Origin of the sequence: Myxococcus sp. NMCA1 (assembly GCF_026810205.1) — a bacterium.
In the GTDB taxonomy this organism is placed as follows: Bacteria; Myxococcota; Myxococcia; order Myxococcales; family Myxococcaceae; genus Myxococcus; species Myxococcus xanthus_A.
The window spans coordinates 6,202,147-6,259,817 of the sequence record NZ_CP113950.1; the positions used below are offsets into that span (position 1 = coordinate 6,202,147).

Here is a 57,671-nt window from a genome sequence, read left to right on the forward strand (position 1 = left end):
TCCTGGTCCGCCTGGAGCACCTGTCCGAAGACGTGGGGAGTCTCGAGGACGTGCCGCGCGTGATGGCGGCATGGGATGAGGCAGTCGTCCGCGAACGCGAAGCCCGTCGGAGCGGCGCCGCGTCAGTGGGCGCGGCCAGCCACGTCATCCTGCGTGGCCGCGAGGGTGTCACGACTGGACGGCCCCACGACTCGACCGAACTCACGCACGTCGCGAACGGACGCCGCCCCAGGGAGGCGCTCGCATGGGCCGCGAGGGTGCTCCGGGAACCCAGCCAGGGACACGACTGACATGGAAAAGAACGTCCACCTCTTCGTGCGCACCTATCCCGGGCTGGGCGTGGCGGCTCACGTCCTCACCCACCCGCACCTGGCGGCCTTCGCGCCGACGCTGCACGCCGCGAGGCTCGACATCGCGGCGGTGGTGGGGCGGCTCCTCAAGCGAGGAGAGCTCTGGGACGAGGAGACCCACTGGAGCGATTTGCGCCAGCGGAAGACGACGCTGACGGTGCGCGCGCTCGAACACGGGAAGATGCTGTCCGTCCCCCTGCGCCTCACCGTGCTCACGCACGGGGTGAAGACCCGCACCGCACGCAAGGGAGCACCGGCGCGCCAGGCCCTACGCGTGTGGGTGCCCCGCGTGGACGTCAAGGGCACGCTGCACGATGCGACGGACCTGGAGCCCTTCGTCGAGGAGATGGTCCGCCACGAGCTCTATCTCGCGTCGCTCGACCGGCTGCACTCGCTGGCCTACGTGGGCGAGGAACAGGTAGAGACGCTGTCGGTGCCGGTCCGCTTCCGGGACACGCCGCGTGCCCGCGCGCTCGATGCCGCGAAGCCGCAGCGGCGCCAGGCGCCACCACCGGGGCTCGCGGAAGCCAGCCGGTGTCTCAATGAGGAAGCACGCGCGGGTTTGCTGGAACGCGCCTGGGAACGGGACCTGGAGGTGTCCCGGCTCGCGGAGGCCGTCACCTCGCGCACCCGAGCCAGCGTGCTCCTGGTGGGCCCGTCGTCCGTCGGCAAGACGGCCCTGGTCCATGAACTCGTGCAACGCGCGGAGGCGGCCACCACGGGTTCGCCGCTTCACGGGTTGGAGGTCTTCAGCTCCTCCGGAGGCCGCATCATGGCGGGCATGCGCTACCTGGGACAGTGGCAGGAGCGCGTGAAGCACATGGTGGAGGCCTTGCGTGTTCGCCGGGCCGTGCTGCACCTCGACAGCCTGTCGGAGCTGCTGTCCCTGGGTGCCGGCGACACGGGGCTGGATGTGGCGCGCCAACTGCTGCCCGCGTTGGAAAGTGGCGAGGTCTCACTCGTCCTGGAGGCAACCCCCGAGGACGTGGCCCGCGCGGAGCGGACCCACGCCGCGTTCCTGCAATCGCTCCGGCATATCGCCGTGGCGCCCCTTTCGGCCCAGGCCGCACGCACCGCGCTTCAGCAGGCCTCGCATCGGGTGGGCCGCGCTCGCAAGGTGCGCTTCACGCCCGACGCGCTGGACCGCGCTGGCGAACTCACGGAGCGCTTCGGCTCGGGCCCTTCGCCCGGAGGCGCAGTGTCCCTGCTGCGCGCCGCCAGCACGGAGCCCGGCGCGGCCGGAGCAGTGAACGCGGCTTCGGTGACGCGCGCCTTCTGCACCCGGACCGGGTATCCGCTCGAGCTGGTGGACTCCGCCATCCGGTTGGACCCGGACGCCCTGCTCCGCCGCTTCCGCGAGCGCGTAGTGGGCCAGGACGAGGCCACCCTCCTCCTGCGCAACCTGGTCGTCACGCTGAAGACGGGCCTGGCGGACCCCTCGCGTCCGCTGGGCGCCTTCCTGCTGCTGGGCCCCACCGGCGTGGGCAAGACGGAGTCGGCGCTCGCGCTAGCGGAGTACCTGTTTGGCGACGTGGCCCGGCTGGCGCGCTTCGACATGGCGGAGTACGCCGCGCCCGGCAGCGCGACCCGGCTGGTGGGAGAAGCGGGAGGCCAACAAGGCAGCCTGGCGCGGCGCGTCCGCGAGCAGCCCTTCGGCGTGGTGCTGCTGGACGAAATCGAAAAAGCGGACGCGGGCGTCCATGACCTGCTGTTGCAGGTGCTGGGCGAAGGGCGCCTCACCGACGCCACGGGCCGCACCGTCAGCTTCCGCAACACCGTGGTGCTGCTCACCAGCAACCTGGGCGCGGACAGCGCGGGGCGCTCGCTGGGCTTTGGGGAGCGCGGCGTCCAGGAGCGCGCTGCGCACTACCTGGGGGCCGCGGCGGCCTTCTTCCGGCCCGAGCTGCTGAACCGGCTGGACCGGGTGGTGCCCTACCGCGCGCTCACGGAGGACGTCATCGAATCACTCGCCCGGCGCGCGCTGGAGGCGGCCCTCTGTCGCGAGGGGCTCAGCCGCCGGGGCGTGAAGGTGACCTTCGGCGAGGACGTGGTGAAGCACCTGGCACGCACCGGCTTCGACGCACGCTATGGGGCCAGGCCTCTCAAGCGCGCCGTGGAGCAGCAGGTGGTCGCGCCCCTGGCGCGGTGGCTGGCGGCTCAGGCCACCAGCGCTCCGCCCCTGGTGGCGCTCCGCGTGGGAGCTGAGGGGCGGATTGCGTTGAGCGGCCTCGAATGACCTCCGAAGCCGCCCAGGCCAGCAATGGACGCCGTGCGTGGGCGTACGGTGCGACCTAGCCCTTGAAGTTCTGGGCCACGAAGTCCCAGTTCACCAGGTGCGTCAGGAACGTCTCGATGAACTTCGGACGCGCGTTCCGGTAGTCGATGTAATACGCGTGCTCCCACACGTCGATGGTCAGCAGGGCCTTCTGGCCGTGCTTCATCGGCAGGTCCGCGTTGCCCGTCTTGGTGACCTTGAGCTTGCCGCCCTCCAGCACCAGCCAGGCCCAGCCCGAGCCGAACTGCGTGGCCGCGGCGGTGGAGAACTCCTCCTTGAACTTGTCGAAGGAGCCGAAGTCACGGTCGATGGCCGCCGCGAGCTCACCCGTCGGCTTGCCGCCGCCAGCGGGCTTCATGCACTGCCAGAAGAAGGTGTGGTTCCACACCTGCGCGGCGTTGTTGAACACGCCACCGTCGCTGCTGAGGATGACCTCCTCCAACGACTTGTTCGCCTCCGGCTTGCCGTCCAGGAGCTTGTTCAGGTTGTTGACGTAGGCGGCGTGGTGCTTGTCGTGGTGGAACTCGAGCGTCTCCGCGCTCATGTGCGGTACGAGGGCGTCCTTCTTGTAAGGCAGATCAGGCAACGTGAACGGCATGGTCGTTTCCTTTCGGTGTGAGAGGTCAGGCGCCATCGCTATCAGACGGCGGCAGAGAGGTCACGGTTCGATAGCCCCGCTCCCAATAAAGAAGGGGCTCCTGCGGACGTCCCTCATGAAGACGTGTGACGCGGCCGACAATCAGCGTGTGGTCACCGTGACGGTGCAGGCCATGGACCTGGCATGACAGCCCTACCAGGCTGTCCCGCACGAAGGCGTCGGCGTCGAAGAGCCGCGCATCCAGCTCACCCTTCGCGCACCGCACGGAGATGGAACGTTGTGCGGCGGACAGGATGCTGAGCGTGAAGACGCCGGAGGCCTCTACCCGCTTCAACGTGCGGGACGCCTCCGTCAGCGCCACCACCACCAGCGGCGGCTCCAGCGACAGGGAGCTGAAGGAACTCACCGTCGTCGCCCGCAGGCCTTCGGCGTCCCGTATCGCCACCACGGCCACGCCGCTGGCCCACCGGGCCATCGCATCCCGGAAGCCGCGCGCGTCCACACCTTCTGGCGTGCTCTGCGTCATGCCCCCTGGATACAGGCGCTCCGCCCACCTGTCATCACACCTGCCAATGGATTGGCGGGATGTTGTTCCAATGGCAGGGACCTGGATTACCAATAAATACATAGTTTACATGAGTTCAACAGGACTCTGTGGCATACGGGCGACCCACACCTGAAGTGAAGGCACGCGGCCCCCCCGCGCCTCCGCCTTCTCAATGAGGTCGAAACGATGCGTCGGAGCCTGAAGGGAGCACTGCTGTGGATGATGCCGCTGGGCGTGCTGAGTGCCTGCGGTGGAGCACCTGACGCCGCCGGCGCCGAGGACGCGCTGAGCGAGCGCGCGCAGTCCCTCATCTCCGCGCCACCGGTGCCGGCCAGCGGCAACATCGCGGACAGCATGTTGTACGTCGGCACCGTGGCGGTGGGCGGCGCGCAGCAGGACGGCGCGTCAGCCCAGCCGGGTTACTACGGATACCGGGTGCAGGTGCAGGCGGGCTCGCAGCTCAAGCTCGAGGTCTCACACCTGGGCAGCTCCATGTACCTGGACACCGGCCTGTTCCTGTACGGCCCCAAGGATGCGAACGGTAGCTACGGCGACACCGTGCTGGCCCAAGACGACGACTCTGGTTACGGGCAACTCAGCAAGGTGGGCCTGGTGACGCTGCCGCAGGACGGCGAGTACCTGGCCGTGGTCGGCTTCATCAACGGCGGTGGCAAGCAGTTCCGGCTCCAGGTGGACTGCGTGGGCGGGGCGTGCCTGCCCAACCCGCAGCCCGCGCCGACGGGCCATACGCTCACGCTGGTCCAGAGTCCCATCACCGCCGGCCTCCAGTCCGCGCTGGACGCGGGCAACATCGTGCGCGAGGACAACATCTCGCACCTGACTGCGTTCGACTTCGCGTGGACCTACTCTGGCGAGACGACGCTGGACACGGCGGCCGCGGCCATCCTGGCCAGGGGGCAGTACCGGGGCTATCGCAATGACCCGGCGCCGCTCGTGCTGACGTACGCGCAACTGGAGACGTCCATGTACTGGCAGTTCCGCCCGCTGCACCCGGCCATCCTCGCCACCTACGGCAACGGTACGGAGAACGTGCAGGTGAAGCGGTACTACCGCGAGTTCTCCACCGGCCCCAACGGAGACAACTGGCGGACGCTGAACGTCATCCTCTTCCCCCAGTCGTACAAGGTCGTCGTCTACGAGCAGACCGCGCACGAAATCTGAGGCCGCCGTCTCCGTGCCCGGAACGCCACCGCCGGGCACGGGACGAAGCGGGGGCGCAGTGCGCCCCCGTGGCACTCAAACGGCGAGCGTGCGGGACACCGGCAGCTCGCGGATGCGCGTTCCCGTGAGCGCGAAGATGGCGTTGATGATGGCGGGCGCCACCGGAGGCACGCCGGGCTCGCCAATGCCCCCGGACGGCAGCTCACTGGGGACGATGTCGACATGAATCTTCCGCGGCGCCTCGCCGATGCGCACCAGCTTGAGGTCGCGGAAGTTCGACTGCTCCGTCACGCCGCCCTTCATGGTGACTGCGCCATGCAACGCGATGCTCATGCCGAAGATGATCGAGCCCTCCATCTGTGAGCGCACGCGTTCCGGATTGAGAATCGTCCCGGCATCCACCGACACCCACGCCTCGTCGACGCGGATGCGCCCCTGGTCATCCTTGACCACCGAGGCCACCACGGCCACGTAGCTGAGGAAGCTGCGGTGCGCGGCGAGCCCCAGCGCCCGGTCATTCGCCTTGCGCGCATCCCAGCCGGACATCGCCGTCACGCGCTCGATGACACCGCGCAAGCGCCCCGCATCCACGGGGTGGTCCTCCACGGATGCGCCGTAGTTCCGGAGCGCGATGATGCCCAGCTCCTGGAGCGACGCCTTGCGCGGCGGCCCCAGCACCTCCAGGAGCATTTCGCGCGAGTCCGCGCCACGGATGTGCGCCAGCTCGTCCACGAACGCGTTCACGGAGAAGGCGTGGAAGATGTTGTAGACGGACCGGAGCCAGCCGATGCGCACGTGCGGAGGCGCCTCGCAGGTCTCCGCCCGGACGTTGGGCACGGAGAGCGCCAGGTCGAGCACGCCCTGCTGGAGGTCCGCCGGGCTGGGCCGCGTCGCCTGCCCGAAGGTGGACGCAATGGGAGGGAACGCCGTGCGGTGCCGCCACGCGATGACCTTGCCGGACGCATCCAACCCGGCGGTGAGCTGCTGCGCGCTGACGGAGTGGTAGTAGTCGTGCCGGACGTCGTCCTCGCGCGTCCATTGCACTCGCACCGGAACGCCCGCTTCCTTCGCAAGCCACACCACCTCGGCGATGAAGTCCGCCTTGGACTTGCGGCCGAAGCCTCCGCCCAGGAACGTGACGTGGACCTGGACCTTCTCCTCCGGGAGTTCCGCCGTCGCCGCCGCCACGCTGCGCGCCGCCTGCGGATGCTGCGTGGGCGCCCAGACCTCACACGTCCCGTTCTCCACCCGCGCCAGGGCCACGGGAGGCTCCATGGGCACGTGGGACTGGTGGGGGACGTGGTACTCGGCCTGGACGACGCGAGCGGCGGAAGCGAGCGCCGCGTCGATGTCACCGACGTTGCGCGCCACCGTTCCCGGCTCGCGAATCGACGCCGTCAGCTGCTCCCGGTACGTCGTCGAGTCATAGGACGCGTTCGGCCCATCCTCCCAGGTGATGTCCAGGGCCTCGCGCCCGCGCATCGCCGCCCAGGTGTTCTCCGCGAGCACCGCGACCCCGCCCCAGAACTGGAACGTGTAGGGAGGCTTCGGCGCGGGCAACTCGAGGACCTTCTTCACACCGGGCACCGCGAGCGCGCGGGTGGCGTCAAAGCGAACGACCTTGCCGCCCACGACAGGCGGACGCGCCACCACCGCGATGAGCATGCCCGGCAGGCGGATGTCGGCGCCGAACACCGCGGTTCCCGTCACATAGGCCGGGCCGTCCAGCAGCGGCATGGGCTTGCCCGCCATCCGCAGCTCACTCTTCGGCCGCAGCTTGACGTCCTTCTCTTTTGGAATGGGCAGCTTCGACGCGTCGGCCACCAGTTCGCCGAAGCCCAGCGAGCGCTTGCCGTCACGGAGGAACACCGCGTGGTCCCGGGCTTCACACGCCTCCGGCTTCACCTTCCAGCGGCGGGCGGCGGCGGCCACCAACATCACCCGAGCGGTGGCGCCCATGCGGCGGATGTCGTCGTACACGCCCCGCACGCTGCTGGAGCCGTCCGTGTTCTGGTCGCCGTAGACCTTGTCACCGTCGGCCTGGGCCACCGTCACCCGCGCCATGTCCGCGCCCATCTCATCGGCGACGAGCACTGGCAGCGAGCTGCGCACGCCCTGCCCCATCTCCGAGCGGGCACAGACGATGGTGACCGCTCCGTCCGGCGCCACGTGGACGAATACGTTCGGGTTCAACCCCGGAGCGCTCTTCGCCGTGGAGGAATCACTGGCCGCCACGGCCAGGCCACCGGAGAAGACACCCAGGGCGAGTCCTCCCACGGACAGATTCAGGCCTTCCAGGAACGAGCGCCGGCCAATCAACGTGAGCAGCTTCGTCATGGCGGCCTCGTCACTCCTCGGACATTCCCGCGGCCTTCTTCACGGCCGAGCGGATTCGCGTGTACGTCCCACACCGGCAGAGGTTGCCGGCGAGCGACTGGTCGATCTCCTTGTCGGATGGCCGCGGCTTCTTCGCCAGCAGCGCCGCCGCGCACATGATCTGCCCCGTCTGGCAGAAGCCACACTGCGGCACGCCCAGCTCCACCCAGGCCTTTTGCAGCGGGTGGTTGCCGTCGGGCGACAGCCCTTCGATGGTCGTCACCGAGTGCCCCTCCGCGCGGCGGATGGGTGTCACGCACGCGCGAACAGGCTGCCCGTCGAGGTGGACGGTGCACGAGCCACACAGCGCCTGACCGCAGCCGTACTTCGTGCCAGTCAGCCCGAGCACGTCCCGCACCGCCCAGAGCAGCGGCATCTCCGGGTCGACGTCCAGCTCCTTCTCCTCACCGTTGATGCGAACGCGAACCGTCACGGCCGTGCCTCCTCGCTCGGGCACTCCGAGCCCGTCTCCACCCAGGCCGCGACAATGGCGCCGAACTGCGCCTGCGTCCCCGGAGCGGGCTCACGCCCCGAGCCCGGGTTCCATCCCCAGGCCACCAATTCGTCGTGGGCGTTGTGTTCAATCATCTGCTCGGGCGTCTTGCCGCCGTTGCGCTTCGTGTCCTTGAGCTGCTCGCACACCTCGCGCGGGCTCTTGCCCACCCACGCCATCTCGATGGGAGCGACATGCCACTTCGGCGCGCCGGGCACGCGGGCCAGGTCCTGGTTCTTGTCCTGGTGGCAGCTGGTGCACTCCATGCCCACCGCGCCCTGGTCGTCGGGGCCGCGCACCACGGGCGGGTCATGAAGCTGGCCTTCGTCACCTTGCAGCGGGCTGTCACCCGCCGGGTGACAGTTCGCGCACCGCGGGTGGAAGAAGACGCGGCTGGCCTCCAGGAAGAGCGCGCGGGAGCGCTCCTTCCGGTCCAGGATGGTCGCGAAGGCTTCCACGGGTCGCAGCACGTTGGGGGCAACCTCGGGCAGCGCGGGAACCTGCGCCGCCGCGGCATCGGGCTCCCGCTTGCACCCTCCCGCCAGCAGGAGGGCGGAGAGCGAGGCCATGACCGGAAGAGATGGCTGCATCACGCCAAGGCTCCGGCATGTCCGTACCAACTACAAGGCGAATGTTCGGGGGCCAGGATGACCCCACACGTGACGGTTCAGTGAACGGCACTCGCTTCAGCCGGCTCGCCTTCCGCCTCAGCGGCCTCCACTTCGTCAAACCGGAATTTTCCATCCTTGAAGTCCGCTCTCACGCGGCTGTTCTCATGGATGTCGCCCGAGATGAGCTTCTCCGCGAGCGGTGCCTCGATGGCGCGCTGGATTTCACGCCGGAGCGGACGCGCACCGAAGGTTGGGTCCCATCCCTTGTCCACCAGCGCTTCCAGCGCCGCGGGCGTCACCTCCAGCGCGATGCCCTGGCCGTGCAGCAGGCGGCGCGTCTTCTCCAGCATCAAGTCCACGATGGCGCGCAACTGCGCGCGGTTGAGCGGCTCGAAGACCACCGTCTCGTCGATGCGGTTGAGGAACTCGGGCGGGAAGTGCCCCTTGAGCACGCCCATGACGCGCTCCCGCATGCGCTCCTGCGGTTCCTTCCGCGCGGTGGATTCCTGGATGAGGTGCGAGCCCAGATTGCTGGTGCCGATGATGACGGTGTTCTTGAAGTTCACCACCGTGCCCTGCGCGTCCGTGAGCCGCCCGTCATCCAGCACCTGGAGCAGCATGTGGAACACGTCGGGGTGGGCCTTCTCCACCTCGTCGAACAGGAGCACGCTGTAGGGCCGCCGCCGCACGGCCTCCGTGAGCTGCCCGCCCTCCTCGTAGCCGACGTAACCTGGCGGCGCGCCCACCAGCCGGCTCACGGTGTGCTTCTCCATGTACTCACTCATGTCGAAGCGGATGAGCGCCTTCTCGTCACCGAAGAGCAGCTCCGCCAGCGTCTTCGCCAGCTCCGTCTTGCCCACGCCCGTGGGGCCCAGGAAGAGGAAAGAGCCGATGGGACGCGCCTCGTCCTTGAGCCCCGCCCTCGCCCGCCGGATGGCCTGTGACAGCACGCGGATGGCCTCGTCCTGTCCGATGACGCGCTCGTGCAGCCGCGACTCCAGCTCCAGCAGCTTCTTGCGCTCGTCCTCCGTCATCTGCGTCACGGGGATGCCCGTCATACGCGACAGCACCTCCGCCACGTCCTCGGCGCGGACCTCCGGCGTCTCCCCGGACTTCTGCGTACGGCGCTCCTTCTGCGCGCTCTGGACCTCGCGCTCGGCGGCGTTCAGCTTCGACTCCAGCTCCTGGATGCGCGGCCCCGCCTTCCGGCCTCGCGCTTCGTCGAGCGAGCGCTTCACCTTCACCACCTCATGCTCGGCGTTCACCAGCCGCTCCGGCGGCAGCGTGAGCCGCAAGCGCACCCGGGCCGCAGCCTGGTCCACCAGGTCGATGGCCTTGTCCGGCAGGAAGCGCCCGGTGACGTAGCGGTCCGACAGCTCCACCGCCGCCACCAGCGCCTCATCCGCGATGCGCACGCGGTGGTGGGACTCGTAGCGGTCCTTGAGGCCTCGCAGAATCTCGATGGCCTGCTCGGCCGTCGGCTCCGGGACGACCACGGGCTGGAAGCGGCGTTCGAGCGCGGCGTCCTTCTCGATGCGCTTGCGGTACTCGTCCAGCGTCGTCGCGCCAATGACGTGCAGCTCGCCGCGCGCCAGGGAGGGCTTGAGCATGTTGCCCGCATCCATGGCGCCCTCCGCCGCGCCCGCCCCGACGATGGTGTGAATCTCGTCGATGAAGAGGACGATTTCCTCGCTGTGCTCCTTCACCTCGTCCATGACCTTCTTCAGCCGCTCCTCGAACTCGCCGCGGTACTTGCTGCCCGCGAGCAGGCCGGACAGGTCCAGTTGCAGCACGCGCTTGTCGCGCAACGTGTCCGGGACCGCGGCGGAGATGATGCGCTGGGCAATGCCCTCCACGATGGCCGTCTTGCCCACGCCCGGCTCCCCGATGAGCACGGGGTTGTTCTTGGTGCGACGCGAGAGGATTTCGAGCGTGGTCTCGATTTCGTTGGCCCGCCCCACCACCGGGTCCAGCTTCCCTTCCGAGGCCAGGCTCGTGAGGTCGCGGCAGTACTCGTCCAGCGTTGGCGTGGGCGACCGACGTGCCTCGGATGAAGGTGCCAGCGCTTCCGCGACGGCCGCGCGTGCCTTGCCGTGCTGGGCCCCTTGCTCGCGCAGAATCTCCGACGCCAGGCCTTCGCCTTCGTGGAGCAACCCCAGCAGCACGTGCTCGGGCCCCACATAGGAATGCCCCAGCTCGTAGGCCTCCTGGTACGCGAGTTCCAGTGCGCGCTTCGCATGCGGCGACAGCTCAGGACGCTCCATGGGGCGCTTCCCACGGCGCATCTCGGACTCGGCGCGCTCGGCGACGCGGGCCGGGTCCAGCTTCATGCGGCTGAGCGCGGTCCGGCCCAGCGGATCCTTCGCGAGCGCCACCAGCAGGTGCTCCGTGTCGATGGAAGCCGCACCCGCGCTTCGCGCCGCCTCGAAGGCCGCTTCCAGTACGCGCCGCGTCTCATCGGAGAAGGCCTCGGTGATGTCGTAGCGCTCCACCGGCTGCTGGAGTGAACGCGACAGCCCCCCGAAGTCCTCTTCTCCGAAGTCACTGAAGAACTGGTCGAAGAGCGACGTGCCCAAGCCCATGCGGCCGAAGCGCGAGCGCTGGCTGCTACAGACGTCACACAAGGACTCGGTGGTCCGCCGGTTCCCCATGACGCGAGTGACTCGGGTGGTCGCCGGGCGCTGGTGGCAGAGGTCGCAGACATTGGCCATGGTTTGGAGTCCCCCGAACGACGGTTCAGCTCCAACGCTAGGGATGGCCGGTGTGCCGCACCTCGGCCCCAGGGCAGGGCCGGGCGCCCAAGGTGGCCCCTCGTTGCAGGGGACGCTAACCTGCCGGGAGAGTCGTTCTTTCTACGCCCTCCGGGAGTCCCCGACATGTCCGAGCAGAAGCCCCGCCTGAAGCGCCCCGTGGAGAACGTCCGCGCCGAGCTGCTCGCGGACCCAGACACCCAGCGCATCGCGAAGTCCCTGGATATGGAGCTGGAGGCCTACGTCGAACTGGTCCTCGACTACGCCCAGAACCCGGACAAGGAGCCGACGCTCATCGTCGCCCCGGACGAGGAGCTGCGCGCCGCCGGCTACAACCCGCCGTCCACCCAGGACGTCGCCAACTTCTTCATCGCCGCCGCCAATGGTGAGCTGGGCATTGGCCCGCCCAAGTCCTATTACAGTGGTTTTGAAGGAAAGCAGGACGACGCCAGCAAGCCGTCCCTGCGTGGGGATGAAGGCCAGGAGCCCGTGAAGGTGGACGAGGAGACCAGCCAGAAGCTCCGCCAGCACGTGCCCAAGGGCGGGCCTGATCGCGTTTAGGCGGATTTGAAGCAACTTTCTCCCACGCTCCCCGACAATCCTTACATTCACCCCCTTTCATAAAGGTTTCCCCCCATGTCCGTTGGCGGCGCAGGTGGTTCGAACGGTAGCCGTGGCTCGAATGGCGCGAGCAATGCTGGCCGGAGCGCCGCTGCGGGTGCGGCCAACGCGGCGAGCAAGGCGGCGGGCGGTCTCGCGGGCGCGCTGGGCGGTATCGGCAAGGCGCTGGGCGGCATCGGCAAGGCGGTAGGCGGCCTGGCGAACAGCATCGGCGGCATCGCCGGCAAGATTGGCAGCGCGCTGAGCCAGGTGTCCGGCCTCGTCGACAAGGCGATGAGCGCCATCACCGGCCCTCTCAAGAGCATGATTGGCGGACTGCTGGACAAGATGCCCTTCGGCATCGGCCAGCTCGCCAAGCCGTTCGTCGACAAGTTCATCGACAACGGTCTGTCCATGGTCGCCGGCGGCCCGCTGGGTGGCGTGGCCTCCATGTTCGGCAAGGCCGGCACCGTGGGCAAGCTGGCGGACATGGTGGACACGGTCCGCACGGGCGCCAAGGCAGTGGGCGACATCGCGGAGGGCCGCTTCAACGCCCAGCAGATGGCGGCCTTCGCCCAGGCCCAGCTGATGCGCGGCCTGTAATTCCGAATCGACAGGTGAAGCCCCCCGGGCCAGCTCCCACGCATGTGGGGGTTGGCCCTTCGTTCGTTCAGAGTCCGTGTGCGCCCGCACGCTGAGTGGCCACCTGGGGCGCAAGGCCGCTTGGTGCTGGCGACACCCGCCCGCAGCCGTTAAGGAGGGCCTCTCCCGCGCCGGCGCCTTCATGCGAACCACTCATCGTCCCCTCACCACCTTGGCTCTGGCCTTGAGCCTCTTCATGGCCGCCCTGGAAGCCACTGTCGTTTCCACGGCCATGCCCACGGTGGTGGGCGAGCTGGGCGGCATCCAGCACTACGCGTGGGTCTTCACCGCGTACATGCTGTCCTCCACCATCACCGTGCCCATCTACGGGAAGCTGGCGGACCTCTACGGCCGCAAGCCCGTGCTCCTGTTCGGCATCGTGCTGTTCCTCGTGGGCTCCATCGCCAGTGGCCTGTCCACGTCCATGGCCATGTTGATCGGCTTCCGGACGCTCCAGGGCCTGGGCGCGGGCGCAATGCAGCCGGTGGCGCTCACCATCATCGGGGACCTCTACACACTGGAGGAGCGCGCGAAGGTCCAGGGCGCGTTCAGCGCGGTGTGGGGCATCGCCGGCCTGATTGGGCCCATCACCGGTGGCTTCATCGTGAAGTACCTCACGTGGCACTGGGTCTTCTTCATCAACGTCCCGGTGGGCGTGGGCTGCCTCGTCCTGCTGATGAGCTACTTCCATGAGCGCGTGGAGCAGAAGCCCCAGAAGCTGGACTACGCGGGCGCCGCGCTGCTCACCGGCTGGGTGGTGGCGCTGCTCGTCGGCGTGCAGGGTGTGGGCATGAATCTGTGGGGTCTGCCCGTGGCGGCGGTGCTGCTCGCGGCCTTCGTCGCCGTGGAGCGCAGGGCGGCCGAGCCCATCATCCCCATGTCCATCTTCAAGGTGCCGGCCATCGTCATCTCCTCCATCGCGGGAGCGCTCTTCTCCGCGGCGATGTTCGGGGCCACCACCTATGTTCCGCTCTTCGTCCAGGGCGTCCTGGGTGGCACGCCCACCGAGGCCGGCGGGATGATTACGCCGATGATTGTCGGCTGGCCGCTGGCGGCCCTCGTGGCCGGGAAGCTGCTGCTCAAGACGGGCTTCCGCCCGCTCATCGTGGGCGGGCTGGGCTTGACGGTGGTGGGCACGTCGCTGATGGCGTTGCTCCTGGGGCCTCAGGCCCCCAAGCTGGTGCCGGAGGTGGCCATGGGCCTGTTCGGCATCGGCATGGGCTTCGCGTCCACCGCGCTGCTCATCGCCGTGCAGACCAGCGTGGGCTGGGAGCTGCGCGGCGTGGCCACCGCCAGCAACATGTTCTTCCGCACCATTGGCGGCGCCATCGGCGTGGGGCTGATGGGCGGCGTCATGGTGTCGCAGCTCCTCAAGGACCCGACGGTGCCGATTTCGGCCGCCAATGCCCTGATGAGCCCCGACCATGGTCAGGACCTGCCTGCGGACCTGCTGGCGACGCTGAGCGGCGCGCTGGGCACCGGGCTGAGCATCAACTTCTGGCTGATTTGCGCCTTCACCGTGGCGGCCTTCACCGCGGGGCTGTTCTTCCCCAAGGTGTCGCGCACCACGACGGTGTCCACAACCGAGGTGGCGGCGCCGCACTGACGTCCGTGCGGCGCCCCGTGCGTCGCTCAGAGGCCGTCAATCATCCGCAGGGCCACGTCCGGCATGAACGTGCCGGCGGGCGTGTTGGGCGCGACGCCGCACTGGCCGTCGGAGTCCCCGGGGACCTTGATCCACAGGACCATCTCCGCGCCGCCCACGCCCACCTGGTTCGGCGTGCCAATCCTCCGGCCGGCGGGGTTGCACCACTCTCCGTTGGAGCCATTCCCGTTGCGGCTGGTGTCCACCACGAAGGGCTTGGTGTAGCCGTATCGGCTGTTGAGCGCGCTGTTGACGGAGCCCGCGTACGAGGCCGACTGCGCGGTGGTGTAGAAGTTCGACACGTTGAGCGCGAAGCCCCGCACGTTGCGCACGCCCATGTTCTCCAGCCGCTGGGCCATGGTGTCCGCGTTGATCCACAGGGCGTTGCCCGCGTCCAGGTAGGCCCACGTGTTCGGCGCGCGATCCCTGAACTGCTCGGTGGCGTAGCGAATCAGGCTGATGCGCGTCTGCCGCTCGGCATCGTTCGCCAGGCAGTCGAGCTGGGCGACGGCGTCCGGCTCGATGATGACGACGGCGGGACGGTTGCCGATGGCGGCGGCGAAGGACGAAATCCACGTCCGGTACGCCTCCGGCGACCCCGCGCCTCCGCCCGAGTGGCTCCCGCAGTCCCGGCCAGGGATGTTGTAGGCCACCAGCACCGGCAGCTTGTCCGCCGAGTCCGCTGCCGCGACGAAGCTGGACACCGCCGTGGTGATGTCTCCGCTCCACGCGGCGAACCAGCGCGCGGCCAGGTTGTTCGCGATAGAGGACTGGATGCGCGCCGCGCGCGAGTCCCCGCTGTTGGCCCGGACCCAGTTGGCGGGGTTGGAGTTCGGGTCGATGTAGAAGCCGCTCGTCATCGCAAGCGGCCCGCCGCCACCGCCGCCGTCCTCCGTGGTGAGCGAGATGTCATCGATGAACGCGCTGAACCCCGTCGCGCGGCCTCCCATCTGGAAGGTGACCTGTCCCGCCTGCGTGGCCAGCGTCGACGTGAAGGGGAACGTGAAGCGCCGTGACGTCCCATCCAACGTCATCTGCCGGTCCAGCGGCGCGGTGTACGGCGCGCTCTCCAGTTGCACCGTCACACGGACCGTCGTCGTCACCGAAGCAGAGGCCGTGAAGGACAGCGTGTACGCCCGGCCATTCACGAGCGGAATGTCATCCTGGCCAATCAGCGCGTCCCAGGGGTTGGCCGTCCCGCCCCCCACGTCCACGCGCAGGCGGGCGTTCTCCACGCGGGACTGCGTGTTGGGGCCACTCCACCAGGGCGATACGGTGCCACCGTTGAAGGTGCCATTGGAGACGAGCTCGGTCAGCGCATCGGCGCGGGTGCCGTACGCCTCGGCCCCCGCCGGGGCGGGCGGCTCCGAGGGACCACAGGCAGTCGCGAGGGCCGCCGCCAGCATCAGCGCGGCCGGAGCGGTGAAGCGACGAAACGGCGAACCGGCGGAGTCACGTAGTTGCACGAAGCCATTCCTCCCGCCCGCGCGAGGACGCCAGGGAGCGGCGCCCGGAGTGACGCGGGCTGTGTCGAGTGCGTGGCCCGTGGGTGGCCCCGCGAGCACGCGGAGCCGCACTTGCACGTTTTTCCTGTTTTTCAGCCCTTCAATCCGCAGCGGCTCACCGAAGTGCGCGCAGATGAACAGGCGGTATGCGGTACTCGGAGGCCTGCTCCACCACTCGGCCCAGACGCAGCAGCAGGTGCTCCTCGTAGGGGCGGCCTGTGAGCTGGACACCCACCGGGAGCCCCTCTTCATCGAAGCCGGCTGGCACCGACAGCGAGGGGAAGCCCGTCAAGTTGGCCAGGCGCACGAAGCGCATGAGGGCATCGACGACAGGCAGGTTCGACTCGCCGTCTGGCAGCGCCGCCTCCGGGATGAGGGGCGCCGTGGTGGCCGTCGTCGGCGTGACGAGGACGTCCACGCCCGCCATCTGCGCCAGCAGCTCACGCGTCAGGCGATGCCGGTGCCGCAGGGCATGCACCAGGTCCGTGGCCCGGAAGTGCCGGCCAATGGCCAGGTTGGTGCGCGTGTCGAGCCCGAACTCCGACGGATGCGCCTTCACGTGAGGGAGCATCACCTCCGACATCTCGCTCAGGATGATGCAGCTGTGCGTCCACAGCACGGTGTTGAGGTCGGGAGGCGGAATCTCCACCACGCGCGCGCCCGCGGCCGACAGCGCGGCCACGGCTTCCTTGCAGCGGGCGACGACGTCCGCATCGGCGTCCTCGAAGTAGTCCCAGCAGATGCCCAGCCGCACGCCGCTCAGGCCGTCATCCTCGTAGCCAGACAGGTGATGCGGCGACTGCCCCTGTGAGACGAGGTCATGCCCATCCGGCCCCGCGAGCACCGCGTACGCGGCGGCGACATCGTCCACGGTGAGCCCCATGGGCCCCACGTGGCCCACGTTCCAGCACAGCGGAGGTACGCCCGTCTCCGGGATGCGGCCCCACGTCGCCTTGAGCCCCACGATGCCGCACAGGGCCGCGGGGATGCGGATGGAACCGCCGCCGTCGGCACCGATGCTCAAGGGGCACAGGCCCGCGGCCACGGCGGCTGCGGAGGCGCTGGAGCTGCCACCGGTGATGCGGCCCGTGTCCCAGGGGTTGCGGGCGGCGCCGTGGTGGGGATTCAACCCGATGGGGTTGATGCCAATCTCATTCATGTTGGCCTTGCCGAGGATGATGGCGCCCGCGGCCTTGAGCCGGGCCGCCACCGTCGAGTCCGCGGCGGCCACCTGCGTGCGGAACCGCGTGCCCAGCGTGGTGGGGAACCCGGCCAGGTCGACCTCGTCCTTCAGCACGACGGGAACGCCGTCGAGCACGCTCAGCGGACGGCCCGCGCGAAGCCGCTCGGAGGACGCCTCCGCGGCCCGGTGCACCTCGTCCGGCTTGCGGGCGATGAACAAGCCCAGGCGCTGCTTCCCACTGTCCATCCGGGCAATGGACTCATGAATCCGATTCACCACGGCCACCGGGTCCGTGGCGCCCTCGCGGTAGGCGCGGACATAGGCCGCGACGCTCTCACGCTCCGGTGGACTGGAGGACGCGGCGATGGCGCGCGCGGCCTGCTCCGTGGGCGTCTGCGGCTCCGTGGCGGGGGTGCCCTGGGGCAACGGGAACTGGAGCGGCGGCGCATCGCCCGCCGGGAGCTCACGCCATCGCTCGATGCCGCTGTCCCGCGTCAGCTTGTCCAGCATCACCGACCCGACGCCGCTCTCGAGCGCGTTCACGAAAGCCTTGAGCGCCAGGCCCGACACACGGGGCGCCTTCACGGGGTTGCGTTGGTAGGTCATGGCGCCGCAGCCTATCCCCGAGCCGGCGATACCGCATGAGCGATGGTGGCCAATTCAGCGGCGCGACTCGTCGTGAGCCACATACCGCGCGTCCGGAACGGCGGCGGCGATGCGTCGCAGGAAGGGCTCCCATTCCACGAACTGCTCCAGGTGAAGAACGCCGCTGCCAGGACCGTGACCGGCGAGCAACTCGCGAGCCACCTCCGCCGCGACCCGCCCCGTCAGCATTGCCTCACGCCGGCCTTGCAATGTCGCGACCCGCGTCGCGGGCATGCCCGCGGAGTGTCCCCTCGCCTTCGCCAGAACCGAACACACATCCGAGCCCGCGTGGAGCCGCAGGGCCAGCCAGGTCGCGGCGCGTCGAAGCGGCGGCCATCGCAACAGCCGGCCCATCCCCAGCCGGACGGCGAGCGCGGCCAGACTGCTCAACCCAGGAGGGTCGAAGCACAGCCATGTCGACACGGTGGGGACGGACAACGTGCGTGCAACGGTTCGCTGGTCCGGGAAGTTGAACCGCCACGCACGGCGCGGCCTCGCTTCTCCAGGGAAGTGGACCCAGGTGGCCTCGTGGAATCCGTGGACACGGTGGAGCTGTCCTTGGAGGTAGACGTCAAATGGCGCGGAGAGGTTCTCCAGCGTCCATTCGATGGCCGCAGCGCCGTGGGTGTCGCCACCGCCCAGCAACACGAAGAGGTCCAGTTGCTCCACGGTGTCGAGCTGAGACGCCGTCCTCGCTGCCAGAACCTGCGTGAGCCCCGGAGCCACCCCCACGCTGAGCACAGCGGTGCTCCCCGCCTGGGCCGCGACGGGTGCCAGTCGCTCGAAGGCGGACAAGGACGCCTCCGACGCAGTCACGTCCACGTAGTCGATGCCTGAACGCAGGCAGTACTCGACGAACGACGATGCCTGTTGGTCCAGGCACATCACCACGAGCGCGACACCGTACAGGTGAGCCACGGCATCGGACGCGGTGACGTCGAGCGCCCGAGCCCGTGTCCCCTCCCCCGTGCGCCGCGCGAGCGACTCCGCCTTGGCCCTGCTGCGGCCAGCCACCACCACGCGGCCCGGGAACGCGGGCGCCAGGATGCGAACGACCTCCTGCCCCACCTGCCCATAACCGCCCACCACGAGGATGTCCCCGGTGCGCCCCACAGCGTCCATCTTCGAACCTCTCCGTCACGCGTCCGGAAGGGTTCTGCCGCCAGTTCCCGTGGAATGCGACCGAGGTCCGTGAACATCATCTGTGCGGACCGCGCATCAATGCCCTCGCTCTCGAACATCGAAGCCTTCGTTCGCGCCGCCGAGCACGGTGACTTCACCCGTGCGGCACGGAAGCTCCAGCTCACCGCTTCGGCCGTGAGCCGGCGCATTGCCCGCCTGGAGGAGGAACTGGGCGTCGTGCTCTTCCAGCGGACGACCCGCGCCATGCAGCTCACCGAGGACGGCCGAGCGTTCTACGCCCGCTGCCAGCGAATCCTCGGAGAACTGGAGGACGCGAAGGAGTCGCTCTCCCGCTCCCGGCACAGGCCCGTGGGCGTGCTCCGAGTGGACGCGCCACAAGTCATCGGCCAGCTGGTGCTCATGCCGGCGCTGCCTCGCTTCCTCACGGTGCACCCTGGCGTCGAGCTGCGCCTGACACTCCGGGACGAGGTCGTGGACCCCATCACCGAAGGCGCCGACGTGCTCCTGCGACTTGGAACCCTGGAGGACTCGCGACTGGTGGCCCGAAAGCTGGGAACCACACGGCTGCTCGCCTGCGCCGCCCCCGCATACCTGAGGCGCCACGGCCGACCAGAGACAGTGGCGGACCTGAGCCGGCACAACTGCCTGGGCTTTCTCCGAGAGAGTGCGCCTGCATCCTGGCTGCTGCACGACGGGAGCACCCCGGTGAGCGCCGTTCCCCGAGGCGCGTTCCACACGAACCACGGTGCCACCTTGCGCGACGCGGCCGTGCTGGGCCTGGGCATCGCGCAGCTCTTCGACTTCATGGTGGCCCGCGAGCTGGAATCCGGAGCGCTCGTGCCCGTTCTGGAAGAACAGGCGGGTGCTCCCCGCCCCATCCATGCTTTGTATCCGCGCGGCAAGCATCTTCCCTCGCGGGTTCGCGCCTTCTTGGACTTCGTGGCCACGCTCTTCCCCCGGTGAGCTGGTGCGAGTCGCTGAACAGGGCCCACGGGGGCATGGGTTGCCGGAGTTCACGTTCAGGAGGAGCTTCATGCACAGGGCAGATGGCGCACGGCGCAGTTCACTCGACACTGTGCTGCGCGAGCGGTTCGGACTGACGGACTTCCGCCCCGGCCAGAGAGAGGTCCTCGAGGCCCTGCTCGGTTCGAACGCCGCGGCGCTCGCGGTGTTCCCCACGGGTGGCGGCAAGTCGCTCTGCTATCAGCTTCCGGCGCTGCTGCTGGAGGGCATCACGGTGGTGGTATCACCCCTGATTGCGCTGATGAAGGACCAGATTGACGCCCTGGCCCGGCAGGGCATTCGTGCCGCACGACTGGACGCCTCGCTGTCGGTGGACGACTCACGCGAAGTCACGCAGGCGCTGCGCGATGGTTCACTCAAGCTGTTGTACGTGGCGCCCGAGCGCTTCAACAACGAGCGCTTCACCGCCCTGCTCCGAGAGCTGCGCATTTCCCTGTTCGCGGTGGATGAGGCGCACTGTGTCTCGGAATGGGGCCACAACTTCCGGCCGGACTATCTGAAGCTGGCGAAGGCCGCGCGGGAGCTGTCGGCCGAGCGCATCCTCGCGCTCACCGCCACGGCGACACCCTCTGTCGTGCGGGACATCTGCCAGGGCTTCGGCATCCCCGAGGAGAACGCGGTCGTCACGGGCTTCTACCGGAAGAACCTCTCGCTGGAGACCACCCCGGTGCACTCCGAGGGCCGCGACGCCCTCCTCCAGGAACGGCTCAGTTCCCGAGCGCTCGGCCCCACCATCGTCTACGTCACGCAGCAGAAGACCGCCGAACGTGTGGCCGCGTTCCTCTCCGCCGAAGGTCTCCCCGCCAGCGCCTACCACGCGGGCCTGGAACCCGAGGTCCGTGAGCGGGTGCAGGAGGAATGGATGGCCTCCTCGAACGGCATCGTCGTGGCCACCATCGCGTTCGGGATGGGCATCGACAAGGCGGATGTGCGAGCCGTGTATCACTACAACTTGCCCAAGGGCCTGGAGAGCTACAGCCAGGAAATCGGCCGGGCCGGGCGCGATGGAGCGCCGTCGGTGGTGGAGCTCTTCGCGTGCCCGGACGACGTCTCCAGCCTGGAGAATTTCGCGCTCGGAGACACGCCCACGCGGGAAGCGATTCAAAGCCTGGTGACGGAGTTGCTCGGCCTGGGACCCGAGCTGAGCGTCGACATGTTCGCCCTGTCCAGCCGGCATGATGTGCGGCCGCTCGTGCTGCGCACGGCGCTGACGTACCTGGAGCTCGAAGGCGTGTTGAGGCAGGGCACGCCGTACTACGTGGGCTACAAGGTGCAGCCGCTCGTGTCGCTCGACGCGCTCGTGGGGCGCTTCCAGGCAGAACGGGCGCAGTTCCTGCGCGACGTGTTTGCTCGGGCGAAGAAAGGGCGCACCTGGTACTCGCTCGACCCGGCCGAGGTGGCGAGTTCGCTACGACAGCCCCGCGAGCGAGTGGTCCGGGCCATCGAATATCTCGAGGAACAAGGGCTCGTGTTGCTCCAGGTCTCCGAACCGCGTCAGCGATTCACGCGGCTGCGGCCCCAGGAGGACGCCGCGGCGCTCACTGAGCTCCTCCATCAGCGCTTCCAGCAGCGCGAAGCCCAGGAGGTCACGCGTGTCCGGGACGTGCTGAAACTCGTCACCCACGCGGGGTGCCAGAACAATGCGTTGGTCGCCCACTTCGGCGAGCGGCGGGAACAGCCATGTGGGCACTGCACATTCTGCCGGACCGGGGAGGCCCAGGTGCTTCCCGCGGTGCGCCGGAAGCCAGCACTGCCCGCGGGCCTCGACGTGGGGGGCTTCCGAGCCCTGGCCGCGAAGCATCCCGAGGCGCTCGGGCACCCGAGGCAGGCCGCGAGGTTCCTCTGTGGACTGAGCAGCCCCGCCCTCACGCGGGCGAAGCTCGGCGGCCACAAGTTGTTCGGCGCGCTGGAGGGATGGCCCTTCGCGGAGGTGCTGGACTTCTGTGGCCGGCCAGCCGTGGATTGACGGCCCTCACCCCTGGTCGAGCACACCCGAGCGATAGTCCTCGAAGGCCTGGTGGATCTCCTCGCGGGTGTTCATGACGAACGGGCCGTACTGGACAATGGGCTCACGGAGGGGGCGTGCGGCGGCGATGAGCAACTCGCTCCGGCGATTCCTCGCACGCACGCGAAGCCGGCTCCCCGGGCCGAGCAATGCGAGTGAGCCCTCGCGCACCGGCTTCGACGTGTCTTCGGCTCCCACGTCCACCTCGCCCTCGGACACGAAGGCGAAGGCGGTGTGGTCCGACGGTGTGTCGAGCTCGAAAGGACGGTCGTCCTCAAGCGCCAGGGTCAACAAGAGCGGCTGCGTGGGGCGCTCACGCACGGGGCCCTGGAGTCCGTTCATGTGGCCCGCGATGACACGCGCGCGGCTCCCCGAGGGCGACAGACGCTCCTCCGCGAGCTGCTCGGGCGTGTGGTCCTGGTAGGCCGGCGGGCACATCTTCTCCTTCGCGGGGAGGTTGAGCCAGAGCTGGAAGCCGGACATCAACCCTTGCACCTGCTCCGGCATCTCCGAGTGGATGAGGCCACGGCCCGCCGTCATCCACTGCGAGCCACCTCCAGCGATGAGCCCACTGTTGCCACGGCTGTCCCGGTGGCGCATCCGCCCGTCGAGCATGACGGTGACCGTCTCGAAACCCCGGTGGGGATGATTCGGGAAGCCGTTGATGTAGGCCCCGGGGTCATCGGAGTGGAACCGGTCGAGCATGAGGAACGGGTCGAGGTTCCTCAGCGCGGGCTGCCCGATGACCCGCATCAAGCGAACCCCTGCCCCATCCGTCGCGGGGATGCCTTCGAGCGTCTGCACCACGTTGCGCTGCGACTTCAGGATGACCGCGGGGGCATCCGAGCGCCGACACCCGACGGCCGAGGCAGCCACGAGCAGGCCTGACTGAAGGAGAAATCGGCGGCGGGAGCTGGCGTTCATGAGGACCTTGCCGGAAACCAAGTGTGCGCCCCCTGAGCCTCCTTCGGGAGCCGCCCGGAGTCCATGCACGAGCCGGGGATCGAACTCGCGCCGGGCGTTGCGAAACTCCCAGCAGAATCGCGCCCTTACTTCGCAACCACCCGGAATGACTCAGCTTCGACTTCCCGTCTCGTGCCTTGCTGTCCCATCCTGTACCGGCCGATTCCGCAGCCTCATGCGACATACGTGCAACATGGAAACGGCCCAAATGCCGCCCCCCAGTCGGTCACGCCGTCGTCACATCATCCGACTTGCGCTTGCCGCGACCGCGAGGCGGCGTGAGCCCCATCGCATCCAGCGCCTCTTCTGCCTGAGCTGCACGCGCCCTGAGTTCCGCAGCGGCGTCGGCCTTCGCGAAGGTGCCCCCAATCCAGGCAGCCAGGTCTGCGGCCAGCTCACCGGCAGACTGGTAGCGCTCGCGGGGGGAGACCCGAAGAAGCCGGTTCAGAGTCACGCGCAGTCCCTGAGGGAGCCCCTCCGTCATCGCGTCCACGTCAGCGTCCGTCAGCGTCGCGGCACGCCAAATCGCGTCCTCCACCATGGATGACGCCCCGGCAAGCGTGGCCCGCTTGATTGCCTGAACGACTCGCCGACGCCTCTTCACGGACAATGAGCCCATGACTTCGGGCGTGATGGCATCCGGGCAGAAGAGCAGATTCTTCCCCGTCGCCATTTCGAGCAGCACCACCCCCAACATGAAGAGGTCCGAGCGCGCGTCGACGGGCCCGCCAAGCAGCATCTCCGGCGACGAATAGAAATAGTCCCCTCGCGGGCCGCGAACAGAGGAAGCCACGCGTCCCGGCAAGTTGGACAACGCGAGACCGAAGTCGCCGAGCCGAACCGAACCGTCCCAGTCGATGAAGATGTGCGCAACATCGATGGCTCGGTGAACGATGTTCAAGGGGCGCCCGCTGGCATCCTTCGCCGCGTGCGCGTGCTCAAGAGCTGCCGCCACCTGCGAGCCCACGAACATCACGAAGAGGGGCGAGAACCATCGACGGCACTCGACAACGAGCGTCAGTAGCTCGTTCAGCGAGTTCCCGGATGGATGCTCGGCGCTGACGTACCAGTAGCCCTCTACCTTGTGGAGCCCATGGACCTTGAGAATTGCCGGGTGCGAGAGGGAGGCGGCAAGACGAACTTGCTCATCAAGCTTTGCTCGCGCCCGCCGAACCCGCCCCCCCTCCTTCTCCGATGGCGCAGGAACCGCCTTGAGCAGCACCTTTCCCCGAGGCTCCCCCGAGGAGGTTCGCAGCCTCGCCACGAAGAGGGACATCCCATGGTGCGTCGGCCCCAACTCCTCGCGGAACTCATAGCCGACGCCATCCGCCGAGAAGAGGATCGCCCCTGGCGGGATCTTGAACTCGATTGCTTTCGACATGCCGTTTCCCCTCGTGCGGAGACTCGCGACCAACGCGGCAAAGGAAGCTACCTGCCGCATCCAGCCGAGGGAACGCCTTCACAGGTCATGAGGACAAAACGGCTTGGTCGGCCCAATTTCGGCCTCCTACCTATTACGTCCTTTCGGGGCTCTCATGGCCAGCGGTCCACGACGTAGCCGCCTCCAGTGTTGACCGCATTCACTCGGCCATCTTCGTAGCCATCGGCAGGCTTCTCGACCACGAAGCAGACGGGGCGTTCGTCCTGTCCCGGCAGCTTCACACGGTCGTAGCGGATGACTAGCGCAGGCCCCTCCGAGCGCCCCATGCGGTCAGAGAGGAAATACGCCTTCCCGTAGAAGCGTGTTCCGGGTGGGGCTACAGCTCTTTGACGCGAATCCACGCCTTTGGGAACGACCCCCACCACATCCTCCCCTGCGGTGAACCAAACTTGGTCGAACGGGCCCCGGCGACTATCGAGGGTAACGCGGAACGACTGGTTGATCTCCCAGCGCAGATCCTCCCGCATCGCCTCTTCCGCACCGGCCGGGCAGGTGAACGACTCAGGCCGAATCTGAGCCCCGGGGCACCCCGCCGCGAGCGCCGCGACGAGCGTCATCGTCGCGCAGTCGGCAACAACGGCGGCTTTCGTCCTCCCGCCCGGCGGGCGTCCTTGGGTCGGGGCCTTGGGTGACGGAGTCGTCTTCACGGTTGAACCTTCCTTCGGAGCGGCAATCTCAGGGCCCGTCAGCAGCACAGGCGGGGGGCTAGGAGGTGACATAGCAGGGGCGGCCGATACGAGCGGCGCGGAATGTGGGGAACTGGGAGGTGGTGGAGCACTAGCAACCTGCGGATCTCGTGGCTGCGGCGGTTCCCCCCGGCTGAGCCAGAAGCCCCCGGCCACGACAAGCGCGATGAGGGCCGCGAGGCCCCCCAGGAGTCCATGCCATCCCCGGACGGCATGCGTAGGCGCCCTAGGAAGGCTTGAGTTCGCAACTGCGGGCATCTGCTGTTCCGATGGTCCCCCCTGCCGCTGTTCGGATGGTGGATGCACTGGGGACAGGTACTCCGCGCTCGAATAGGCCAGGAGTTCGCCCAGTTCGCGACGTAGCGCCTCGGTATCGACGGGGCGCTTTGCAGGCTCCCGCGACAGGATGCTCGCCACGAGGTCGTTTAACGCTTCCGGCACGCGTCCGTTCAACGCACGCGCGGGTGGGGGCAATATGACCGTACTGTTGAGCGAAAAGCGCGCTTGAATCTCGGTCGGGCGGGGGTCTGTCAGCAGTTCATAGAGCATCGCTCCGACCGCGAAGATCTCGTCCGCGACACGAAAGGCGTACTTCGCGCGGTGCTCGGCCTTGTGCTCCCGGAGCCATTTGAATTGCTCAGGCGCGCGAAAACGGTCCGTGCCCGGGGGCAAGCCAGCATCCGTAAGCTCTTCGGCCAATGAGTAGTTCGCACAGCTAAAGTCGATGATGATTGGCTCTCCATCGCTCTTTCGAATTAGAACGTTGGACAGCTTTAAATCCCGATGCAGGACACCGCGACTGTGCATGTATGACAGTGCGGAGCAGAGCTTATCAAAGACCTGCAAGACCTCCTGCACCGTGGGGTGTTTCCGCTCCGCCCACTCCGCTAGCGTCCAGCCATCGATGTACTCAAGCGCGAGATAGACGTTCCCATGCTCGGAGTACCCATACCCACGGTGCTTGACAATGTTCGGATGATCCAGGAGCAGAAGCGCCGAAAGCTCCCGGAGCGTCCTTGCATGAGTTTGCTTGTCGTCCCCGCTTGAATCCCGGTGACGCGCCAACTTGAGCGCACTTCTGCGGCCGTGTTTCTCAACGAGGAAAACGACAGCGAAACCACCGTTCCCAAGCTCCCTGATGACACGCCAACCATCAACGGACATTCCAGCACGCGGGAATATCGAAATCACGTTCATGGGGTCGCCCCAAAGGCTGCCTTCGGAAAGCGCACATTGGGAATTTTGAGCGTTCGACCATCTCCGACCAACTCTAAAGAGTAAACTGGGCTTGCACTCAACTGCGCTGATTCAGCCACTACCAGTATCTGTCGATTCTCCCCCGGCTGAATCGCCCCGGTATCAACTGACACAATTCGGGCACGAAGAGGCAAACCAACTCGTCCAGTCAACATTGCATCTCTCGGCTCCCAGGGTGCCTGTCCGACATGATTGACCACCATTGCATCAACCAGCACCCAGCCCTTCCCCCGATAGGCTATCGCCGACTGCACGAGAAAGCCTCGCCCTGCGTCTTTATAATCCTTGATTGGCGTAGCCGAGACGCCTTCCTTATCGACAAGTCCCAGCAGCACGAAGTCTTCGGGTCTGGGCGCTCGCGGTTGGTCAACGGGGCATGCCGCACCTGCTAACTCAGGACGCTGAACGTTGATTTGAATGTCCACTTCGGCAGGGTCTGTCACCAGCAGGAAGGCAGCTCGCGCGGGCGCCCGACCATCCGCGAAGAAGACCCCAACTTCGTAGCGCTCGCCTTCGGCAAGGTCGGCCACCGGCTGAACGATGACCGACCGCTCCCCGGCGTCTAGAACGCGAATCCGCGACTCGTCGAAGGTAAGGGTCTTCCGGTTGATAGGAGCCGGGAACAGGAAGAGCGTCGGCGTGCCGTGCTCCACCCGGACGACAGGAAGTGAATCGGCAGGGCCGTTTGCAACGGACACCGCGCGGTCCCGCTTCGCGCGTTCCGCTTGTGCCGCCATGGCTGGCGTCGCAGCCCCCCACGCGAGAACGAGCGCAAGGGCCAATCTGACCGGTTGGATCAAAGGCGCATGACCTCCCAGTGCCAGAAGCTACCACCAGGAAGCCGCGCGCAGGGGGGCCATCTACCGGGCCTCGCTACCGGAAGGGTCAGGCGCCCCATTGCGCTCAACGGAACGCCCCTCGTGCAAAGCAACTCGCCCCGGCGCAACTGTGAGCGGCGCCGGGGCGAAGTCAGGGACTGCGGTGGGGCGGTTCAGACCTCCTCGAACTTGCCGCCGAAGATGCCGTTCGCTTCGAGGGCGTCCTTGATCTCTTCGTCGACGATGAGGACCACGTTCCATCCCCAGGGCCGGAACACACGCGCACCTCCGACCTTAGACTTGTCGATCCTCAATCCAATAACGGAGCGGTACTCACCTGCCCTGTGTGCATGCAGCTCTTCGTCGGCAGTAAAGAACTGGACCTCCCGACATGCAGCATCATCAATGCAACGAATCGATCGCGTCGCATTGAGCAGGAAATAGTTTTTGGACTCGCCGTCAACGTCGACGGGGAATAGCTGAACATCATCGGGGGCCAGTTCACGGAACACCGACGCGACTCGCTCGCTGACGATCGGAGTTCCACCCGCTCCCGCGAACTCGATGTCTAGAGGCTCCCCGGGCCTGAAGATCGGAATTCTCAACCTGTCGCGAAGCTCGATAGGCCGTCCTTCGGTGAACCGCCAAATATCGTCGACCTCGTTTCCCGCTGAGTTGGCCGGGTCTGAGAGGTACCAACGACCCTTCACATACACATCAACCCCTAAGTCAAAGAAACGTCGTTCCACGGCCTATTCCTTGGCGCCTTTTGTAATCAGCGCCCGCATCTCCGACCCCGTTCTTACGAGTTCCTGCGCAATCTTGGCAAGCTCGCCCCTCAGTGCGGCCTGATACTGAGCAACACCTCTGCACGACCTCATCACGAAGCTAAGCCGACGCAGGACCACTCCGTGATACTCGGCGGGGTGAGGCCCCTTATGCCCTCGGATTCGCACCAGGTTAGCAGGATCACTCAATTTCATTCCCGCCCTGTTGAAGAGCCTCTCAAACTCTGGCGTCCACGGCCCGCCGTTCACGTCGGAAACCGTATTCTTGTCCGTGCAGATGTGATGCACTTGGCCATCGGGGTCGCCCCGGATCCCGCCGACAGCCCCCACCGCAGCCCCAACGCCTTCGCCTGCGCCCATCGCGACTGCGGCGACCGCCGTCGGTGCGAGCGTCACGTTCAGCACCCCAGCCGGCGAAATGGATATCGCCTGAACCTCCCCGGCCAGGGCGCCCGACAGCTGGAAGCCCCCTTCAAGCTGCGCCCGGGAAGCCGCCTGAGCGAAGCCCGGCATCTTCGGTCCCTGTGACGCCATCGCGCTCTTCCCGCCCAGCGCGGACAGCGCGACGATCACCAGGACGCGGGCCCCGTTGTCCCCCAGCACTTTCCCGAAGCGATGCCCAGCTCTCTCCAGGTCCGCGAAGCCCACCGCGTCCCGCGAATCGTCGATCAGACGCAGAAACCCCTGCCCGAGATTCCACACCGGCCCCGTCCCAAGATAGGCAATCAGCGAGGCCGTAAGGGCAATCGCGATGATCTTCGTAATGGGCTCAGGCGCGACCAGCATGACAAGGGCCGTTCCGATTATCGTCGTGACCATCGCCCGAAGAGCGGCAGGGTTCACCATGTCCCGAATCGCGTCCTCGACGCCGACCCACACGGTGTCGAGCGCGAAGTAGAGCGCTAGCATTCGCCGTTCGGAGGGGCCCAGCGAGAACCCACCGGAAAGCATACTCAGGCAGCTATGGGGCTCGTCCTGCCGCTGGCAGATGCGCTCGTATGCCGAGGGGGCCGACCTGCCTTGCGCGCCGTCAACGAAGCCCTCGGACGATGCGAGCAACGAGCGGCGACCGTCCTCCTCAACCTCCCCGAAGGCGACGTCGAGCCTCATGTCGAGCACGAGCTGCGCGACAGCACGCTTGAACTCGTCTTTGCCTATCTCGACAGGGTCGGATTCAACTGGCGTGAAGGCGATTGGCTCTCCGCGCCCAGTGTTCAAATGCACGACACGAGTCGACGCGCACCCGCTCGCAAGCAGCAACAGCGCAGCAATTCCTAAAGCTCTCATGTAGCCCCCGGGTCAGCCGCCAGCACATCGGCAAGCAAGGGGCCACATACCAGCCAAGTCTGACAACCTACATCGTCCCAGGAGACTAATCCGACTCCATGACGCTCGAACAAGCATGGGAGGATGCGAGCGCAGATGATGCGGGAAAATGGAGCAAGCCCCTCCCGCTTAGCTCCGGACTGACGTGTCAACTCCGCAGCGCCGATTCTCTGACGTGTCAAGATTTCGCGGCCACCGGGCTCACCATTTTTCGGAGGGCCACTTTCTGGCAGTTTACGGCACGGGGGCATCTGGCACTGCTCTTGCTTATCCACAAACTACCACGCCGCTGGCGTGGCTCGCGCCATTCAAAAGGATGAGATGGATAATTAGCCACTGCGGACCTGGTCCGTCGACCAAACAGACAGCACGAGCGACACACATTAGCAGGGATTCGTACTCCATTGTAGGGACACGACCTCACGCAATGGGTGTCTCCGAGATAGGTTCTAGTTCATAGAGCAGGCGTGACATCCACCTAGCTTCGCAGCATGAACTGTCGTGGAGCGCACGATGCGACGCTTTACAAGCGCGCATCATCACCGAAAGGAAATCACACATGACTATTCAGAAATCCCTTGCCAACGGCGATCAATACGGCTTCGGGACAAAGAACGGAGTATCAACGACACTCTTCGCAGAAAACCAGTCGAGCTATACCGTGACGGGCTCAATCACCTGGTCCGGCGAAATCACAAATTTCAGCATTCCACCAAAGAAACAGATCACCCTATTCAGATCCGCGCGCGGGAACGGCGAACCCGTCTTCGCCAAGAACACGGTACCTAAAACCGAGCCCTTGGCAATCATCAAGTTCACTTTCACACAGGGTGGGTAACGCGCTGGCTGCGCGCAGGGGCTAGACTCCTGACATGAAAACCATGTCCAGCGAGAATCTGACTCCCACGCAGTAGCTCTTCGCGGCAATCAATGGTCATTAAATCACCCAGATCATCGGCTCCGTGGCCCGTCTGCGGAGCGCAGACCTGCTTGAGACAGTGACTCACTAGCGGCCGCGCTCGGCGTCCACCCAGGCAACTTGTTCCGGCTGATGCGCGGCGGCATCACCGTCGGACTCTTCGAGATCGCCGCTGAGCGGCCCTTTGCCCTGACACCGATGGGTGAAGGGCCGCACTTGGTCAAATCAACTCCGCCGGCTTCGCGCCCGCGACGAATGCAGGGACGATGTCCACTTCGGCTTCATCGTCCTCGGCTGCGGCATCATGCGCCTGCGTCGCAGCTGTCCTGACATTTGTTAGAGACTGTTAGCGCGTCGCTCATCACACCCGGTAGACCGCAGAGGTCTATTACACCGTCGCCCCTAACGCGCGACAGAACCGCCTAACATGGGAGCCCGACAAACAATGGGCCAATGGAGACCGGCCAAGACCGCAACGGGCGACCGCTAGGCCGCCCCTCAGTGGGTGTCGGGCACTTCGGCGGACCTACTTTACCATTCACTGTCGCTTCTGTATGAAGGCGGCCGGGCGGCTGCGGTGAGTACGTAGTTCACGGCGTCGCGAGGTCCCAGACCAACCGCGCCGATTCCGCAGCCGCCCACTATCGGTTCGCGAGCCTCGCAACGGCGAACCCGGCCCCAAGCAGGGCCACGACGGCGACCGTAAAGGACACGTCCCCGGCCTGCTGGCGCAACGATTCGTTCTCGGCGCGCAGCCGCTCAATCTCCGCTGCGGTTCGAATGCAGCGGCTCTCCGACAGCCAGCAGCCGCCCTCAACCTCGACGGCGGCCGAACCTCCATCCGGGAAAAGCTGAGCGCGCTCGACGCTGATGACGTCCGAGCCCGACGCGGGATGCGCGAGCAGCACGGCCAGCACGAGCGCGCCGAGCTTCACTTGCCGCCCCGGGAGTCGAGTTGCTCCAGCACAGCAATCGCCGCAGCCTTCTCCGCAACCTGCCCAGCGGCAAGCGCCCCCGCCAGCTCAGCGCGGGCAATGGCGGCGCCCCCGAACAGAATCCGCTTGATGATGGTGAAGCCACCAGCAGCCGTCAGGGCAACTTGCAGCGCCGTCAGCATCAGCGCCAGGGAGAATGGCGCCCCAGCAGCGAGCGCGTTCGCTACCGCTCCAGCGAGGGAGACGCCAAGCACGAGGACCGCGCCGCCCCTGTCGGTATTAAAGAACGGGATGAACCCGCCACCGAACTTCCGCAGCAGGTAGACGAGCACCACCACCACCAGGGCGGCGAGCAGCGCGTAGTTCCGGCTCGTCACGGCATCAAGAAGAAGGCGCGCGAACTCCTCGAACTGCTCGGGGTTCGGCCCGACTACACCAGCGTCAACCATGTTGCCTCCGGGTTAGAAGCCCAGCCGCTCCAGTTCGGCCGCGAGCTTCGGGTTTGCTGCACGCCACTTCGGCGACAGGCGCTCGGCATCGAGGCGAGCCCACACGTCGGCGAGGGAACTCTGTTGGACCAGGGTGCGAAGCGGCGTGAGCTGAAGCGCGCTCACGTAGCCCGGCCACTGCACATGAGGGGAGTCGCCGAACCTGCCGCCCCAGACGAGTCCCGCCTTCGTGGCTTCCTCCCCCAGCACTCGGTAAGCCGACTCGCGCCAGTTCGGCTGAACGCCAGGTCGTGGGCTCGCATCACAGACGAAGTCGAAGGCGAGCCCGTAGTTGTGCGCGGACAAACCTGCGGGAGACGCCTTGCCGCCCTTCCCCGCCAAGTACAGCCGACGCAGCTCCGCCTGCTCCGTCAGGTTTCGGAAGCCATGCGTCGCGACGTAGCGAACGCCCCGGGCTGCACAGCGCGCGATGACCTCCCGGGACACGGCGACGAACGGCAGATAGACGCGGTCCAGGTCGACCCGCTCGAAGTTCGCATGGGTCATCACGAGCCCCGCCCGCCCGATTGGGTCATGCGAAGTAGCTCCAGCTCGACTACCTGCTGAACCTGAGCCGGAAGCCCTCGGATGAACTCGTCGCGCCACCGACGCAACGCGCCCAACTCCACGGCCACGGCGTTGATGCGCTCATCCTGCCGCGCGACTTTCTCAACGAGGGCGCGAATCTCCCCGACCAGGGACTTCGCGGCCCAGGTAAGGACGCCGACGCCCGCCGTTCCAAGCAGGGAGCCGACTACGAGTTGCACGGACTGAGTCTCTTCTGCGGTCACAGCGCCACCGGGTCGAAAGGGTGCCCCCGGTAAATGCGTGCGGCTTCTAACGATGGCTCAGACTGGGGACGCATCCCAGCCGCGCAAACTCTGATAGGCTCACACCGATGACACCTCTACCCCATAAACAGCTCATCGCCGCCGCGATTTGCTGCCGGAGAAGGCCGAGCAATGCCCGAATGGCTTAAGATATTGATACAAACTCTTGGTTCCGCCATCGCAACCGCGCTCATTGTCGGAAGGTTCAACCTCCTTTTCAATAAAACGCTAGAACGAACAAAACGTGATTTACAGGACTCACTAGCGAGCCGCGCGCGGCGTGCCGACTACCTAAGAAACCAAATAGACAAGCTCTACGGGCCTCTCTCATTTCTATTGGAGACAGCAAACACTCGGATTGAATGCGCCGAAGAACTATGGAAAGTCCTGAACGCGCAACAAGGTCCGGACAAAGCACCAGTCGAACCAGGGATACCTCCCACAGCCAAAAGGGCACTCGAACTTCAAGACAACTTCTACACACTCGCCCTAGACGCCGGAAACGAATCCATCAAGCTACTATATTCCGGATGGGCTTGGCTTGACGAAGACGATCAGTCGGATGTTCTCCTATACGTAAAAGACATCGACAGGAATAAAATTGAATTCACCAGTCTCGGGATCGCACACCTCCCAATCGAGTTCTACAATACGGAAAATAGCTCACACACAGTACTTGCCGTACCAATGATTCGAAACGATTCTTTCGCCAAACGCATTCTCCAGAAATTGGCAGAGAAACAGCGCGAACTCTCAGGACTCACACGGATACCAAACTAGAACTCCAACTCACAACCACCATACCCAACACGTCAAACGTCGCGAGACTCACCTTGTCGACTCATCGAACAACTGAATCATTCTCCACCAGTTCACATGTTTCCGCCCATTCTCGATCTTGCCGATCAGACAGCTTGCGCCAAGCCTCTGCATTCCGGATATTCATCACACGCTCACGTTCAACCCTGCGCAACACATACTCTCCAACCCTATCTAAATTCTCTGAAAGATCCGGCTCATCCAGCGACGCCAACTCCAGATACAACTGTTGCCGACGCACCTGCTTCTCAAGCGACATTGTCTCACGCACATGACGACCTGTCAGAGACCTCAGCTCTGAATGCTTGCGCTGCATTTCTGCCTTTAGATAACGACATGGATCGCTAACCTCCAATTTCTCACGCTCCCGACGCTTGGAAACTTCGAAAACCAAGCTTCCAGCCAACGCAACTAGGAGCGCAACAAACCAATACTTCACTGACCACCGCCGCCGCAGGAGCCCATTTGAAGCGCTCCAGCGAGACTCCCCGTGATAGCCACTCATAAATCCAGACATAAACACCCAGAGCGGGAATCCCAAAATTCCTACAAGAGCAAGCCATGCAGCGACCGAGTCCATGGCATCGAAATACACGAACAGCATGGGAAGCACAAACTGCGCCCCGGGGCATTCTCGACCCAGTCTTGACGCAAACCTAGTCCCTACTCCAGCAGAGACGTAGTGGTCTAGCTCCAAAGCCAGCACTATGACTCAGCGGGAACGTATCACTGATGCGAAGCTCGGCGTCGCGGTGATGATACGTCAAACAGGTTTGACGCAACACCATCCTCGGGTTCGCCAACCAATTTCTCTGCTATGTTAGGCCCTCTCAGTCGCGAGGCTTGAGGTTGTGGGCCAGCAACCCGTTCACGACGTAGGTCTTCGCAAAGCGAACGGTAATCATCATCACGTCACCGGCATCCGTCGACTCCACACGCGCCACCCTGCCCGGAGCGGCGCCATCGATTTTCTCTCCGGTGCGTAGCTCATCGGTGCGAATCCATCCGCGTTCAAGCGTCCGCCAGCGATGGTCTGGCGTCACGACGAGCACACGCCCATCCGTCATCGTGAGCGTGCAGCGCGCCGCCCGGTGCCTGCTGACGTGCGTCACCTCGAAGATGCCGCCGTCTCTCTCGTGCTCGTGCATGGTGAGCACCCGCATGCCGGGCCGGAGCATCTCGGCGGGCACTTCCGAACCATCGCCAAGCAACACCGGCTCCCACGGCGCGACACAGGTTTGTATCCGTCCGGCCAACGACGTGTTGAGAGGCGTTGAGCGAGGCGTCGGCGCCGAGGACCCTGGCCTGCATGTCGAAGCCAGGAGAGAGGCCGGAGTGGGCACGTGTCGCGGAAGCGTTCGAGGCGAGCGGGCTGACGCAAAAGGAGTTCGCCGCGCAGCGAGGCGTGCGGCTGAGCACGTTGCAGTCATGGGTGTACCGACGCCGACGTCAGCGTGGTGACCAGGCCTCGCCGGTGCGTCTGCTTCCAGTGGAGGTGGCTGGCGTGTCGCAGCCGAGCACGGTTCTGCTGGAGGTGGAGCTGGCCCGCGGTGCGCGCCTGCGATTCGCCGCCGGCACTGATGTGGAATACGTCGCCCGCCTCGTCACTGCGCTGGGGCGGTGAGGCGTGTTTGCCCTGCCCGCGTCGGTGCGCGTGGTGCTGGCCACAACGCCTGTGGACATGCGCAAGTCGATAGACGGCCTCATGGCGCTAGTGCGCGCCGAGTGGGGCGAGGACGTCTACTCAGGCCACCTCTTCGCCTTCGTCTCCAGGCGAGGCGACCGCATCAAGGTACTGACGTGGAGTCGAGGCGGCTTCGTGCTGCTGTACAAGCGGCTGGAGACGGGCCGCTTCCGGCTGCCGCCGGTGGACGACGGCGCGCAGACGGTGCACCTGGACGCCACGCAGTTGGCGATGCTGCTGGACGGCATTGACGTGGCCCAGGTGAGGCGCCAGCCCGCCTGGACGCCTCCCGGGCGCACGGGCACGTAAGACACCCGGCCTGGGACGCAGCGAGGCAGCGAGGCAGCGGCGTGTTGAGGCGGAGTGCCGCGCGAGCTTCCCATGAATCACTTCTGCCCCTGGCGCGAGGAGGCAGAGGAACTCAAAGAGCGCCTGACTTCGCTGGAGGCGAAGATGGCGACACTGGAGCGCCACGTCTTCGGCCGCAGGACGGAGAAGCTACCGACGGTGGCCGCCGAGCTGCGCGGGGACGCGGACTCGAAGGCGGCCCGGGCCGAGGCCGCGAAGAAGAAGCGCCAGGAGCGGGCCGCCCGGAAGGCGGAGGAGGCCCCGGCGCGGGAGATTCGCCACGCAGTCCCAACTGAGGAGCGCTACTGCCCGGCCTGCGGCAGCGAGGGCTTGAAGCCGCTGGGCAAGGGCCGCACCTCGGTGGTGTACGAGCACATTCCCGCGCGCTTCGAGAAGCAGGTGCACGTGCAGGAAGTGCTGGCGTGCGCGTGCGGCCGGGGCGTCGTCACTGCCCCGCCTCCAGCCAGGGTGGTGGACAGGGGCGAGTACGGCCCCGGCTTCCTGGCCCACGTGGTGACGTCGAAGTGCGCGGATGCCATGCCGCTGCACCGACTCGCCCAGCGGGTGGAGAGAAGCGGTGTGCCCATGAGTCGCAGCACCCTGACGGACCTCTTCCACCAGGCCGCCTCAGTGCTGCTGCCTCTCTCCCAGCACCTCTTGCAATGCATTGCCGCCGCGGACGTGGTGTGGGCCGACGAGACGCCACTGCGCGTGCTGGACGTGAAGAAGACGCGGCTGGGCTACCTGTGGACTTTCCTCACCCAGAATGAGGCGGGCGAGTGGCTCATCGGCTACCGCTTCAGCATGGGCCGCGCCAGCAAGACGCCCAAGGAAGTCCTGGGCCGCACCTCGGGCGCACTCGTGGTGGACGCGTACACCGGCTACAACGCGGTGACGCTGCCGAAGGGCCGAGTCCGCGTCGGCTGCTGGGCCCACGTGCGTCGCCGCTTCTTCGACGCGCTGGCCACCGCCCCCGAGGCGCGTGAAGCCCTGGACTTCATCCTCGCGCTCTACCGGGTGGAGGCCCAGGCGAAAGGCGCGGACGTGGTGCGCACCGCGGCTCACCGCGAGCTGCGCCAATTGCACAGCGCCCCCGTCCTCACGCGGCTGCACGTCTGGCTCGAAACGCAGGCGCCGCACCACCTGCCCAAGAGTCCGCTGGGCCTGGCCATTTCCTACGCGCTGAAGCAGTGGGAGGCCCTCACGCGCTTCGTGGAGAATGAGCGCCTGCCCTTGGACAACAACCGCTCCGAGGCGGCGCTGAGGAAGGCGGCTCTGGGCCGTAAGAACTTTCTCTTCGTCGGCCACGAGGTCGCGGGTGAAAACCTCGCGGGCCTCTACGCACTGGTGGCCACCTGCGAGGCCAACCAGGTCAACCCCGAGGAGTATCTGGCCGACGTGCTGCTGCGGGTGCAGACGCATCCCAACTCACGCATCGGTGAGCTGCTGCCCCACGAGTGGAAACGTCGCCGCGTCGCCGAGCCGCCTGACGTCGCGCTTCAGCTTCAGCCCAGTCCCTGAACACCTCCCGCGTCGCGGCGCTCGCCGAACACGGTCCTCGTCCGTCATCAAGCCTCCCGGCACGACGTCCACCGGACGGTTACCGCTGCTCGCGATGTCCCGGGCTGGTCTCCCCACGGTGGCCCCAGCTCTCCCCGCTACGCCCGAGGAACCCGCCGACCTGTACGAGCTGCGGGCCCTCCTGCGTCGCATCCGCAAGCCCGAGCACCTCGCCATCGTCCGCCGCGCCCTTGCCGGTGAGCCTCTGTCCGCCGTCGGCGAGCAGGACACGACGCTGAACACACTCATGTCGTGCGCGGCATTCGTCCTGCCACTGTCCACGCCTGAGGCCGTCGTCATCGAACTGTTCCGCGCGTCCTTCGCTGCAACGAACTGGAGGGAAGGGACGGAGCACCTGTGCGAACAGGCCGTCCTCAAGCTGCGGCGTCATCGCGAGCGTCGGAAGGCACGGGATGCCGCACGGCTCGCAGACAACACGGCCATCTGGGAAGCCCTGGGCAGTCGCGCTCCTGAATCCGCATCGAGCGACAGCCCGGGACTCGAGGAGGACGCTCCCGACCCCGACGCGTGGATGAAGGAACTCTTCCTCGACATCACGAAGGACACCCGAAGGCAGATTCGAAACTGTGAAGCGAACGTCGCCATCGTGCTCGGCAAGTCGCCCGAGTGGCGCGGCGTCTTCCGCTTCAACGAAGTCACGAAGAAGTTGGAGGTGGATGGCGGTCCCCTCGGCCCCAACGTGGACATTGAGACGCTCGACGTCCTGGTGGCCAACTGGATTCAGCTCAGCAAGTACGGGCGGCTCGGGCTGATGCCGAAGGCGCACGTCGTCGCACAGCAAATCCTCGCCGTGGCAAAGGCCAATAGCTACGACCCGGTCGCCGACTACCTCGCGGGACTCGTCTGGGATGGAACGCCACGGCTCGACGGGATGCTCGCGACGTACTTCAGCGCGCAGGGGGATCCTCGATACCTCCAGGCCGTCGGCGCGAAGTTCGCCATCTCGGCGGTTGCGCGTGCCCTTCGCCCCGGGTGCAAGGTCGACACGGTCATGATTCTGGAGGGCCCCCAGGGCCTGCGGAAGTCGACGGCGTTCAGCATCCTGGGGGGCCGCTACTTCAGCGACGCGCCCATCGACGTCACCAGCAGGGACAGCGCCATGCTCGCCTCTCAGTTCTGGCTCATCGAACTGGCCGAACTGAGCACGTTCCGCAAGAGCGAGGACCAAGCGCTCAAGGCGTTCATCACCCGGACGGAAGACACCTACCGGCCGCCCTTCGGACGCTCCAACGTGCAGGCCCCGCGACGCTGCGTGTTCGTGGGGACGACCAACGATGACGACTACCTGCTCGACCCCACGGGACAGAGGCGATTCTGGCCGGTGAAGTGCAGCCGCATCGACACCGACGCCCTCAAGCGCGACCGCGACCAAATCTGGGCCGAAGCCATCGTGCGCTTCCACCAGGGCGAGGACTGGTGGCTGAGCAACGAGGAAGCGGCAGGGGCCGAGCAGCAGGCCGCGCTGCGCATGGAAAATGTGGGGGACAGCCGCAAGGAAGTCATCCTGCGGTGGATTCTGGAGATGCCGCCCGAAAAGCGCCCCTCGGACGTGACGCTTCTCCATGTGGGCATCGAAGCCTTCGCGCTCCACCAAGCGCAGGTTGACCACCGGATTTCACGGGAAATCGGAGCGGCCTTGAAGTCGCTGGGCTTCACCCGGGGCCAGCGCCGAATGGGAGACGGGAAGCGCCCGCTCGTTTACTACATCCCTGACGAACTGCGGCATGCCCCCACGGAGAAGCGGGGCGAGCGGAGCAAGGACAACCTCAGCAACTGGACGCACTCGCAGGCAACTCGTTAGAGTGAGATCCGCCCACTGGAGTGGTAGACAACGCACACAAAAGACCACCCTCACACAAGGAATCTCAAAACGACAAAGAGCTCCAAAACAAGACGCGACAGGAGACGCGAGCGAAGAGCACAACAGCAACTCCAAACAAGCCCCCAGAGAACCTTCCAACATCTAGCAACGGTGCATCGCCAGGAAAAAGGACCCGAAAGACTACTCATTCCAACAGAACAGCTTGGCGTGCCCGGAATCCCCCACGAAATGCACATCGCATTTGGGGATTCCAATGACGATCCATCAAATCACGATAAAATCATCAACGCACAGAAAGACGGCACGGCACGTGACTTCACCGTAACCGCACACCTGGCCAAAGAACCGGGCAAGGATTCTCAGGAGCTAAAAATATCGCTCGAGCCCTCTGAAGGCGGATCATTCATTCGTGCACACCCAGACGCAGACACAGCAGTCATCGACACCTACCTCGGTCAAATCCAAGTTCACGTCAATGCTGCAAAGGAGTTTTCTGCCCTTAGCCACCACTGCAAAGCGACTGGCATCGAGGCGGGGTTCGCAAAATACAGCGAGGTAATTGCCCCCCTGATAGACCACATGTCGTTCCACAACGACATTCCAGTTTTCACGCACTACATCGCACTATACGATCACAAGCACAAAATTTTGACGGCATCCTATGTCACCCCCTATGCCGCGCGCCCGGTCAGCGAAGAGCGATTAGTTTTCGACCTTACGCTCAAGCCCTTCTACGCACTCTATCGAGAGGCAGTTACGAACTCGAGCGTCTACTATCAGTTTCTATGCTACGCAAAAATCCTAGAAGGCATTATCCGAAAAACATATCCAGAACTCCTGCGCGCGGCAAAGGAACTGGGGATGACACCTCCGAAGCTTGATGCACGCGTCGAGCCGCACAAAGAGCTTAGCGGTGCCGCAAAGCAATGGGTCGGAAGGACGATCCAGCAAACCTTCAATGACTATCTTCAGCCAGAGTTCAGGGATGCAATCGCCCACTTCTCCCTCGACGATTCAGATCCCATTGTCGTGAGCAACTACATCTCCAGTTCTCACATATCAAACAACTTGCTCCTAGCACGCATGTGCGCCCGTGGCGCAATAGCAGCAATCGAGAAGATCCGTTGGGAACTAGCTCCTCTGTTGGCTGAAAAGACTAGAGCGGCCCCTTAGCGAACCTATCGAGTGGGCGTGCGAGCGGAAATCGTCGCCGCAGAGAAGCTTGCGAGCCACTCCTGAAAGCCGCACGCATTTAGAGAAGGTGACGCCTTCCGCCGACCTCCCCAAGCACGGCCCCTCGGTGATTGCCGGGGTCATCCAGCGATTGAGCGTCTCGCAGCTCAAGCGCCACAAGCTGTGCCCGCGTGCGTGGTTCTTTCAGAAGGTCATGCGCATCTCCGAGCCCAGCACGGGAGCGCAGCAGGTTGGCACCGAAGGACACGCCCAGCTTGAGCACTTTCTTGCGACGGGCGAAGACGTGCTGGGCACATTCGCTAGGGCGGGCGCCCATCTACTGCCCACACCCGGTCCCGACCTGCTCATCGAGCAGCCCCTGAACGGTGAACCGCCGCTGATGGCAGGCGGCATCCCCTTCACCGGATTCATCGACCTCGTAGACGCTAGACGGCTCGCCTCTGACGGCGTCCTCCGCATCACCGACCACAAGTTCACCAGCAACGTCGCGACGAATGCCGCGAGCGCTGAGCAGCTCGCCGACGCCGACACGGAGCCCGGCTTGCAGATGGTCGGCTATGGCGCGTGGGCACTCAGCCAGGTTGAGCGCTTCCCGGGGCTGCGCACGCTGGAGCTTGAACACCTCTACTACCAGACCCGGGGCCAGCGCCTTGCCGCGTCCGTCGTCGCAACGGTGCCCGCCGAGCACGTCACGCACGAGTGGCAGACAAAGGTCGAACCCCAGGTCGAAGCGATGAAGGAGCACGCGCAAGCCGCCCGAGCTTCCGACGTGCCCGCGAACTACGGCCCCGCCTGCGGCAAGTACGGCGGATGTCCGTTCATGGCGAAGTGCCTCACAGGAGAGAACAAGACGATGTCCCTGCGTGACAAGCTGCTCAACAAGGCTTCCGAGTCCGCCCCCCTTACCGTTGCCGCGGTCGAACGCGATGCCGTGGAACTGCCCGCCGTGCTTCCCCCGGATGCGCCCACACCGACGCCCGTGCAGACCGCTCCCGAGGTCACCCAGACCACTGAGCAGCCCGCGCCGAAGCGTCGCGGTCGCCCTCGCAAGACGACTGAGCCCGAGCAGCCCACCGACACGGCCCCGTCACCTACGAGCGCGCTTCGGGTTCTCTTCGTCGACTGCATCCCGACGACGTTCGACGGACCGAAGCCCGAGTCACTTACGAGCTACGTCGACACCATGCATCGCAAGGTGGCCGAAGCGGGCGGGGTCGACGACGTGCGCTTCGCGGGCTCCGACTCGGCGCTCGGGTTCGGCAAGTGGCGCGGGGCCCTAGCCATGGCGGCGCGCGCCGAGCTGCCCGCCCCCCGCAGCTACCTCGCGCTCGGGGTCGCCCAGTCGGAGCTGATGCAGGTCATCGTCGAGGCGCTCGAACCGGCTTTCGACATGGTCGTGCACGGGGTTCGGTAGGCAATCCCCAATCATTTACCATAGACAATAAAGCCAACCAGGCACAGGGACGAGGTGGACCTCGCCCCCCCTCGCCTTAACGTGAACAGTCGCACGATTCGCCACTGCATCTGAAAGTATCGCAATCTGTTCTGGCCTTAGAAAATCATACCCCGAGCAATCGTCCCCCCCCAAACAAACTTAGTAGCAACAGTAGGACCGCCCCCTGGCCTATATATAACAATGGCTCCCTCATAGGGACGCCTCTCAGTCGGCACCGAAAGCCACTGTTCAATCTCACTGGCGACGCCGTAATGCAGCTTGTCCTTATTCAACAAATTACCCGTCGGCTCAATTTGTGAATCAGACTTCTGACCATCAGGAGTATTCGCAACGCGTGGCTTCCCAGCGATCTGCGCACTCGCGTATCCAGCTCCAATAGCGAAGATTCCAACAACAAGCGCGCCCAGGATCTTCATCGTTCCTCCAACTACTCCTGCGGGGTTCTGACCGCCCTGCCACGTCTTCGCGGCATCATACAACCTCCGTAATTCAGCGAGACAGGGATCGCGTCGCTCCATCGGCTCGATTTACTTCGCAACATCTGCCCACTACCCCAGCATGAAACTTCTTCACCGGCTTCACCCGGGCGCGGCGACTTTAGCCGAGCGCCCCGCCACCGCTGCGCCCGCGTCTCTCGCGAAGCTCACTGGCGACCGCTCGACTAGCGCGAAGGGGCAGCCCGTGGGCTGGTCGCCAGACCTCGCACGGGTGCTCGGCCTTCCGCGCCGCGACCTCGCGAGTACCTACGCCAGTGCCGACTTCGTCGCGCTGGAAGCCGCGCTGCGCGCCCCTGCCGACACGCGTTGCACTTGCGGAGCGCTCGGGAAACGGTGCCCGTCCGCGTTGCTTCCCATCCAGCGCCTCGCCCTCTTGGAAGCCGCGCGCACGGGTGGTGGGCTCTTCCCCATCGGCGTGGGGCACGGGAAGACGCTGGTCGACCTCCTGCTGCCGCTCGTCGTGCCCGGGTGCAAGGTCGCCGTCCTACTCCTACCGTCGAACCTCCGCGCCCAGCTCATCGAGGTCGACTGGCACTTCTACGGCGGGCACTGGCGCTTGCCCAACCTCGCGGGCGGCAGGTGGTTCCGCCCCGCCCTGCCTGTCCTTCACGTCATCACTTACGAGAAGTTTTCGACCCAGGAAGGCACCGACCTCCTGACGCGCATCCGGCCCGACCTCATCATCTGCGACGAAGCGCACAAGCTGAAGGACCGGAAGAGCGCCCGCACTGGCCGGTTCCTTCGCTACCTGGAGCTGAACCCCGAAACGCGTCTCGTGGCTCAGTCGGGCACGCTCGCGACGCGCTCGCTGAAAGACTACGCCCACCTCGCGGAGTACGCGCTGCGTGACGGCAGCCCGCTACCGTTGAAGCAACACGTCGTCGAGGAGTGGGCTTCGGCGCTCGACCCCGGAACAACCGTCGCCCCTCCGGGTGAGCTACTCAAGCTCGATGACCCGTATTATCAAGTCGCGCCGCTTGAAGGGGAGAACGAAGTCGAGCGTGAGCGCCGGCGCGTTCGAGACGCCTATCGTCGGTGGCGCAACTCCACGCCGGGGGTCGTAGCCACGGACGAAAGCGCCGTCGGCATGCCGCTCGTCATTCGCACGCGCGACCCTGGGCAGGTCCCCGACGAGCTGCTCGCCCACATTCAGACGGCACTCGGCGGGCAACGCCCCGACGGCGAAGAGTTCGTCGACGAGCTGCAACGCGTGGTGTGCGCCCGACAGCTCGCGAGCGGCTTCTTCCACCGCTGGCGCTACCCGGACGTCCAGGGCGTTCCGCAGGACCCCGAGCTGATCGTTCGGTGGTTCGCTCGTCGGCAGGAGTTCAACCGGGAGCTGCGCGAGCGCCTCAAGCGCCCCGCCGAACACCTCGACTCACCGGGGCTACTCGTGCGTGCCGCGATTCGCGCCCACCAGTCCCCGCCCTACGACGGGGAACTGCCGACTTGGCGCGCGATGTCGTGGCCCTCGTGGGCTGAGATTCACAAACGCATTGTCCACGTCACCGAAGCCGTGTGGCTCTCCGACTTCATTGTGCGTGACGCGGCAAAGTGGGCGCTACGCAAGGGGCAGCCGGGAATCGTCTGGGTTGAGTTCCCGGAGCTTGGCCAGCGCATCGCGAAGGCTGCGGGCGTGCCTTTCTACGGCGGCGGCCCGGAAGCGTCGGCGACCATCATCCGGGAGAGTGGGAAGCGGTCCATCGTCGCTTCGCTTCGTGCCCACGGCACGGGAAAGAACCTGACGATGTTCTCGCGGATGCTGTTCGTGAATCCACCGGCCGACGGCGCTGCGTGGGAACAGGCCATCGGCCGATGCCACCGATAGGGGCAGCTCGCCGACGAAGTCGAGGTCGAGCTGTACCAGCACACCGACGAGCTTGTCGGAGCCTTCCAGAAGGCTCGCGACTTCGCCCGGTTCATCGAGCAAACAGAAGGCACGCCGCAGAAGCTTTGCTTCGCGAACCATGGCTGCGTAGCACACCAAAGCGCGGCGAAGCGCTAGCGCAAACGTGTCCCCACTTTGCCGCCTATGTGCGGCAGTAACTTTGGCTGCACACCCCTTTCACTGGTCGAGGGGGCGGGGTGACAATCATGTACTTAATACAAGGGGCCCCATCAGGCAGATTCACCTTGAACGTGCGACCATCAGACGCCTTGCAGTCAACCCCACCACACTTCTCAACATCCACCACCTTCCAATCCGGAATGACCTTGGCGGATTTTCCCGCCGCCTTAGAACAAGCATTGTCGGCAGCTTTTGTCCACGCTGGGTCCGCTTGATCTTGAGCCTTGGCATCTACCGAGAGGAAGAGAATCGAGCACACTGCGCTTACTACGACATGCATTTTCATTGAATCGCTCCTGTGACGACACCGGCAGCACGGAGCATAAACCATGCCGCTTCGCCTTCGGCAGTGTCAAGACAGACAACAGGGGCAAAGCCCCCTGTGGAGCACGCCCGTTGACGCGTCAGCCGCAGAAACTGACACGTCAACCGGCCTCGTTACACAAGGACTCCTGATGCATCGGCCGGTGCCACCGACAGGGGCAGCTCGCCGATGAAGTCGAGGTCGAGCTGTACCAGCACACCGACGAGCTAGTCGGGGCCTTCCAGAAGGCCCGCGACTTCGCCCGGTTCATCGAACAGACGGAGGGCACGCCGCAGAAGCTATGCTTCGCGAGTCACGAGTCAGCCACGCATTAACGCCGCGACTTTTCTGGGAAGAGTTCGCTCTTCACACCAACCATTCCCAAAATCAGAAATTCGTAATCAGCAAAATCTCTCGCTGCCCCCACAAGCTCTATGCGCTGAAAATCAAGTGCATTGACAACGTCTTCCCGTTCCTCCTCCGTCAAATCGTCTCGAATTACTTCGAGAGCTTGGCCAAGCAACACGACCGCTCGTGCGGAAGCAAGGAGTTCTTCACGAGCAGTCTTACTCTCGGCCCAGCAGGTGTTTAGACACTCTTCAAACGACTCCTGGGTTGCATTGGCCCATTTCTGGCGCGCCCGCATCTCGGCGGCTGCGAGAAAGTCGCGGGCACTCTTTCTGCGTTGTTCACGCTCTTTCATTGACATGTCGCAATCATAACATCGTTCGGGGCCGCTCTCGCGTGCTTAGGGGCGATTGCTCCGCTCAGACCCGCCGTTACTCTCTCACGCTGCTCCGCACGCTACCCTTGGGCCACTCTCAAAATCCGCACGCATTTACGTGGGGTCAGCGCACTTCGCCGCTGACGCCACCCAAGCCGAAGGGCCCACGTAACATGAACAATGCACTGACGAAGATTGCCACCGCGCAGGCTGCGGCTGGCGGACGCTACCCGCGATTCGGTCGCTACCTGCTCGAAGTCGAGGTCATCCGCACGAAGGAGGGCTTCAAGGGCGACTCTGCCATCGCCGAGCTGAAGGTTCGCGAGGCCGAGCCCCTCGTGGGTGGCGAGACTCCGAGCCGACCGGGTGAAACGGTCGACTACGTCGAGAACCTGAGCGACCAGAAGAAGGGCGGCGGCGGACGCTTCAAGTCCTTCCTGATGACGCTCGTGGGTGCCGACGAGTACGAGTTCGCCAATCCGGCCGCCCTGAAGAAGTTCTTCGACGAGCGGCAGGCGGGTACGCACCTCCTGATTCGCTGCGAGGTCTTCCCGAAGCAGCTCCCCGCGAAGGAGGGCCACGCCGGGAAGGTCATCAGCGGCTATCGCTGGTCGCACGTCGAGCTGAACGACGAGTAGCTCGCCCAGGCTGAGCGCGCGCGCAAGGCGAGCAAGCTCCCCGCGCTCGCCGACGCCCTCGCCTGACGCCGGGCGGCGACTGACGGCGCGCTTCCGTCGGCGGCTGGCCCACGACACGGGCCGCTTTCCCATTCCCAAAGGCAGCCTTCATGAATGTCTGGTCCTTCGACACGGAAACGTGGCTGATTCAGCCCGGCTTGCTCGCGCCCCCTCTCGTGTGCGGCAGCATCGCGGCGGCAGCTCCAGGCAGCGAACGGCTTCTTGACAAGGCCCAAGCCCGGCAGTTCTTCCGTCAGGCCATCGCCGCACCTGACACGCACATTGTCGGCGCAAACCTCGCCTACGACCTGGGCGTCATGGCGGCGGATGACCCGCGCTTCGTGGCGCCCATCTTCGCGGCGCTCGAAGCGGGCCGCCTGCATTGCGTCCAGATTCGCGAAGCCCTTATCGACATCGCGAGGGGGCTCTACGGCGTGGACCCGTCGACAGGCCGGAAGCTCGACGATGACGAAGGCGCCCGCTACCCGCTCGCGCTTCTCGTGCAGCGTCATCTCGGGCTCGACATCAGCGAGGACAAAAAGAACCCGAAGGCATGGCGCCTGCGGTACGGCGAACTCGACGGCGTGCCTGTTGAGCGCTGGCCGACGGAAGCCGCTGCGTACCCGAAGCGCGATGCCCGCTACACGCTCGACGTCTTCTTCCGGCAGGAAGCCGTAGCACGGGAGACGCCGAACGGCGGCAACCTGCATGCCGAAGCCGAGCAGATGCGCGCCGCATTCGTTCTCCACCTCGCGTCCACCTGGGGACTCCGAACGAACGGTGACTCAGTAGCCGTCCTGCGGGAGCGGGTGGAACGGGAGTGGGGAGAGAACCGGGCCAAGTTCCAGGCGGCGGGCATCTACCGGGTCGATGGCTCGAAGGACACGAAGCGCCTCGCAGCGCTCTTGACTGCCGCCTATGACGGGCAACCGCCCATTACCGCGCCCAGCGACCGATTCCCCGACGGCCAGGTCGCGACCGACCGTGACACGCTGCTCGGTTCGGGTAACGCGCTCCTCGAGGACTTGGGCAAGAGCGGTCGCGTCGACAAGTACAAGTCGACTTACCTGGACGTCGTCGAAGCGGGCACCTCGCTCCCAATCAATCCGCGCTTCAACGTGCTCGTCAGCACCACGCGCGTTTCGAGCGACTACCAGCAGCTCCCCCAGAAGGGCGGCATCCGGGAGGTCCACGAGGCCCGTCCCGGCTTCGTCTACTGCTCGGTCGACTACGGCGGGCTTGAGCTTCGCACCATGGCTCAGCGGGCCATCTGGGAACTCGGCTTCTCGAAGATGGCCGAAGCGCTGAACAGCGGGCTCGACGTTCACACCCTTGCCGCCGCTGAGTTCCTCGGGGCCAGCTACGACGAGCTGCTTCCGAAGGTGAAGGCGAAAGAGCCCCTCGCCGTCGCCTTCCGACAGCTCGCGAAGATTCTCAACTTCGGCAAGGGCGGCGGGATGACGGGCGGCTCGCTTGTCTACAACGCACGCGCGAAGGACCGCGTCTCCTTCTGCCTGCTGGCGAAGCGCGCAGACGTCTGCGGTGTCGAGCGCGTTGTCGTGCATGTCCAGCGCAAGCCGAAGATGGTCTGCCGGGCCTGCGTCGAAGTCGCCAAGGAACTGGATACGAAGTGGCTCAACGCGTGGCCTGAGCAGCGCGAGCTACAGCAGCGGGCGAAGTCACGCACCTACGGGGGCGGCTTCGCCGACGTGATGATTCCGGGGGCGAACATCCTGCGCGGCGGGTGCGGCTACACGCAGATTCTCAACACGCCATTCCAGGGGCTCGGCGCTGTCGGGTGCAAGCTGGCCATGTGGCGCGTCAGCCGCGAGATGTACGTCGACCGCCGCTCGCCGCTCTACGGCTCGCGACTCGTCCTCATGGTGCATGACGAGCTGATTAGCGAGCTGCTCGCCGATGACGCCCAGCGGATGCACGACGCAGCCGAGCGCAAGGCGTACCTGATGCGCGAGGCGATGAAGGAGACGACTCCCGACTTGGCACCGGCAATCGAAGCTGAACCCGCGCTGTCTCGCATCATGTCGAAGGACGTCGCCACGGTGCGCGACAGCTCCGGACGGCTACTCGTCTGGGAGCCACCCACGAAGCGCGCGGCCTGAACCACGCTCGAAATCCGCACTCATTTAGGGAGGGAACCCTTTTCCAGATTGGTGCAACGCATGGCCAAGCCAACCGACGCGCTCGAACAGCTCCCGCCCGCTCTCTGCCCGTATCTCGACGCGGACCTCGACGACGCGGTCGCCTTCGATGTCGCCGACTTCCACGAGCTGCGCTTGCTGTCCACGCTGGGAGGTGAAGCGACCTCCCATCATCTCCTGGTGGCGGCCCGCTGATGCCGACGACTCGGAATCTACTCGTGGCACTCGACCCAGGGCTTCGCGAGTGCGGCGTCGCGCTCTTCGATCTGGACTCGGGCGAGCTACTCGCGGCGGGCATGCCCACGAATACTGAGCGGAAGGCCCGTGGGCTTGCGGCATGGTCGAGCATGGCGGGAGCGGTCGCCGCATTCGTTTCGTCGTTCCTGGAGCCGTTTAGAGCCGCTGGCGGGGCTGTTTCCGTCACCATCGCGAGCGAGTGCCCCCAGGTCTACACGGCCGGGAAGAGCAAGGGCGACCCGAACGACCTGATTGAACTCGCGGGCGTCGTCGGCCGGGTTGCCGGTGGGCTCGGCGCGGCGAGTGAGCGCAGCTTCCTGCCGCGAGAGTGGAAGGGAACGCTCGACGGAGACGTCATGGTCGAGCGCATCAAAGCGCGCCTCGGCGAGCGATCGCACGAACACCTGCGAGTGCAGCTCCCGCGCGCCCAGGACAAGCACCACAACGTTTGGGACGCCGTCGGCATCGGCCTTCACGTCGTCGGCCGCCTCGCGCCCCGGAAGGTCTTCCCGAGGTAGCCATGCCCGTTAACCAAGAAGCTCCCCCCGAGTTCCTCACGGTCGACGAGGCCGCAGCACTTCTGCGCGTGAACCGAAAGACGCTCTACGAGTCGATTCGGCTGGGTCAGGTGCCGGGCGTCGTTCGCATCGGGAAAGCGCTGCGAATCCACCATGCCGCGCTGGTAGAGTCCCCCGCCGGGAAGGGCCGCGATTCTGCGCTTTGGAGTCGACGATGAGCGCCAGGTTGCGGAAGTGGACGACGAAGGAAGGAAAGTCTGAGGAGGCGTGGCAAGTGGACTTCGTGTTTCAGCATGCGGACGGACGGAAACAGCGAGTCGTGAAGTTCTCGCCCGTCCAGACCCGTCGGGGTGCTGAGCAATACGAACGCGAGCTGCGCAGCGCCTTGCTCAACGGGACTTTCCGAAAGGAGCAGTGCGGCGAGGAAAGCCCCATCACGCTTGCGGACTTCACTCCGCGGCTCCTCACCTACAGCGAGAACAACAACAAGCACTCAAGCGTCGACAGCAAACGACAGATTCTCAGAGACCATATCCTCCCTGGTGTAGCCCCCTGAAGAGTCGGACAGGCTCGTTCGGCTAGAAAGCGAGTCTGATGATGGAGAAGAAGACGACAGAGGACGCCCCGGAGGCGGATGGTGCCGAGCCAGGAGGACGGCGGCGCCGTTACTCGGCAGAGGAGAAGCTGAGGATGCTCTCCGAGGCAGAGTCGCCCGGCAGCAGTGTGTCGCTGGTGGCGCGCAAGTACGGCGTCAACCCCAGCCAGTTGTTCCGCTGGAGGCAGCTGAAGGAGGCCGGCAGCGTGTCGGGGCTGAAGGCCGGCGAGGCCGTGGTGCCCGAGTCCGAGATGCAGCAACTCAAGGCGCAGGTGCGCGAGTTGCAGCGGATGTTGGGCAAGAAGACGCAGGAGGTGGAAATCCTGCGGGACGCGATTGCCCTGGCGCGCGAAAAAAAACTGCTGTCGCCCGCGGCCTTGTCGAAGCTGGAGGGCATGCTGTGAGTGCGGTGTCTCGGGTGCTGGGCGTCTCTCGCTCCAACCTGATGCGCACTCCGGGACCTCGGCGGCCCCGGGCGACCGACACCGATGCCGACCACCAGGCGCTGGAGGAACTCAAGGCCGTTGTCGGCCAACGCGTCACCTACGGGTACCGCCGAGCCGGCGCCGTCCTCAACCGGCAGCGCCGCCAGGAGGGCAGGCCCGCCCTCAACCACAAGCGCGTCTACCGTCTCATGCGCCAAGGCCGCCTGCTGCTGCAACGGCATACCGGCAAGCCGACGCGTACTCATGAGGGCCAGGTCGTCACCCTCAAGTCCAACCTGCGGTGGTGCAGCGACGGCTTCGAGGTGCGTTGCTGGAATGGCGAAGTCGTTCACGTCGCCTTCAGCCTCGACTGCTGCGACAGGGAGGCCATCGCCTTCCAGGCCGCCGCCCAGCCTCCCACCTCGCTCACCATCCAGGACCTCATGGCCGAGACGCTCGAAGCCCGCTTCGGCCCGGGCATCTCAAAGGCGCCCCACCCGGTGGAGTGGCTGTCTGACAACGGCCCCGTCTACACCGCCAAGGACACCCGTGACTTCGGCCTCAGCCTCGGCCTGCGGGTGTGCACCACGCCCGCCTACTCCCCCCAGAGCAACGGCATGGCCGAGTCCTTCGTGAAGACCTTCAAGCGCGACTACGTGTATGTCGATGAGGTGCCCTCGGCCTCACACGTTCTCGCCCAATTGCCCCTCTGGTTCGACGACTACAACCGCTGCCACCCGCACCGCGGGCTGAAGATGAAGTCACCCCACGAGTTCCGTACTGCTAACTCTCATCCCTGAGCTGTCCGATTTGACGGGGGCAACTCCACTCCCCTTCTTCGGGAAGGTGGCGCTCGCGAACATCCGCTTGGCCGAAATCGAAGACTTCAAGGCGCACATGCGCAAGAAGAAGTCGGCTGCTCACAAGCGGAAGGACTCCGCGTCAAAGCGAGCCATCCGGAAGCGGCAGCGTAGCGAGCCCAAGCCCCTGAGTCTGAAGACCATCAACAACGTGCTGACTGTGCTTCACAAGCTCCTGACACTCGCAGAAGAGCATGGGGTCATCCGGCAGGCGCCGCGCGTAAAGCCCTTTGGGAAGCTACCGAAGCCTCCCTTCGACTTCCTGAGCTTTGAGGAAGCGGATCAGCTTCTCGCCGTCGCTGAGCCCGAATGGCGCACGTTGCTGCTCGTCGCCATCAAGACGGGGCTTCGGCAGGGAGAGCTGATCGGGCTCCAGTGGAACGACCTGACCCTCGCGCGGGGCCTGCTTCACGTTCGCAGGACCATCTGGCGCGGAATTGAGGGCTTGCCGAAGGGTGGGCGTGAACGGACGGTCGACTTGCCCGCCTCCGTGGTTGATGCGCTCAACGCCCACCGGCACCGTCGGGGGCGGTTCGTCTTCTGTCAGGAGGACGGGCAGCCACTCACCAAGGGCAAGATGGCGGCACCGCTGGGTCGCGCCCTCCGGGCGGCAGGCATCACCCGCGAAGTGGGGCAAATCGGCTGGCACGACCTGCGCCATACCTACGGCAGCCATCTCGCGATGAGGGGTGTCCCGCTGAAGGTGATTCAGGAGCTGATGGGGCACGCGACCATCGAGATGACGAATCGCTACGCCCACCTGAGCCCCGACACTCGGAGAGAGGCAGTCGCCGTTTTGGACCGGCCTCTCGCTCTGCCGTGCGACATACGTGCAACATGGAAGGAGTCCGCTCCTAACCGCACGTAATCACTGAATAATTTAATGCACGAGCCGGGGATCGAACCCGGACGGCCCTTACGGGCCAGCGGATTTTAAGTCCGCTGCGTCTGCCAGTTCCGCCACTCGTGCCCTGCTGCGGGCAGCACCCTACAGGGCCTGTCCTACCTCCGGCAAAGGCCTCGTGCAGCCCCCGGCTCTCTTCCTTTTCCGCTGGGGCTCCAGGCAGGCCTGGGCGCCCGCCTCGCGTCCTACGGCGCCCCTGGGCCCGCGCCAGGGGGCTCGGGGATGCGCCAACCCCTCAAGAGCGTTGAAGAATCCAGGGCCCTGGGTCGGATTCGCCGCCTGGGAAGCCGGTTCCGGGCCCCTTCTCTTCACAGTTCGACGGCCGGGATGTGCTCCACCGTCGCATCCCGCCTGCCCCTGTTATAAAGCGCCCCCCATGCTCGAGACCGTAACCAAGGGCTTCCGCGCCGCCAAGAACCGCCTCGCCGGCAAGAGCGAGCTCACCCCGGAGCTGGTCGACGAGTCGCTGCGCGACATCCGCGTCTCCCTGCTCGAGGCCGACGTCGCCTTCGACGTCGTGAAGAAGTTTGTCGCCCGCGTCCGCGAGAAGTCCGTGGGCGAGCTGGTGCAGACGACCATCACCGACACGGGTGGCCAGAAGCGCAAGGTCAGCCCGATGGACCACTTCATCAAGATCTGCCACGACGAGCTGGAGGCCCTCATGGGGCCCGTCGACACCAGCTTGAAGCTGAAGCCCAAGGGCCAGCTGTCCGGCATCATGATGGTGGGCCTCCAGGGCTCCGGTAAGACGACCACGACCGGAAAGCTCGCCAGCCGGCTCCTCCAGGAAGGGCGCAAGCCCCTGCTCGTCGCCGCCGACATCTACCGCCCCGCCGCCGTGGACCAACTCAAGGTCCTGGGTGAGCGGCTCAAGGTCCCCGTCTACCACGAGCCCGGCATCCAGCCGCCCGAGCTCGCCAAGCGGGGCTACGCCGCCGCGCGCGAGCAGAAGTGCGACGTGGTGATCATCGACACCGCCGGCCGGCTCGCCATCGACGAGTCCCTGATGGCCGAACTGGAGTCCATCAAGGGCAACGTCCAGCCGGACAACATCCTGCTGGTGTGCGACGCGATGATTGGTCAGGACGCCGTGCGCACGGCGGCGGAGTTCGACCGGCGGCTGACGCTGGACGGCTTCATCCTCACCAAGCTGGACGGTGACGCCCGCGGCGGCGCCGCGCTGTCCATCAAGGAAGTCACGGGCAAGCCCATCAAGTTCCTCGGCATGGGCGAGTCCATGGACAAGCTGGAGGAGTTCCGCCCGGCCGGCCTCGCGGGCCGCATCCTCGGGTTCGGCGACATCGTCGGCCTGATGAAGGACTTCGAGAAGGTCGTCGACGAGAAGAAGGCCGAGGAGGATGCCAAGAAGCTCCTCTCCGGCCAGTTCACGATGAAGGACTTCGTCGAGCAGATCCGCATGGTCCGGAAGATGGGACCGCTCAAGGACCTGCTGGAGAAGTTCCCCCTCTTCGGCGACCTCACCGAGCACCTCAATCCGGACGAGAAGGAGCTCACGAAGATTGAGTCGATGTACGACTCGATGACGGCGAAGGAGCGCCTGCGGCCGGACACCATCAACAACAGCCGCGTCAACCGCATCGCCAAGGGCAGCGGCCGCAAGGTTGAAGAGGTCAAGGAGCTGCTCCAGAAGTTCGGGATGATGCAGCAGGTCATGGGCACCATCGGCCAGAATCCGGGCCTGCTGGGCCGCATCCCCGGCTTCAAGCAGTTGGGTCAGTTGTCGCAGATGAAGAACATGGACCTCTCCAGCATGTTCGGCGGTGACCCGAAGATGATGGAGAAGATGATGAGCGGCGGAATGCCCGGCATGGGCATGCCCATGCAACTGCCGCAGATTGCGCCCGGCTACACGCCGCCCATGGGCCAGGCCGCCATGGCCAAGGCCCGGTTGATGGGCTACGCGCCGCCCTCCGCCACCGGCAAGAGCGAGGACCGCGACGCCATCAAGGAGCGCCGCAAGCGGGAGAAGGAAAACAAGAAGAAGAACCGGAAGAAGAAGTAGGCCACTCACGGCCCCGGTGCCCGCGCCCGCCTCCCCGCATCCGTGCTGGGAGGGCGGGCGTTCGTGTTTTCAGAGACCATCCTCCCTCCTGGACCAGAATCCAGCGGCGGGGACGGGCTGCCCATCAGGCGTGGTATGCGTCCGAGACTGGAACGCTATTTGCCAAGCATCCGACTCATGTCCCGACTCCCCTGTGCCTTGCTGTTTACCGCTCTCACCCTGTCCACAGCGTGCATCAACGTCCCAGAGGTCGAGCCCGACCCGACACCAGATGGGGGAACACAACCCTCGACGAAGTTCACACTGAGCCTCAGCCCCAGTGAAGACTCCGTGATCCAGGGAGGCAGCCGAGCCATCCAGGTGTCCATCGTCCGGGCAGAGAGCTTCTTGGACAGTGTGTCGGTGGCGTTGGAGCAACCGCAGTCCGGCGTCACGGCCCAGCCCACGACGATTCCTTCCGGAGAGTCCACCGCGACATTGACGGTCCAGGTCTCCGCCAATACGGCGGCCGGAGATACGACACTCACGGTCCGTGCGACGTCGGGAAACGAATTCCGGACAGCTCCGCTCAAGCTCGCCGTTGCCCGAGCCGGAGACCTGATCGTGCGATGGACCGCGCCCGTACCAGGGGACTCAGACGCCTACACCAACGGAGCGCTGCAGCTCGAAGCAACGATTGAGGGGGGCGCAGCCGAGGCCGTCGAGTTCCGCCGCGACACAGAGCTTCTGGCTCGGATTACAGCGCCACCGTACACCCATACTTGGAACACCCAGAGCGCGCCTGAGGGTGAGTACCAACTCACAGCACGAGCCATCCGCGGTGGCACAACCTTCACGAGCCTGGAAAGGACGGTGGTTGTGGATCGTACGCCTCCTGTCGTCGCGACCCGTGCCCCAGCGTCGAGCGACTCCCAGGTCAGCGCACGTGCATCCCTGGAGGCGACATTCAGCGAGCCCGTGCGCTTCTCGAGCATCTCTCAGGACAACGTCGAGGTGCTTGCCCATGGCAACACGCGACTTGGGGCAATCGTCAGCCTTTCTTCCGACGGAACGCGGCTGACGATTACGCCGACCCCCCCCCTGCCCGTCCCCAGCACGGTTTTGGTGAAGCTTGGAACCAGCACACACCCCATCCTGGACCTGGCAGGCAATGTCCTGCATTCCGCCAGCGAATGGGTGTTCACCGTCCCCGTCTGGCTGCCCGTAGGCAGCGCACTCAGTGCACATGCGGGTGCAACACCCTCGGAGAATGCCGTGCTCAAAATGGACGCCGATGACCGCCCCACTGTCGCGTGGTCAGAGTCCGACGGCACCTCCAAGAACATCCACGTCGCTCGCTGGGACGGCACTACCTGGCAACACCTGGGTAGCGGCCTGAGTGGTCTGGCGGGCCTGGGCACCGATGCCGAGAATCCGGACCTGCACATCGATGCAGCGGGACGGGTTGTGGTTGCCTGGGACGAAGCAACGGGAACCGAAGACAGACGGCGGCCTTTCCTGAAGCGCTGGACATCGAGCACCTGGGAAGATCTTCCTGCGCTCCCGCGATTTGATGGCTTCGAAATCACCGCAAGAACGCCCAAGCTTGCCACCACTCCGAATGGTGCACTGTTCCTCTATCTCGTTGACTCCAGCAACCGACTGCTTGGGCTCACCCTGGCGAAAGACGCAGTGGAATGGACGTACACCAACACAACCCTTCCTTGGGACCACTTCAACCCATCCCAGCCGGCAATCTCCGTTCACGGCGAGAATGTCTTCGTCTCCTACAACACCTACCTGGATAGCCTTGAGCGTCGGGGGGTCGCCGTACTCATGAATCATCAAACTGCGCTCGGCAGCGGCCTCGTCCCAGCCTTGCCCAACCATGTGGCCAGCACATCGGCCATCGTGACGGACCAGGCGGGCAACCCGATTGTCGCCTGGAATACGACTGACAACGCAACCCAGGAAAAAGAACTCTACTTCTCCCAATGGACCGGCACCGCCTGGCGAACCCCAGTCCCTGTCACTGCAACCTCAAGCTCTAATGACAGCCCGTCATTGGCCCTTGGCACCAACCATCAAGCCGTCCTGGCGTGGAGCGGAATCGTCAACTCGGAGCGCGTCATCCATATTGCGCGCCTTCAGGATGACACTTGGGATTTGCTCTCGCCTCCACTGAGCGCCAACGCGACCCCGACCACACCTTCACTCAAGCCATCTCTCGCCCTGGACGCGATGAATCACCCTACCGTCGCGTGGCAAGAAGGATCAGGGAGTGGGGCTGACATCTACGTCTACCGCTATAACCATTAAGCCCCGTCTTCGTCGTGCGGTCAGGACCTGATCTTCCCTCCTGGCCGCACGCTCGTCGCAAGCTCGGGATGGGACAACTCAAGTCTGGCGTTTGGGGACGACAAGCCCCTGGCTCAGCCGCTTGAGCACCCGCTTCTTCTGACGTCGCTTATAGGCTTCGTGAGCGTTGTCTCCTTGCTCATTGAGCCTGGCCGTCTCCTCATCAACGATCTGAAACTCAACCAGGGCAATGATGATCCGCCCCTTCCGCTGCCGTTCATCCGACTCGGGAGCAGGGAGATACGCATCCATCCGCACGGGCATATCTACGACGAAATTGAGCGCGCGGTATGTGTTCCCCGAGAAGGTATTGCCACCATTGCCCTCCCGGTCTTCGAAATCGCGATCCAGTTGGAGCTGTGGGGCGAATTGCTCGAAGTGTGGGTTCTCTGCGAGCACGGACTTGAACGGCATCAGCGTGTTCTCCGTCTGCCCCGGCACCACCAGATGAAAAGGAAAGAGGCGCTGGGTGAGGTAGTAGAGAACCGGTAGTAAGTCTTCGCGCTTCCGAGTTACGACGCGGAAACGGGTCCGGTCGTACACTTGAGCCGCAACGGTTTCCTTCTTCGCCAGCAGTTTGGTGACCAGGGAGTCCTGCGTCTTGATTGAGTGAGCAAACTCAACCACCGGCAAGCCCTTGGACTGCATCTCCGTGGCAACGGCCAGGACCTTCGCGGTCACCACCTCTGCGAGTTCAACCTCTGAGATCGCAAGGCGGAAGAGCAAATCCCGGCCTTCGATGTGCTGAATCACGTGCATCACCTTCAGCACGACGCAGGCAATCCTGCGATGACGGGGTGAACCCTTCGCGCCTGCGGCGTAGAGGAAGAGGTCGTGAATCTCTTCTGGCTGGGCGACCGCATTGGCAACCCGGTAGTTGAAGGTCTTGCGGAGGTACTCAACCGCCTCCGCCAGGACGCATCGCGCCCACGCTTCGTCGTACGGCCGCGAGACGTCCAGTTGGAGCAGGCGAAGGAAGTTGTCGACCTCGCCGCGCGACTGGAAATACATCCTTCTCCAGTCGATGACCGAGCCTCCACGCAAAATGAGCCGAATGCGCTCAAGTTCACGCAACCCCATCTGCTCCACCCTGCAGATGGGCATATCGGGAAAAGCCAGAGTGAGTGATGGCGGCTTCACGCTCAAGAGTCCTAGTCGAGCCCACCCGGCTGTGGAAGGCCCTTGAAATGAGTGAGGGCCCTTTCCCAGCAGGGAAGGGCCCTCCGAACCACCCGTTGCTCAGCGACTACTGCGCGGAGACCACACGGTTGTTGTCGTACTGGACCTGGCTGACGACACGGCCGTCATCCGCCATCTCCGTCACGACACCGTGCTTCCGGCCGTTCTTGTACTCCTCGACGAGTTGGGGCTTGCCATTGGGGAAGTACATGACACGCTTCCCGTGCCATCCACCATCCTTGAAGTCCGCGGTGCCACGCACCTTCCCAGTCGCGTCGTAGAAGGTCCAGGTCCCGACTTTCAGTCCGTCCGCGAACTGGCCCTCAGCCGCCTTCTGGCCATTGGGATGGTACTCGACATACGCACCGTGAGCGATCTGCGCGCCCCGCGGGTCATTCGATTTGATGCAGGAAAGGCCTTCGGCCTTCGAGCCCACCTGATGCGTACCAGCGGGGCAACCCGACGTCGCGGCTTTGTCGCCCGCCATCGCAACAGGAGCCGCAAGCGCCAGCCCCAAGGTCAACGTTCGAATCGTTTTCAGTGACAGCATGGACTCTCCTATTCAGGCCGCCGGGATGCCCGTGCGCGCACCACCCTAGACGCCCGAATCGTCAGTGAAATTCATCCGGAGTAAGCTGCTTCTGGGCGCCGAACCACACACCCACAACGACTGACCCCACCTGGCGATTCCCAGGTGGGGCCATGCACCACATCCAGCCAACCGCCGACTAGTAGTTGGACTGGAAGCAGGCGAAGTTGCCGTCCTTGAAGTAGAAGCCAGACGAGTTGGTCCGGCTGTCGGCGGCGACGCAGAGGCTCACGGTGATCTGAGCCTGGTCACGGTTCGTGCCGCTCACGGTGTAGTTGCCCGACGAGCTGCTCACCGGCGCGTTCTGACGGCCGCCGTTCGTCAGGATGTAGAAGAAGTCGCTGAGCTCGGCAGAGGTCTGGGGGAACGGCGTGGCGGAGTAGGCCGAAACCCGGATGCGGAGGCGCTTCGGCGCGCTGCTTGAAGCGCAGAACGTCCCGGGCGTGCCCTCCGTCGTGGCGCTCACGAAATCGACCTTGTAGATGATCGGGCCCGTGGTGCCGAGGTCCGCCTTGTTCGGGAACTCGTTGTAGTTCTGGCACGTCGGCGCGGGCGGCGCGGAGCAGGTGCCGCTGGAGCAGATCTGGCCGTGGGCGCAAGTGGAGCGGCCCTCGCCGGAGCAGCTCGTGGGCTGGGTGTCACCCTCT

At 65.4% G+C, this 57,671-nt stretch carries 51 protein-coding genes, 1 tRNA gene and 2 pseudogenes (2 of these 54 only partly in view); 27 read left to right on the plus strand and 27 right to left on the minus strand.

The annotated features are described in order from the left end of the window. Both OZ403_RS25480 and OZ403_RS25485 read left to right on the plus strand, forming a co-directional pair. A protein-coding gene (locus OZ403_RS25480) for an AAA family ATPase (protein ID WP_268781995.1) crosses the window boundary here: on the plus strand, positions 1–290 show its final stretch. Its footprint begins 3,097 nt before the window's first position; the window shows 290 of its 3,387 coding nt (coding positions 3,098–3,387); its start codon lies off the left edge, out of view; it ends in the stop codon at positions 288–290. Between the two features lies 1 nt (position 291). Further along, positions 292–2,586, plus strand: a complete 2,295-nt coding sequence (locus OZ403_RS25485; protein ID WP_268781996.1) for an AAA family ATPase — start codon at positions 292–294, stop codon at positions 2,584–2,586. A 55-nt stretch (positions 2,587–2,641) separates the two neighbouring features. On the opposite strand, the gene OZ403_RS25490 is transcribed toward OZ403_RS25485, so the two are convergent. Together OZ403_RS25490 and OZ403_RS25495 are read right to left on the minus strand one after the other, a co-directional pair. Then, positions 2,642–3,223 carry a superoxide dismutase gene (locus OZ403_RS25490; protein ID WP_140793696.1) on the minus strand — a complete coding sequence of 194 codons (582 nt, stop codon included), beginning with the start codon at positions 3,221–3,223 and terminating at the stop codon, positions 2,642–2,644. Between the two features lie 25 nt (positions 3,224–3,248). After that, complete coding sequence (locus OZ403_RS25495; RefSeq protein WP_140793698.1) at positions 3,249–3,749, minus strand: flavin reductase family protein; 501 nt, start codon at positions 3,747–3,749, stop codon at positions 3,249–3,251. Positions 3,750–3,956: 207 nt separating this feature from the next. Between OZ403_RS25495 and OZ403_RS25500 the strand changes: the two genes are divergently transcribed. Further along, the gene (locus tag OZ403_RS25500) at positions 3,957–4,952 is read left to right on the plus strand and encodes a hypothetical protein (protein ID WP_268781997.1); all 996 of its coding nucleotides are present in this window, start codon (positions 3,957–3,959) and stop codon (positions 4,950–4,952) included. Positions 4,953–5,027: 75 nt separating this feature from the next. Here OZ403_RS25500 and OZ403_RS25505 read toward each other — a convergent pair whose 3' ends face one another. The 4 genes from OZ403_RS25505 to OZ403_RS25520 all read right to left on the minus strand — a co-directional run bounded on the left by OZ403_RS25505 (position 5,028) and on the right by OZ403_RS25520 (position 11,143). Next, positions 5,028–7,289: a xanthine dehydrogenase family protein molybdopterin-binding subunit gene (locus OZ403_RS25505; protein ID WP_268781998.1), complete on the minus strand. Its 2,262-nt coding sequence runs from the start codon at positions 7,287–7,289 to the stop codon at positions 5,028–5,030. Between the two features lie 10 nt (positions 7,290–7,299). Further along, the gene (locus OZ403_RS25510) at positions 7,300–7,761 is read right to left on the minus strand and encodes a (2Fe-2S)-binding protein (protein WP_140793704.1); all 462 of its coding nucleotides are present in this window, start codon (positions 7,759–7,761) and stop codon (positions 7,300–7,302) included. After that, positions 7,758–8,411 (minus strand): Isoquinoline 1-oxidoreductase subunit, encoded by a 654-nt coding sequence (locus OZ403_RS25515; RefSeq protein WP_174259328.1) that lies wholly within the window; start codon positions 8,409–8,411, stop codon positions 7,758–7,760. Before OZ403_RS25515 ends, OZ403_RS25510 begins: the two co-directional genes overlap by 4 nt. Before the next feature lie 77 nt (positions 8,412–8,488). Further along, positions 8,489–11,143: an ATP-dependent Clp protease ATP-binding subunit gene (locus tag OZ403_RS25520; RefSeq protein ID WP_140793708.1), complete on the minus strand. Its 2,655-nt coding sequence runs from the start codon at positions 11,141–11,143 to the stop codon at positions 8,489–8,491. Positions 11,144–11,308: 165 nt separating this feature from the next. Between OZ403_RS25520 and OZ403_RS25525 the strand changes: the two genes are divergently transcribed. From OZ403_RS25525 to OZ403_RS25535, 3 genes are all read left to right on the plus strand, one after another. Beyond that, positions 11,309–11,743: a hypothetical protein gene (locus tag OZ403_RS25525; protein WP_140793710.1), complete on the plus strand. Its 435-nt coding sequence runs from the start codon at positions 11,309–11,311 to the stop codon at positions 11,741–11,743. Between the two features lie 75 nt (positions 11,744–11,818). Next, positions 11,819–12,385, plus strand: a complete 567-nt coding sequence (locus OZ403_RS25530) for a hypothetical protein (RefSeq protein WP_140855927.1) — start codon at positions 11,819–11,821, stop codon at positions 12,383–12,385. Between the two features lie 181 nt (positions 12,386–12,566). Then, complete coding sequence (locus OZ403_RS25535) at positions 12,567–14,030, plus strand: MDR family MFS transporter (protein ID WP_140793714.1); 1,464 nt, start codon at positions 12,567–12,569, stop codon at positions 14,028–14,030. A gap of 26 nt (positions 14,031–14,056) precedes the next feature. Here OZ403_RS25535 and OZ403_RS25540 read toward each other — a convergent pair whose 3' ends face one another. The 3 genes from OZ403_RS25540 to OZ403_RS25550 all read right to left on the minus strand — a co-directional run bounded on the left by OZ403_RS25540 (position 14,057) and on the right by OZ403_RS25550 (position 18,524). Continuing rightward, a complete protein-coding gene (locus OZ403_RS25540) occupies positions 14,057–15,535 on the minus strand; it encodes a glycoside hydrolase family 6 protein (RefSeq protein WP_268781999.1) in 1,479 nt (492 codons plus the stop codon). Between the two features lie 154 nt (positions 15,536–15,689). Further along, on the minus strand, positions 15,690–17,363 hold the full coding sequence (locus OZ403_RS25545; RefSeq protein WP_268782000.1) for an amidase: 1,674 nt from the start codon (positions 17,361–17,363) through the stop codon (positions 15,690–15,692). A 54-nt stretch (positions 17,364–17,417) separates the two neighbouring features. Beyond that, complete coding sequence (locus OZ403_RS25550) at positions 17,418–18,524, minus strand: saccharopine dehydrogenase family protein (RefSeq protein ID WP_268782001.1); 1,107 nt, start codon at positions 18,522–18,524, stop codon at positions 17,418–17,420. 69 nt (positions 18,525–18,593) lie between these two features. Here OZ403_RS25550 and OZ403_RS25555 point away from each other — a divergent pair, with 69 nt between their 5' ends. After that, entirely contained in the window at positions 18,594–19,508 is a 915-nt protein-coding gene (locus OZ403_RS25555; protein WP_237079799.1) for a LysR family transcriptional regulator, read from the plus strand. Positions 19,509–19,578: 70 nt separating this feature from the next. Beyond that, a complete protein-coding gene (locus OZ403_RS25560; RefSeq protein ID WP_237077389.1) occupies positions 19,579–21,534 on the plus strand; it encodes a RecQ family ATP-dependent DNA helicase in 1,956 nt (651 codons plus the stop codon). A 6-nt stretch (positions 21,535–21,540) separates the two neighbouring features. On the opposite strand, the gene OZ403_RS25565 is transcribed toward OZ403_RS25560, so the two are convergent. The 6 genes from OZ403_RS25565 to OZ403_RS25590 form a co-directional block, all read right to left on the minus strand. Beyond that, complete coding sequence (locus OZ403_RS25565) at positions 21,541–22,497, minus strand: pirin family protein (protein ID WP_268782002.1); 957 nt, start codon at positions 22,495–22,497, stop codon at positions 21,541–21,543. A 265-nt stretch (positions 22,498–22,762) separates the two neighbouring features. Beyond that, positions 22,763–23,977, minus strand: a complete 1,215-nt coding sequence (locus OZ403_RS25570) for a serine/threonine protein kinase (RefSeq protein WP_268782003.1) — start codon at positions 23,975–23,977, stop codon at positions 22,763–22,765. A gap of 92 nt (positions 23,978–24,069) precedes the next feature. After that, positions 24,070–25,860 (minus strand): serine/threonine protein kinase, encoded by a 1,791-nt coding sequence (locus tag OZ403_RS25575; protein ID WP_268782004.1) that lies wholly within the window; start codon positions 25,858–25,860, stop codon positions 24,070–24,072. Continuing rightward, positions 25,857–26,720 (minus strand): DUF2381 family protein, encoded by an 864-nt coding sequence (locus OZ403_RS25580; protein ID WP_140799251.1) that lies wholly within the window; start codon positions 26,718–26,720, stop codon positions 25,857–25,859. Before OZ403_RS25580 ends, OZ403_RS25575 begins: the two co-directional genes overlap by 4 nt. 191 nt (positions 26,721–26,911) lie before the next feature. Beyond that, a complete protein-coding gene (locus OZ403_RS25585) occupies positions 26,912–27,487 on the minus strand; it encodes an imm11 family protein (protein WP_268782005.1) in 576 nt (191 codons plus the stop codon). A gap of 3 nt (positions 27,488–27,490) precedes the next feature. Beyond that, complete coding sequence (locus OZ403_RS25590; protein ID WP_268782006.1) at positions 27,491–28,813, minus strand: AHH domain-containing protein; 1,323 nt, start codon at positions 28,811–28,813, stop codon at positions 27,491–27,493. Between the two features lie 598 nt (positions 28,814–29,411). On the opposite strand from OZ403_RS25590, the gene OZ403_RS25595 reads away from it, so the two are divergent. Continuing rightward, a complete protein-coding gene (locus OZ403_RS25595) occupies positions 29,412–29,690 on the plus strand; it encodes a hypothetical protein (protein WP_268782007.1) in 279 nt (92 codons plus the stop codon). A gap of 722 nt (positions 29,691–30,412) precedes the next feature. Here the strand turns inward: OZ403_RS25595 and OZ403_RS25600 are convergent. From OZ403_RS25600 to OZ403_RS25615, 4 genes are read right to left on the minus strand one after another with little or no spacing between them, the layout of a single operon-like run. Then, positions 30,413–30,706, minus strand: coding sequence for a hypothetical protein (locus tag OZ403_RS25600; protein ID WP_268782008.1), 294 nt, complete (start codon positions 30,704–30,706; stop codon positions 30,413–30,415). Further along, complete coding sequence (locus tag OZ403_RS25605) at positions 30,703–31,155, minus strand: hypothetical protein (protein ID WP_140799260.1); 453 nt, start codon at positions 31,153–31,155, stop codon at positions 30,703–30,705. Before OZ403_RS25605 ends, OZ403_RS25600 begins: the two co-directional genes overlap by 4 nt. 12 nt (positions 31,156–31,167) lie before the next feature. After that, positions 31,168–31,701, minus strand: a complete 534-nt coding sequence (locus OZ403_RS25610; RefSeq protein WP_268784906.1) for a M15 family metallopeptidase — start codon at positions 31,699–31,701, stop codon at positions 31,168–31,170. Then, the gene (locus OZ403_RS25615) at positions 31,701–31,961 is read right to left on the minus strand and encodes a hypothetical protein (RefSeq protein ID WP_268782009.1); all 261 of its coding nucleotides are present in this window, start codon (positions 31,959–31,961) and stop codon (positions 31,701–31,703) included. Before OZ403_RS25615 ends, OZ403_RS25610 begins: the two co-directional genes overlap by 1 nt. Before the next feature lie 195 nt (positions 31,962–32,156). Between OZ403_RS25615 and OZ403_RS25620 the strand changes: the two genes are divergently transcribed. Continuing rightward, positions 32,157–32,804 (plus strand): hypothetical protein, encoded by a 648-nt coding sequence (locus OZ403_RS25620; RefSeq protein WP_268782010.1) that lies wholly within the window; start codon positions 32,157–32,159, stop codon positions 32,802–32,804. A gap of 61 nt (positions 32,805–32,865) precedes the next feature. Here the strand turns inward: OZ403_RS25620 and OZ403_RS25625 are convergent, their stop codons facing one another. Together OZ403_RS25625 and OZ403_RS25630 are read right to left on the minus strand one after the other, a co-directional pair. After that, complete coding sequence (locus tag OZ403_RS25625) at positions 32,866–33,447, minus strand: hypothetical protein (RefSeq protein ID WP_268782011.1); 582 nt, start codon at positions 33,445–33,447, stop codon at positions 32,866–32,868. A gap of 226 nt (positions 33,448–33,673) precedes the next feature. Beyond that, a complete protein-coding gene (locus OZ403_RS25630) occupies positions 33,674–34,054 on the minus strand; it encodes a Hint domain-containing protein (protein ID WP_268782012.1) in 381 nt (126 codons plus the stop codon). 98 nt (positions 34,055–34,152) lie between these two features. Between OZ403_RS25630 and tnpA the strand changes: the two genes are divergently transcribed. From tnpA to OZ403_RS25660, 6 genes are all read left to right on the plus strand, one after another. Beyond that, entirely contained in the window at positions 34,153–34,467 is a 315-nt protein-coding gene (gene tnpA / locus OZ403_RS25635; protein WP_268782013.1) for an IS66 family insertion sequence element accessory protein TnpA, read from the plus strand. Positions 34,468–34,470: 3 nt separating this feature from the next. Then, positions 34,471–34,836, plus strand: coding sequence for an IS66 family insertion sequence element accessory protein TnpB (tnpB, locus tag OZ403_RS25640; RefSeq protein ID WP_268782014.1), 366 nt, complete (start codon positions 34,471–34,473; stop codon positions 34,834–34,836). Between the two features lie 72 nt (positions 34,837–34,908). Next, positions 34,909–36,396 (plus strand): IS66 family transposase, encoded by a 1,488-nt coding sequence (gene tnpC, locus OZ403_RS25645; protein WP_268782015.1) that lies wholly within the window; start codon positions 34,909–34,911, stop codon positions 36,394–36,396. A 118-nt stretch (positions 36,397–36,514) separates the two neighbouring features. Next, a complete protein-coding gene (locus tag OZ403_RS25650; RefSeq protein ID WP_268782016.1) occupies positions 36,515–38,257 on the plus strand; it encodes a virulence-associated E family protein in 1,743 nt (580 codons plus the stop codon). Between the two features lie 171 nt (positions 38,258–38,428). After that, positions 38,429–39,451: a methylamine utilization protein MauJ gene (mauJ, locus tag OZ403_RS25655; RefSeq protein WP_268782017.1), complete on the plus strand. Its 1,023-nt coding sequence runs from the start codon at positions 38,429–38,431 to the stop codon at positions 39,449–39,451. 88 nt (positions 39,452–39,539) lie between these two features. Further along, entirely contained in the window at positions 39,540–40,886 is a 1,347-nt protein-coding gene (locus OZ403_RS25660) for a PD-(D/E)XK nuclease family protein (protein WP_268782018.1), read from the plus strand. A 137-nt stretch (positions 40,887–41,023) separates the two neighbouring features. Here OZ403_RS25660 and OZ403_RS25665 read toward each other — a convergent pair whose 3' ends face one another. Continuing rightward, entirely contained in the window at positions 41,024–41,344 is a 321-nt protein-coding gene (locus OZ403_RS25665) for a hypothetical protein (protein ID WP_268782019.1), read from the minus strand. A gap of 142 nt (positions 41,345–41,486) precedes the next feature. Here OZ403_RS25665 and OZ403_RS25670 point away from each other — a divergent pair, with 142 nt between their 5' ends. Then, entirely contained in the window at positions 41,487–43,253 is a 1,767-nt protein-coding gene (locus OZ403_RS25670; RefSeq protein WP_268782020.1) for a helicase, read from the plus strand. Between the two features lie 875 nt (positions 43,254–44,128). Here OZ403_RS25670 and OZ403_RS25675 read toward each other — a convergent pair. After that, positions 44,129–44,506 carry a hypothetical protein gene (locus OZ403_RS25675; RefSeq protein ID WP_268782021.1) on the minus strand — a complete coding sequence of 126 codons (378 nt, stop codon included), beginning with the start codon at positions 44,504–44,506 and terminating at the stop codon, positions 44,129–44,131. Between the two features lie 188 nt (positions 44,507–44,694). Between OZ403_RS25675 and OZ403_RS25680 the strand changes: the two genes are divergently transcribed. From OZ403_RS25680 to OZ403_RS25715, 8 genes and pseudogenes are all read left to right on the plus strand, one after another. Continuing rightward, the gene (locus OZ403_RS25680; protein WP_268782022.1) at positions 44,695–45,159 is read left to right on the plus strand and encodes a hypothetical protein; all 465 of its coding nucleotides are present in this window, start codon (positions 44,695–44,697) and stop codon (positions 45,157–45,159) included. Between the two features lie 149 nt (positions 45,160–45,308). Then, positions 45,309–47,318, plus strand: coding sequence for a DNA polymerase (locus tag OZ403_RS25685; RefSeq protein WP_268782023.1), 2,010 nt, complete (start codon positions 45,309–45,311; stop codon positions 47,316–47,318). Positions 47,319–47,378: 60 nt separating this feature from the next. After that, complete coding sequence (locus OZ403_RS25690) at positions 47,379–47,552, plus strand: hypothetical protein (RefSeq protein WP_268782024.1); 174 nt, start codon at positions 47,379–47,381, stop codon at positions 47,550–47,552. 23 nt (positions 47,553–47,575) lie between these two features. After that, positions 47,576–48,112 carry a hypothetical protein gene (locus tag OZ403_RS25695; protein WP_268782025.1) on the plus strand — a complete coding sequence of 179 codons (537 nt, stop codon included), beginning with the start codon at positions 47,576–47,578 and terminating at the stop codon, positions 48,110–48,112. A gap of 2 nt (positions 48,113–48,114) precedes the next feature. Then, positions 48,115–48,330 (plus strand): helix-turn-helix domain-containing protein, encoded by a 216-nt coding sequence (locus OZ403_RS25700; protein ID WP_268782026.1) that lies wholly within the window; start codon positions 48,115–48,117, stop codon positions 48,328–48,330. Then, positions 48,327–48,653: pseudogene (locus OZ403_RS25705) on the plus strand (tyrosine-type recombinase/integrase); the annotation flags it as partial. The gene OZ403_RS25700 and the pseudogene OZ403_RS25705, both read left to right, overlap by 4 nt. 56 nt (positions 48,654–48,709) lie before the next feature. Then, positions 48,710–49,932, plus strand: a protein-coding gene (locus OZ403_RS25710) for an IS3 family transposase (protein WP_442929801.1) whose coding sequence is annotated in 2 segments (ribosomal slippage) — positions 48,710–49,084 and positions 49,087–49,932 — 1,221 coding nt in all. Because the reading frame shifts where the segments join, the coding sequence is not laid out codon by codon here. Between the two features lie 28 nt (positions 49,933–49,960). Then, positions 49,961–50,860, plus strand: a pseudogene (locus OZ403_RS25715) (tyrosine-type recombinase/integrase); the annotation flags it as partial. A 16-nt stretch (positions 50,861–50,876) separates the two neighbouring features. Here OZ403_RS25715 and OZ403_RS25720 read toward each other — a convergent pair. Beyond that, positions 50,877–50,962, minus strand: a tRNA-Leu gene (locus OZ403_RS25720). Between the two features lie 310 nt (positions 50,963–51,272). Between OZ403_RS25720 and ffh the strand changes: the two genes are divergently transcribed. Together ffh and OZ403_RS25730 are read left to right on the plus strand one after the other, a co-directional pair. After that, complete coding sequence (gene ffh / locus OZ403_RS25725) at positions 51,273–52,919, plus strand: signal recognition particle protein (protein ID WP_140793864.1); 1,647 nt, start codon at positions 51,273–51,275, stop codon at positions 52,917–52,919. Positions 52,920–53,096: 177 nt separating this feature from the next. Continuing rightward, complete coding sequence (locus OZ403_RS25730; protein WP_268782027.1) at positions 53,097–55,217, plus strand: Ig-like domain-containing protein; 2,121 nt, start codon at positions 53,097–53,099, stop codon at positions 55,215–55,217. 78 nt (positions 55,218–55,295) lie between these two features. Here the strand turns inward: OZ403_RS25730 and OZ403_RS25735 are convergent, their stop codons facing one another. From OZ403_RS25735 to OZ403_RS25745, 3 genes are all read right to left on the minus strand, one after another. Next, on the minus strand, positions 55,296–56,465 hold the full coding sequence (locus OZ403_RS25735) for a TIGR04552 family protein (protein WP_140793868.1): 1,170 nt from the start codon (positions 56,463–56,465) through the stop codon (positions 55,296–55,298). Between the two features lie 37 nt (positions 56,466–56,502). Further along, the gene (locus OZ403_RS25740; protein WP_140793870.1) at positions 56,503–56,985 is read right to left on the minus strand and encodes a toxin-antitoxin system YwqK family antitoxin; all 483 of its coding nucleotides are present in this window, start codon (positions 56,983–56,985) and stop codon (positions 56,503–56,505) included. Between the two features lie 178 nt (positions 56,986–57,163). Continuing rightward, positions 57,164–57,671, minus strand: partial view of a hypothetical protein gene (locus tag OZ403_RS25745; protein WP_237077400.1) — the 3' portion only. 398 nt of this gene lie beyond the right edge of the window; only the last 508 of its 906 coding nucleotides appear in the window; its start codon lies beyond the right edge, outside the window; it ends in the stop codon at positions 57,164–57,166.

Coding starts and splice junctions, on each gene's coding strand:
- OZ403_RS25485 (WP_268781996.1), top strand. CDS start 292: ATGGAAAAGAACGTCCACCTCTTCGTGCGCACCTATCCCGGGCTGGGC.
- OZ403_RS25490 (WP_140793696.1), bottom strand. CDS start 3,223: ATGCCGTTCACGTTGCCTGATCTGCCTTACAAGAAGGACGCCCTCGTA.
- OZ403_RS25495 (WP_140793698.1), bottom strand. CDS start 3,749: ATGACGCAGAGCACGCCAGAAGGTGTGGACGCGCGCGGCTTCCGGGAT.
- OZ403_RS25500 (WP_268781997.1), top strand. CDS start 3,957: ATGCGTCGGAGCCTGAAGGGAGCACTGCTGTGGATGATGCCGCTGGGC.
- OZ403_RS25505 (WP_268781998.1), bottom strand. CDS start 7,289: ATGACGAAGCTGCTCACGTTGATTGGCCGGCGCTCGTTCCTGGAAGGC.
- OZ403_RS25515 (WP_174259328.1), bottom strand. CDS start 8,411: ATGCAGCCATCTCTTCCGGTCATGGCCTCGCTCTCCGCCCTCCTGCTG.
- OZ403_RS25520 (WP_140793708.1), bottom strand. CDS start 11,143: ATGGCCAATGTCTGCGACCTCTGCCACCAGCGCCCGGCGACCACCCGA.
- OZ403_RS25525 (WP_140793710.1), top strand. CDS start 11,309: ATGTCCGAGCAGAAGCCCCGCCTGAAGCGCCCCGTGGAGAACGTCCGC.
- OZ403_RS25530 (WP_140855927.1), top strand. CDS start 11,819: ATGTCCGTTGGCGGCGCAGGTGGTTCGAACGGTAGCCGTGGCTCGAAT.
- OZ403_RS25535 (WP_140793714.1), top strand. CDS start 12,567: ATGCGAACCACTCATCGTCCCCTCACCACCTTGGCTCTGGCCTTGAGC.
- OZ403_RS25545 (WP_268782000.1), bottom strand. CDS start 17,363: ATGACCTACCAACGCAACCCCGTGAAGGCGCCCCGTGTGTCGGGCCTG.
- OZ403_RS25550 (WP_268782001.1), bottom strand. CDS start 18,524: ATGGACGCTGTGGGGCGCACCGGGGACATCCTCGTGGTGGGCGGTTAT.
- OZ403_RS25560 (WP_237077389.1), top strand. CDS start 19,579: ATGCACAGGGCAGATGGCGCACGGCGCAGTTCACTCGACACTGTGCTG.
- OZ403_RS25565 (WP_268782002.1), bottom strand. CDS start 22,497: ATGAACGCCAGCTCCCGCCGCCGATTTCTCCTTCAGTCAGGCCTGCTC.
- OZ403_RS25570 (WP_268782003.1), bottom strand. CDS start 23,977: ATGCGGCAGGTAGCTTCCTTTGCCGCGTTGGTCGCGAGTCTCCGCACG.
- OZ403_RS25575 (WP_268782004.1), bottom strand. CDS start 25,860: ATGAACGTGATTTCGATATTCCCGCGTGCTGGAATGTCCGTTGATGGT.
- OZ403_RS25590 (WP_268782006.1), bottom strand. CDS start 28,813: ATGAGAGCTTTAGGAATTGCTGCGCTGTTGCTGCTTGCGAGCGGGTGC.
- OZ403_RS25595 (WP_268782007.1), top strand. CDS start 29,412: ATGACTATTCAGAAATCCCTTGCCAACGGCGATCAATACGGCTTCGGG.
- OZ403_RS25605 (WP_140799260.1), bottom strand. CDS start 31,155: ATGGTTGACGCTGGTGTAGTCGGGCCGAACCCCGAGCAGTTCGAGGAG.
- OZ403_RS25610 (WP_268784906.1), bottom strand. CDS start 31,701: ATGACCCATGCGAACTTCGAGCGGGTCGACCTGGACCGCGTCTATCTG.
- OZ403_RS25620 (WP_268782010.1), top strand. CDS start 32,157: ATGCCCGAATGGCTTAAGATATTGATACAAACTCTTGGTTCCGCCATC.
- OZ403_RS25625 (WP_268782011.1), bottom strand. CDS start 33,447: ATGCTGTTCGTGTATTTCGATGCCATGGACTCGGTCGCTGCATGGCTT.
- tnpA (WP_268782013.1), top strand. CDS start 34,153: ATGTCGAAGCCAGGAGAGAGGCCGGAGTGGGCACGTGTCGCGGAAGCG.
- tnpC (WP_268782015.1), top strand. CDS start 34,909: ATGAATCACTTCTGCCCCTGGCGCGAGGAGGCAGAGGAACTCAAAGAG.
- OZ403_RS25665 (WP_268782019.1), bottom strand. CDS start 41,344: ATGAAGATCCTGGGCGCGCTTGTTGTTGGAATCTTCGCTATTGGAGCT.
- OZ403_RS25670 (WP_268782020.1), top strand. CDS start 41,487: ATGAAACTTCTTCACCGGCTTCACCCGGGCGCGGCGACTTTAGCCGAG.
- OZ403_RS25675 (WP_268782021.1), bottom strand. CDS start 44,506: ATGTCAATGAAAGAGCGTGAACAACGCAGAAAGAGTGCCCGCGACTTT.
- OZ403_RS25680 (WP_268782022.1), top strand. CDS start 44,695: ATGAACAATGCACTGACGAAGATTGCCACCGCGCAGGCTGCGGCTGGC.
- OZ403_RS25685 (WP_268782023.1), top strand. CDS start 45,309: ATGAATGTCTGGTCCTTCGACACGGAAACGTGGCTGATTCAGCCCGGC.
- OZ403_RS25690 (WP_268782024.1), top strand. CDS start 47,379: ATGGCCAAGCCAACCGACGCGCTCGAACAGCTCCCGCCCGCTCTCTGC.
- OZ403_RS25700 (WP_268782026.1), top strand. CDS start 48,115: ATGCCCGTTAACCAAGAAGCTCCCCCCGAGTTCCTCACGGTCGACGAG.
- ffh (WP_140793864.1), top strand. CDS start 51,273: ATGCTCGAGACCGTAACCAAGGGCTTCCGCGCCGCCAAGAACCGCCTC.
- OZ403_RS25730 (WP_268782027.1), top strand. CDS start 53,097: ATGTCCCGACTCCCCTGTGCCTTGCTGTTTACCGCTCTCACCCTGTCC.
- OZ403_RS25740 (WP_140793870.1), bottom strand. CDS start 56,985: ATGCTGTCACTGAAAACGATTCGAACGTTGACCTTGGGGCTGGCGCTT.